Consider the following 55015-nt stretch of genomic DNA (forward strand, 5'->3'; position numbering starts at 1 on the left):
TTCGCAACTACCGCGCGACCGCGCACTTGATCTGCTTCAGCAGCATTCACCACACTGGTGGGGTCAATACCGGTCAAGTGATTCGGAATGACATGGGCCAAATGAGAAAACCAAAAATTACTCATTTGATTGAGCACAACACCCTTCTCAGGAATAGCTTCTTGCATCACCACATCGAACGCAGAAATACGATCAGTTGTAATCATTAATAAACGATCCTGATCAATCGCGTAAACATCGCGCACCTTACCTCGCGACACTAATGGCAGCGAGGAAATCGAAGTGGTGTGTAAGGCATTCATGATTAACGAACTTTAATAATTTTGAGAGTATTGGTGCCACCAGGCTGATCCATAGGCTCACCAATTGTTAAAACAATCGTGTCACCTGACTTCACAACCCCTAACTTCTTTAAGCGCTCTTCAACCTGAAGTAAAGCAGCCTCTCGATCAGCTCCTTTACCAATACTAAAAGGTCTGACATTACGATACGTGCTTAAGGCGCGCTGGGTTTCCACACGACTAGTTAAGGCAAATATGGGTACCCGAATGTTATGTCGACTCATCCAAATCGGCGTTGAGCCAGAGTCGGTTAAGGCTGCAATCGCTGTGGCGTTAAGATGATGAGCTGTGAAGAGTGCGCCAAGGGCAATTGCTTGATCAATCCGTTCAAAGCGCTGGTCTAAGAAGTCCGTGTCTAGGTGGACTACTTCAGACTTCTCTGCTTCGATGCAAATGGCGGCCATCTGCTCAATGGTTTTCACTGGAAACTGACCAGTTGCTGATTCTGCTGAGAGCATCACCGCATCAGTACCATCTAACACTGCATTCGCCACGTCGCTCACCTCAGCGCGAGTAGGCACTGGAGCACTAATCATCGACTCCATCATTTGGGTTGCAGTGATCGTAAATTTATTGGCGTCTAAGGCCATCCGAATCATACGCTTTTGCAATGCAGGCACGGCTGGATTACCAACTTCAATCGCCAAATCACCACGCGCCACCATGATGCCGTCGCTCTCATCAATAATGCTTTGCAAGGCTTCGGTAACAATCGCTTCAGCTCGCTCAACTTTAGCAATCAAGCGTACTTTGCCTTTACCATGCTTCGCACTTGCTGTATCTGCTAACTTGCGGGCGTAAGCCATATCGGCCCCATCTTTAGGAAAACTAATCGCCAAGAAATCGATTCCCATGGAAATCGCGGCATCCAGATCAGCAATATCTTTCTCAGTGAGGGCGGGTGCTGTTAAGCCACCGCCAGCACGATTAATACCTTTGTTGTTGGATAAGGGACCACCACTCTCCACGCGGGTGTAAATTTCTCCGCCCTTCACTAGGTCGACCACCAAAACAATCAAACCGTCATTGAGCAAAAGTCTATCACCCGCTTGAACATCGTTCGGTAGATTTTTATAGTCCAACCCCACGCGCTCTTCATTGCCAAGCTCGCAGTTGACATCGAGGATGAAGCGGGCGCCCTCTTGAAGAATAACTTTTCCATTGGCAAACTTGCCCACCCGAATCTTCGGGCCCTGTAAATCAGCCATGATGCCCACTTCACGATCGAGCTCTTTAGATATCTGACGCACCAGGTCATAACGTGCCTGATGATCGGCAACGGTTCCATGTGAGAAATTAAGACGAACCACATTGAGTCCCGCACGAATCATGTCGCGCAAGACCTCGGGCTTCTCGGACGCCGGCCCCAGCGTGGCAATAATTTTGGTAGCTCGTTGCATCATTACTCCTTCGCGCGCTCTGCAAGCACGGCAAATGCAGGCAGGGTTTTGCCCTCAAGAAACTCTAAGAACGCCCCGCCTCCGGTTGAAATGTAGTCCACTTGATTCTCGATGCCGTATTTTGCAATGGCGGCTAAGGTATCCCCACCACCAGCAATCGAGAATGCTGGCGAGTGAGCAATAGCTGCTGCAATCATTTTGGTGCCGCCGCCAAACTGATCGATTTCAAAAACGCCTAAGGGGCCATTCCAAACAATCGTGCCGGCATGCGCCAACATCATCGATAGTTGCGCAGCTGTTTTAGGGCCAACATCCAAAATCATGTCGTCTGGCGCTACCTCATCGACCGGTACCCGATTGGCTCTGGCTAAAGGCGATAACTCATTAGCAACCACCACATCCTCAGGAATCGGAACTCGCGCCCCGCGCTTTTCCATGAGCGCAATTATTTCTTTGGCTTCATTCACTAAATCTGGCTCAGCCAGTGACTTACCAATATTGAAGCCTTTGGCTAATAAAAAGGTGTTGGCAATCCCACCACCAACGATTAATTCATCGACTTTCTCGGCGAGCGACTTCAGAATGGTTAATTTGGTTGATACCTTGGAGCCCGCCACAATGGCCACTAGCGGCCTTCTTGGTTCGGCCAGGGCGCGACTCAAGGCATCGAGCTCAGCAGCCATTAAAGGGCCAGCACACGCGATCTTGGCAAATCGGGCAATACCATGCGTCGTCGCTTCAGCGCGATGCGCCGTGCCAAATGCATCATTAACGTAAACATCGCATAAGGCAGCCATTTTTTTAGCTAACTCATCCGCATTCTTTTTCTCACCCACGTTAACCCGACAGTTCTCCAAAAGAACCAAATCGCCTGGGTTCAGTTCAAAACCACCATCAACCCAATTACTAATTAATGGAACCTTACGATTTAAGATCTCCGCAATGCGATGGGCAATAGGTGCCAAACTATCTTCCGCCTTAAACGCTCCTTCGCTGGGCCGACCCAAATGAGAGGTCACCATCACCGCCGCTCCGCCATCTAGGCACATCTGAATTGCCGGGATCGATGCCCGAATCCGCGTATCTTCGGTAATGTTGCCAGCCTCATCTTGAGGGACGTTCAAATCAGCACGGATAAATACCCGCTTTCCTTTGAGCCGACCAGATGCTGCGAGATCACTAAGGCGCTTTACATGAAGCAAGGTGGTGGACATAGACTATTAATTTTGGAGAAATTAGAGTATTTGAAGTAGGAGTTCCATTTTAGAGCCAGTAACGCACTAAACTAAACACGGTCATACCTAATATCAGGGTTGGTAGCATCTGACGAGTCCAGAAGTACACCACAAAACCTGCTAATCCTCCCCAAAGATTGGGGGATTTCCAGTCCATTTGGCTAATTTCGACTGCTCCTTGGGGTAAAAGCAGCTCAGGCGCAACAATGCCCACAATCGCTGCTAGAGGTGCATAACGAATCGCTCTTAGAACTAACTCAGGCACTTGAACGCGTGCACCCAAGAATACAAAGAAAGACCGGGTTAGAAGAGTCACGAGGGCCATCCCCCCAATCAGTAAGGCGATCTCAAAAGCGCCCAGGGAATCCGGTCTCATCGCATTGCCTTGGGTGAGCGGTCAGCCAAGATCCCAACCACGATCGCTGCCAAAATGGCCGCCGTCAAATTAAGCTTGAGCGGCAAACTATAGGTCAGGATAGCGACAATCGCAGCAACAATCGCTGCCCAGCGGGCTGCGCGATGATCCAGCATTGGGACAATCACAGCAATTAAAGCCAAAGTCCCGGCAAACTCCATCCCCCAATCATCTGGGATTTGACTTGCGCCCAGGACGCCCAGAATCGAACCGGCTTGCCAGATACCCCAATTGCCAGTGGCAAGCCCATACATAAAGTAAGTACGGTAATACGCATCTTTTTTCCTCTCGGACACCGCTTGCACCTCGGGAAAGCGGCTGGTGTACATCAAGTACCCAAAATCCGCTGTGAAATAACCCAAGATGGCTCTGCGCCAAGCGGGTAAGTGCGAAAAGTGAGCTTGCACGCCAATGCTAAAAATCACAAAACGCAAGTTCACGATGAATGCGGTAATCAGAATCGTAAAGACAGAAAAACCGGCCCCAATCAGCGGAAGGGCAGCAAGCTGGGCCGAGCCCGCAAAGACGAATAAAGTCATCGCCAGTGCCTGCTCAGTGCTTAGGACCGATTTACCCATCGCCAAGCCGGTCACCACCCCCCAACTAAAGATGGCAAGAGCCGAGCGTGACATGGTTTTCAGCCCATCACGCCACGCCGATTGCTGTTGCTGGTTCCAGCCCAAGTAAGGCAATTTAGCTGTCAGGCGAGCGAAATCCATAGATGAGCTAATTATAGAAAGGCCAGCTCATTGGGCGGCAGACCGCGTGATTCCTCTGCTCTACAATAAGGCTTTAGGGCTAAATTGCATAAAAAATCCGCAAGCCCGCCACAACATAAAGGTGCTAATGATGTCGATGTCTGACCGCGATGGAGTTATTTGGTTCGATGGCAAGATGGTCCCCTGGCGGGATGCCAATATTCATGTACTTACTCATAGCCTTCACTACGGCATGGGCATCTTTGAGGGTATTCGTGCCTACAAGACCGAAAATGGAACTGCAGTATTTCGCTTGGCCGAGCATGTCAAGCGCCTCTTTAACGGCTTAAAGATTTTTCAGATGAAAATCGATTACAGCGAGGAGCAAATTGCACAGGCCATTCTTCAAGTTGTGCGTGATAACAAATTGGCCTCATGCTATATACGCCCCATTATTTTCATCGGATCTGAAAAGTTGGGTATTTCGCCAACCGGCAATAAAGTGCATACGGCAATTGCAGCATGGCAATGGGGTGCTTACCTTGGCGAGGATGGGATTAACAAAGGGATTCGGGTCAAAACCTCATCCTTTACCCGCCACTTCGTAAACTCTTCCTTAGTTCGTGCAAAAGCCTCTGGTTACTACATTAATTCCATCTTGGCGCATCAAGAAGTGGCTGCCAATGGCTACGATGAGGCCCTCCTGCTGGATACCGAAGGTTACGTCTCTGAGGGTTCAGGCGAGAACATGTTCATGGTTCGCAATGGCATTGTGTTTACTCCCGATCTCGCATCCTGTCTTGATGGTATTACTCGAGACTCGATTATTCGTATTGCCAAAGACTTAGGGTTTGAGGTTCGAGAAAAGCGTATCACCCGTGACGAGGTGTACTCTGCAGATGAAGCCTTCTTTACTGGTACCGCAGCTGAAGTTACTCCAATTCGCGAACTGGATGACCGAACCATTGGCGATGGCAAACGCGGTCCGATTACCAAACAAATTCAGGATGTCTTTTTCGATACGGTATACGGTCGCAACGACCGTTATCGTGCTTGGTTAACCACTGTCTAAATTTAGATTGCTATGAGTGATTTAAACGAACTAAATGCGGTCATGGTTCACGGCAACGACTTGCCGCTGCATTGCCCAACCAAAGATACTCCAGCCTGGAACTATCACCCGCGTGTTTTTCTGGATATTCTTGCTACCGGTCAGGTGAAATGCCCCTATTGCGGCACTGAATACCACTTGATTCCTGGCACCGAACCACACGGCCACTGATATTGGCTCCAAACGGAGCTCCGCTATGTCACGCATCCTCGTTATCGCCCCACATTGGATTGGGGATGCGGTCATGTCCTTGCCGCTCATCACCCTCATTCATACCAAGTTTCCTAATTCCAGCATTGATGTTCTGTGCACCCCATGGGTAGGCCCTATCTACCGCGCCTGTCCTGCCATTGAAACAATCGTCGAACGTGATTTTCAGCACGGCGCTCTGCAGTGGAGCTTACGACGATCAACCGCGCGTGAGCTCAAGAAACAAGCTTATGACGTGGCATTTGTGCTACCGAATAGCATGAAGTCGGCACTGATCCCGTGGCTTGCGGGCATCCCAACGCGGATTGGCTACCAAGGCGAGTTTCGGTTTGGGTTAATCAATGTTTCGCTGCCCAATCCATCACGCCAAGCGCGCACGCCCATGATGGAGCACTATGCAAAATTATTAGGTGGCGCGCCAAACCAAACAAGCAATCCTCAAAATCTGCCATTACCAAAATTAAGCATTGATTCCACTCTTACGCAATGGGCAAGGGGCAGGATCGAAGAGATCGGTGGTGTACCTCTTTATGTATTTGCCCCTGGCGCCGAATACGGCTCTGCAAAGCGCTGGCCAACGAGTCACTTTGCGCAATTAGCGAACCAGATCTTAGAAGACAATCCAGATGCGAGGATTATTATTCTGGGGAGCCGAGCCGATCATGTGCTTGGCCAAGAAATTGTGCAATCTACCAATTTATCTGATCGTATCCACAATTGGTGCGGCGCGATTCCCTTAGACCAATCGATGGCACTCATCGCACAATCCACATGCCTGATCAGCAACGACTCAGGTCTGATGCATATTGGCGCAGCCCTATCGATTCCACAAATTGCTATTTTTGGTTCAAGCAATCCCAAGCACACGCCGCCCTTATCCCCAAAGGCCCAAATCATTTGGCTCGAATTAGACTGTAGTCCCTGCTATCAGCGCACCTGCCCACTTGGGCATCTCAATTGTTTAAATCAGATCGATTCACAACGCGTCTACAGTATGCTTACACCAATAAAGGTCCAATAAATAGCTTATGCCGCGCTTCGCACGACTCTTTCAGAATCCCGATGAGGTGATTGATGCCTGGCGTGAGACCCTGCGGCAAGGGGACGTCGAAGGAGCCCTCGCCTTATGGCTCGATGACGACTCAATTACTTGTGTGCTACCAGAAGGTAATCGCTTAAGCGGTCATGCGGAGATTCGAGCGGGGCTAGAGCGCATGCTCGCAAGGCCCCTCTATTTAGAACCGATTGCTTGCATCGAGCACATTACCGTGAGTGCTGCAGTGTTTGATTCAACCGAAGCTGTCTATTTTGAAAATAATCAGATTGAGGCTGATTTCATGATTAATATCACACTAGTCCTCATGCAAGATGGCAAAGGCTGGCGCATCGCCCATTTACACGCCAGTCGTTCTCACGATGATGACTTTGAGTTTCCGAGCGATCAGCACGAGCTGCACTAACTCTTTTTTTGCTCTTTTTGCTCTTCGCGGTATTGATTCTGAAACACGCGCAATCGCGCATCAATCACTGAACCCAGATAAAAATCATTACCGGCAGCCGAGCGTGCAATTTTCAGCTGCTCAATCGCCGATGGCCAAGCCCCTTCGGTAGCGAACTTCTCAGCAAGTGCGTAATGCCGCAAACCAATCTTTTTATCTTGGTCATACGCGCGCGCCAACAAATCCCACCAGATCGTCTCATTCGGTTGTGCTTTGGTCTTCGCTCGTAACAAAGTAATGGCCTCATTAGCTCGACCCAAACGCAGTTCTGCATTGACCGTCGCCACAGCGGCAGAGAATGAAAACGGATCCGCCTTGGCCGCATTTTGGGCATACTGTAAGGCCTCCTCGGGCCTACCTCGTGCAAGGGCTAACTCAGATGCCGTGTAATCAAACGATAAGCTCTGACGCTGCACAGGTGATCCGGGTGCCAAGACATTTTGCGCTACAGCCCGAGCTTTTTGCAAAAAGCTTTCTGCCTGATCAAAGCGCCCCTGACGTTGGGCAACCAAGGCTAAGCCATAGAAGCCCTCCATTTGCTTTTCGGGGCTGGCCTGCTTACTCAAACTCTCAAATAAATTACGTAGATCAAATAAGCCACTGGTAGTCCCACTCTGCTCGATGCGCGCTCTAGCTTTAATGAGATAGAACTCGAGCGCACTGGGCACCCGATTTTGTACAACGGTCCTCGCCCGGTCTTGCATATCAGCAATACGGTCAGTAGTTAAGGGGTGAGTGCGCAAATACCCCGGCACACCACTATCCATGATTCCATAAGCCTTTTGCAAACGCTGAAAGAATACGGGTGCGCCATTTACATCGTAACCACTGGCTTGCAAGATCTGAAAACCAATTCGATCGGCCTCGCGCTCTGCGTCCCGCGAATACGAGAGTTGATTCTGAATCGCAAGTGCCTGGCCACCCGTGATTAGGCCGGCAGCAGCGCCAGGATTACTAGCAGCTGCTAACGCACCCAGCACAATGCCGGCTAACGCAATGATTGAATTGGTTCCTTGACGCTCCAAAGAGCGCGCCAAGTGACGTTGCAATACATGGCCAATCTCATGACCCATCACCGAAGCGACCTCTGAATCGGTCTCCGCAGTAATTAAGAGCCCCGTATGAAAACCAATAAATCCACCGGGCAATGCAAACGCATTAATCGATGGGTCCTTCACCGCAAATACCTCATAGTCGTATGCGGCACTGCCTTGGGCATTTGCTCCACCCAGTTGCAAGCGTTTTGCAGCTTGCATCAGGCGCCGCTCCATCGAATTGAGGTAATCATAGATGGGCCAGTCATTAGAAAAATCCCGATCCCTACGAATCTCCCGCATGATCTGCTCACCAATCTTGCGCTCATCTAGGGGGCTTAAAGCATCACCTCCCGGATCACCCATATCGGGCAACACCAAGACGGGTTGCGATTGCAAAACATTCCGAGAGGGTAAATTAGCTGAGCGCGCTTCCGGTGACTGAATCACCCGCCCAAGATTCTCCTTAGCTACATTGTCTTGGGTGACCGACACCCCTGGCTGCTGGGCGAAGGAAGAGGCACTTAAGACCCCGCTTAAGTACAAAGCAACGATTCGTTTTACTTGCTTCCCCATGCCTATATGGTAAAACCTCTTGTATGAACAAACTCACGCATTTTGATTCCAGTGGCCAAGCGCATATGGTTGACGTTAGCGATAAAGCGTCTACCCACCGGGTAGCCATTGCGACTGGCTGTATTCAAATGAATCCTAACACCTATGAACTGATTGAGTCGGGCGGTCATAAAAAGGGTGATGTACTTGGCATTGCCCGAATCGCCGGAATTCAGGCGGCCAAGAAAACAGCTGATCTCATTCCTCTCTGCCATCCAATTGCACTCACCCATGTGAGCATTGAGTTCCGATCCGATCAGTCTAGCCACACGATTTATTGTCAAGCCAGGGCCGAAACCACGGGGCCCACTGGCGTTGAAATGGAAGCACTTACCGCCACCCAAATTGCTCTTCTAACAATTTACGACATGTGCAAAGCCGTTGACCGTGGGATGGTGATGAGCGATATCAAGTTACTTGAAAAGAGCGGCGGCAAATCGGGAGATTGGAAGGCGAGCTAACTACTCGCCCCAACTCAAGGGGTTACTTACCCACTCGACACTCTGCCGGTAAGAGCTTAGCGGGGAGATTGGTTTGCTCCGAACGGCAGGACCAGCCGCCCGACCAGGTAACTAAATTACTTTGTGAGAGATCAATTGCGCGGGGTGAAGCGACATCTGGCTCATTAGTCGGAATCAAAATCAAACTATTTTTACCATCGGGCGCCACCGATGTTTGGTAATCAATGGCAATCGCCCCACTTGGCAAGATCTCAATCTCTTTCACACTCCGCGTTGGAGTAAATGAAAAAGACTCTTGAGTAACCCGATCCATCGGGCTTGGCCCTTTGCTAGCGTATGCCTCGGTCACTGCCAATTTAGCGCTAGATGCAAGATTTAATCCTTCGACAACTCGCCCGCGAGCAATGTAATCCTGATACTGTGGCACAGCAACGGCAACTAAGATGCCAATAATGGCCACGACAACCATCACTTCAATTAATGTAAATCCCCGTTGATCGTCTTTGACTTGATGTTGTGTATGCATAAAAAATCCCCTCCTCGATGGACCTCTATCTTCGGACAGAAATCCATCGCAGAGGGGTTTAATTAGTGTCAGTAATCCTTGATTTTAATATCAGTGCTTACGCAGCTTTGGAATTACTTTTAGCACGACGCTTCATCAACTCGCCAAAAGCCATCACAGCAACTGCGCCAGTGATACCAGCAATCGTAGAGTATCCGGCCATGCCCTCACCAAACTGCTTGACGATTGCAGGATCGGTCACCATCATGCCGCCAGCAATCCAACCCAAGAGACCAGCACCAGCTGTCACAATCAATGGGAAGCGATCAATCAAGAACAGAACCACCTTACTTCCGGCAATAATAATCGGTACCGATACGATCAATCCGAATACCACATAACCAACCTGATGAGCAGCATCATCAACTTGGCCTGCAGCGCCAGCGATCGCGAGGACATTATCTAGACTCATCACGATGTCGGCCACGATGATGGTCTTAATTGCAGCAAACAGCTTGTCTGGGGCATCTAAATTGTGCTCTTCCTCATCGTGCTGAACCATCAACTTGTAGCCAATCCACAAGAGTAATGCGCCTCCAACGAGTTTCAAGAACGGGATTTGCAATAAGGTTACTGCAAACGCGACTAAGATGACGCGCAAAATAATGGCGCCAGCCGTACCGTAAATGATGCCCTTCTTACGCTGATTTGGATGCAAATTACGACAAGCCAATGCAATCACAACCGCATTGTCACCGCCTAATAAAAGATCGATGATGATGATTTGAATCACGACCGACCAGTCAATCATTGCTAAAAGTTCCATGTCTTCCTCTAATTGTTATAACTACTTACCCAAACATTTCATTTCAACATCGCCTGCCATTACAACTGAATTCACAAACTAAATCATTGCTTTTAGTAAAGTCGCCATCTCAGAAGGGTTTTTGGTGACCTTAAATCCGCATTCTTCCATCACAGCCAATTTGGCATCCGCGGTATCGGCGCCACCGGAAATCAACGCGCCCGCATGACCCATGCGCTTACCCGGGGGCGCTGTTACACCTGCAATAAAGCCGACAACGGGTTTTTTCATATTGGTCTTGCACCAACGCGCCGCCTCAACTTCATCTGGGCCACCAATTTCGCCGATCATAATGACCGCGTCTGTCTCGGGGTCTTCATTAAACATTTTCATCACATCAATGTGCTTTAAGCCATTGATGGGGTCGCCACCAATACCAACCGCGGTTGACTGGCCAAGCCCAATCGCGGATAACTGTCCCACAGCTTCATACGTTAGGGTGCCAGAGCGGCTCACAACTCCAATGCGACCTTTGCGGTGAATATGACCGGGCATGATGCCGATCTTGATTTCCTCAGGAGTAATCAAGCCAGGGCAATTAGGGCCTAACAACAAGGTTTTCTTACCGCCCTTGGCTTCTTTTTGCAGCATCTTATTGCGAACTTCAAGCATGTCGCGTACCGGAATACCTTCGGTGATGCAAATAACCAAATCGAGATCGGCTTCAACTGCTTCCCAAATCGCTGCAGCAGCGCCTGGAGGCGGAACATAGATCACCGAAACCGTAGCACCGGTTTCTTTAGCTGCATCTTTAACAGTTCCAAAGATCGGAATCCCAAAAATCGACTCGCCGGCTTTTTTTGGGTTGACGCCAGCCACAAAGCAGTTCTTACCATTCGCGTATTCCTGGCACTTCTCCGTATGAAACTGCCCAGTCTTGCCGGTGATTCCTTGGGTGATAACGCGTGTATTTTTATTAATCAAGATTGACATAGTGATTTCCTCAAATTAGATGGTCGCTTACTTGCCTTGCACAGCCGCCACAACTTTCGTTGCCGCCTCAGCCATGGAATCAGCACTGATGATGGGTAATCCAGAGTCAGCCAAAATCTTTTTGCCTAACTCTTCGTTGGTACCCTTCATCCGAACCACCAAAGGAACAGATAAATTGACTGCTTTACACGCTGTCACTACGCCATCGGCAATCACATCGCAACGCATGATGCCGCCAAAAATATTGACCAAAATAGCTTTCACGCTCTTGTTTTTGAGCATGATCTTGAAGGCCTCAGTTACTTTCTCTGCAGTTGCGCCACCACCCACATCTAAAAAGTTGGCTGGTTGACCACCAAATAATTTGATAGTGTCCATCGTCGCCATGGCCAAGCCTGCACCGTTGACCAAGCAACCAATATTGCCATCCAGAGAAATATAGGCCAGATCAAATTTAGATGCTTCAATTTCGGCAGGATCCTCTTCATCCACATCACGATAGGCCACGATTTCAGGATGGCGATAGAGCGCATTTGAATCAAAGTTAAATTTCGCATCAAGAGCCTTAATATTTCCATTGCCCTCTAGAATGAGTGGATTAATTTCCACCAAAGATGCATCGGTATCCCAATAGGTTTTGTAGAGATTCTTAAATACCTCACGAGCCTGGGCTTGAGATCCCTCTGGAACACCAATGCCTTTGCTGAGTTGATCGCACTGCGCATCGGTTAATCCAACTAATGGATCAACAAATACCTTAATAATTTTCTCGGGAGTCTTTTCAGCAACCTCTTCGATATCCATACCGCCCTCACTCGAGGCCATGACAACCACCTTCTGGGTGGCGCGGTCGGTCAAAATTCCGAGGTAGTACTCTTTTTTAATATCAGCCCCGTCTTCAACCAATAGACGTCGCACTTTTTGTCCTTCGGGGCCGGTCTGATGGGTTTTTAATTGCATACCCAAGATTGCGCTGGCGTATTGCTTCACTTCATCCATGCTCTTGGCGACTTTCACGCCACCGCCTTTGCCACGACCGCCCGCATGAATTTGTGCCTTCACAACCCAAACTGGACCGCCTAACTTCTTCGCGGCTTCGATTGCCTCATCAACGCTAAACGCTGGAATACCATTGGGTACCGGTACATTAAATTGGCGCAGAATCTCCTTGCCTTGGTACTCATGAATTTTCATAACAGCTCCTGGAATGATTAAATTTCAACGCCAGCGTGAAAAGCTATTTTCCTTGATGGGGCCCTTGGGTCATTGACCCAAATCAAGGCAAAAAAGGCTTAAAACGCCCTCAAAAGACCCATAAGTCTAACATTTTCACTGCACCAAATTGGCTATTTGGAGGGTGTCCGACCGCTAATCAGTCGGTTAACAAGCTCTGGATGAAAACCCTTTGAAACCAAGAAGCGGTACTGCTTGGCTCGCTCCTTTGGGTCCGAGGAAGTTTCACCAAATTTACGAGCCCACAAGGCCTGGGCGCGCTCATATTCAGATGAACTTAGCTCATGACTTAGCTCTGCAATCATGGCAGGCTCAATGCCGGCCCGCTGCAACTCGTCAGCCACACGGCGCAAACCATAGCGTTGACTGCGCCGCCGCACTAGGGCCTGAGCATACCGCTCATCTGATAGCCAACCTCGGGCCTCAAAGTCATTCAAAACCTGGGTAATTTGCTCTTCAAGATCGGCCGGTGGGTTGTCATCTGCCTGACCATATGAGCGCTGTAACTTTTGCGCTATCTCATGACGGCTATATTCACGCCTCGACAAAAGGCGCAAAGCCCGAGCTTTGAGACTCGGGCTTTGTTGAGAAGCGTGGTCCGATCCCGGCATTAAGCGCTCGCGGATTCGATCTCCTCATCGTCTAGGGTCTCACTAATGAGGGTGCCGCCACTTTTAACGCCGAGCTTTTGCCGAATCTTCGCTTCGATCTCTTTGGCAATCTCAGGGTTCTCTTTTAAGAACTCGCGCACATTATCTTTGCCCTGACCGATGCGATCGCCGTTATAGCTATACCAGGCACCAGATTTTTCAACGATCTCAGCCTCAACGCCCATGTCAATAATTTCGCCCTCACGCGAGATCCCCGAGCCATACATGATGTCAAAGATCGCTTCGCGGAATGGTGGAGATACTTTGTTCTTCACGACCTTCACGCGGGTCTCGTTCCCAATCACATCATCACCCTTTTTGATACTGCCAATCCTACGAATATCAAGACGCATCGAGGCATAGAACTTAAGGGCATTACCGCCAGTCGTGGTTTCGGGAGAGCCGAACATCACACCAATCTTCATGCGAATTTGGTTAATGAATATCACCATGGAATTGGTACGCTTGATCGTGCCTGTTAACTTACGCAAGGCTTGGCTCATTAGTCGCGCCTGCAGTCCTGGCAATGAGTCCCCCATATCACCTTCAATCTCAGCCTTTGGAACCAAGGCTGCGACCGAGTCGATCACGATTAAATCAATTGAGCCTGAACGTACCAGCGCATCGGCAATTTCCAACGCCTGCTCACCGGTATCGGGTTGAGAGATCAATAGATTGTTGACATCGACGCCTAACTTAGCGGCGTACTGCACATCCAGTGCATGCTCGGCATCAATAAATGCGCAGGTCCCACCGAGCTTTTGCATCTCGGCCACAGCATGGAGAGTTAATGTAGTTTTACCGGAGGACTCTGGGCCGTAAATCTCAATCACACGCCCACGCGCCAAGCCGCCGACGCCCAGAGCAATATCGAGCCCCAAGGAGCCACTCGATACGACCTGAATATCTTGATTAATTTCTGCGTCGCCCAGACGCATGATCGAACCCTTACCAAACTGCTTTTCAATTTGGGCCAAGGCAGCCGTTAGTGCTTTTTGCTTCTCGCCGCTCATCCCTGCAAACTCTGATGAGGCTGATTTTTTCTTGTCGTCCATGGCCATCCTTTTCTAGATATTAGTTCGGTTTTGCTCGCTTAATTGCTGAAATTCATACTGTACGCTTACTGTATATAAAAACAGTATTATTTGCAAGTGGGCGTTTCTGATTTATCAATATGAATGGCTTGATTTTCAAATAAGTAAGTACTTATTTACTTATAAGTACTTGATTTCTATATAAATATCACTTTTCTCTGGCAAAGTGCAGAAATACCGGCATCGCTATTGCCCAAATAACAGCCAAGTAAATAAGAGCAAAAACCTGTGTCTCAGAATTTAGCCAAGACGCTGCCCCCAGGCGGACACCCGCTTCGTAGCACATGGGCCCGGCAATCGCTCCCAACACGGCGGCTAAGCCATTTTTACCCTGCAACCAAGACATCGATTCTTTCAGGGTTGTGGCAAAGACCAGCCACAGCGCCCACATCCAAACCGGTGAAATCGCCGCAAATGGAAAATCCGATTCAAACTGAATCCAACCGAGTTGAACCAAAATCGTGTCAGCAATCAGGCCGTAAATGAATACTTTGAGCAATAGCTCATGTTCATTGCGGGCATTGCGATGTAACCAAAGGTAAACCCCGATGCAGAAGAGTGCGATCGCAAGCGCCGCACCTAGTTGCTGGTGTGCGGCACCCAAGATACAAGCGAACCAACCAATCTGAAATAAAACAAAATTCCAGATCTTGCGCCAAGTGCTCCTTGTAATTGCTAGAGTCACAATAATCAATCTAGCGTTTATAGAAAGCTAAGGTGACCTCACCCAAATAAATCCCAAACTTACTCATTTCGGCTTTATTGAGCATGACCTTATCGTCCATCAAATACATCCAATCATTAAATTGCACGTGATAGGTTTTACCATCGACCGGCAAAGCCAGGGTGTAGCGCCAATTGAGCGCATTACCTGCTAATTCGCCTACCGCCTCGCCGATCACATCACTGGCAGTTCCACTGTAACGACCTGGCGCCACCTCAGTAAGCGTCCAAATCCGCTTTTGCTTGGTGCCATCAGAGTAAACAAAATCCTCATCTAGAGTGCCAACTTTTTTGCCATCCTTGACTTCCCATTTGGCTTTAATAAGCACCTTGAAACGTTTAACAACCTCGCCACTGCGATTGGTAAAGATTCCGTAGGCATCGATCTCGCCGTTAAAGTAAGTTGCCAAATCCAATTGAGGGACTTCTTTGCTATACATTTGCACGCTCGGGCTTGAACAAGAAGCCAGCCCAAGGGACAGAACAGAAATCAAAGAAATGATTATTAGACGCTTGAGTCTAGTGAACATAATGAGCACCAAGTAAAGAATTAAGGATTCGGGCAGTTTGCAGCAATTAAAGCGGGTGGACAACGACTTGCAATGAGTGCAGAACGCAACTTCGGTACGCTGGTTCGCTCATCAAGCCAGATTCCAAAAAAGGCTTTAGCAAATGCATCGCCAGGAATATCACCGATGGGTTTGCCGTTATGCAGAAATAAAGTTCCGCGATCGGGAAGATGAATACCAACTAAGGTGTCACCAGAGGCAATGTCCGGAAAGAGTTTCTCGAGGCTTTGCAACCAAACCATACGCTGCTTCTCAGGAACCCCCAGACGCGTCATCTCATCAATGGTACGCTTAGCGAGATCCGCTCCTTTAAAGGAGCGGATGTAATGAATTTCTAAGGCAAAGCCATTTTGTCCCTTTGGATCAGCCACATAGTAGCGAGCGTCGTAAACGTCAAAACCCCAAAATGTGAGTCGGCCCTGACCCTGCAAACTTGCAGTCTCAATATAGCGATAAACCGGGGATTTGGTACCGGAGGCGCTCGCAAATACCCAGCTTGACCCTAGAAGAGTAAGCAAAAGACAGAGGGTTGGGTAAAGAGGCCATTTCATGCTCCCAAGCATAGAGGAGTTTTGCGACTCTTGCACAAACCCACTTATGGGGCCTCAAATAAAAAAACCCGCTCCGAAGAGCGGGTTTTAGCTACTGAGGATTAAACCTTAACTAGATTGAGTATTCATGGTGTCGCCACGTAACGTTGGGTAACGAACATGGTCGATCAATTCCTGAATATCTTTCCGTGGAGCTGGGGTTACCAAGCTCACTAGGATGGTTACTGCAAAACCAACTGGCACGCCAAATAGGCCTGCAGAAATCGGCTGAATGCCATACCAAAGTTCAACCGGTGAGGTCACACCAAATACACCACGCAACCATGGTTGAGTCATGATCATGTAGTAGATGGTGATACCAAGACCAGCAACCATGCCAAGGCAAGCACCAGCTTTTGTAGCACGCTTCCAGAAAATACCCAGTGTCAAAGCGGGGAAGAAAGATGCCGCAGCGAACGAGAACGCTGCTCCCACCAAGAACAAGATATCAGCTGGCTTTTGAGCTGCCACATAGGCTGCTGCTAATGCCACAACCAAGAGCAATGCTTTGGAGATTGCCACACGCCGTGCTGCAGACGCATTAGGATCAATCATCTTGTAGTACAAGTCATGAGACAAAGCGTTTGCAATGGTTAAGAGCAAGCCGTCAGCAGTTGACAACGCAGCAGCCAAACCACCAGCAGCCACCATGCCTGAGATCACGTAGGGCAGGCCACCAATTTCTGGGGTTGCCAACACGATGATGTCACCACCAATAGTCATCTCTGCAAGCTGGAAGATACCGTCTTTATTGACATCAACCACGGAGAGCAAAGCAGGATCAACCTTTGTCCACGCTGCAATCCACGCCGGTAACTTATCAAACGGTGTTCCAACCAGAACGTTGAAGACCTCATATTTCACCAGCACTGCAAGCGCAGGGGCTGTGAAATACAACAAGAAGATGAAGAACAGCGACCAGGTCACCGACTCACGCGCTTGTTTGACCGATGGTGTGGTGTAAAAGCGCATCAGAATGTGTGGCAAGGCTGCAGTACCTAACATCAAGCAGAAGATCAACGCCAAGAAATTACGACGTGAAGTATCAAATGCGGTACGTGCTTTTTCATCGCCATTTGGATCACCTGCAAACTGCTGTCCATGACGAGGCATATTGGCTAATGGATTTGCCCGATTATTAGCGCTGGTTCGCTGAGCTGTCCAAGCCTTCTTCGCAGCTTCTGCATCTTTTGGAACAGCAGCTAGCGCTTTTTCTGCAGCAGCAATTTCTTCAGCGGGTGCATTAGCCGCCTTTAGATCAGCAACCTTCTTCTCCGCAGCGGCTTTATCAGCAGCTAATGCAGCTGGCACATCCTTTAACTTCTCAGCTAAGGCATCGGCACGCGCTTTGAAGATGGCGCGAACTTCAAGTTCTTTTGGATCCTTGATGAGTTCTGCTTCCCGAGCGGTCACTTTTTCAAGCTGAGAACCGTATACCAACTGAGGCAATGGATTACCGGTTTGCTTCACCGACAACCAAACCACTGGAATCATATAAGCGATGATCAAAATGATGTACTGGGCCACTTGGGTCCAGGTCACCGCGCGCATACCGCCCAAGAACGAGCAGACCAAGATACCAGCCAAGCCTAAGAAAATACCAATCTCAAAAGGTACGCCCGCCAAACGGGTGGTAATCAAACCAACACCGTAAATCTGCGCGACCACATACACAAAGGAGATCAAAATCGCAGCAATAATCCCGATAAAGCGTGGCAGATTACCGTCATAGCGAGCGCCTAGGAAGTCTGGAATCGTAAACTGACCAAACTTACGCAAGTATGGAGCAAGGAATAGTGCCACTAAGCAATATCCGCCGGTCCAACCCATGATGAAGGCCAAACCACCATAACCGGTAAGGTACAAGGTACCCGCCATCCCAATAAAGGAAGCGGCCGACATCCAGTCCGAACCAGTTGCCATACCGTTATACATCGCTGGTACGCGGCGTCCCGCTACATAGTATTCTGCAGCATCGTTGGTGCGACTCATCACACCGATACCTGCGTAGAGCAACACCGTGGCGCCTAAGAAGACGTAACCAACTGTGGCACGTCCCATGCCCATTTGCTCAAGAATACCTACGATGATAACGAATGATAGAAAGCCAAGAGTGTAAAAACCATAGACTTTATTTAGCTGCTTTTTAAAGGCTGCATTACTTTGGCCAGATCCGCCAAAACTGCCGCCTGCATCAGGTGTCATTCCGGCCATGATTAATCTTCCTCCACTTCGGCGCAATCGTATTCTTGATCGAGCTTATTCATGTAATGCGCGTAATAGGCGATGATCAATACATAAATGACCAACGATCCTTGCGCTCCCATCCAGAAACTAAATGGCCATCCAAAGAAATTGAATGACAGGTCTCTGGCATAAAAGCCAACAACAAAGGTCACAACAAACCAAATGGCTAACAGAAAAGCTGTCATCCTTAGGTTCTTCGACCAATATTGTTTCTGCGATTCTGTTAATTGCATAACAGTTTCTCCTTAGGTTATTAAAAACATCTACAACAAACTTCGTACTACAACATCATTAGCTAGACCGTTAAACCGGTTTCCCGCTCTAACTGTTTCGCAAATTTGGGTTCAAACTCTTTTAAATGCTTGATGATTTTTACTGCTTCTTCGGGTTCTTGGCGATCCACGTAAACCCTTGCTAATTGGTACCAACCATAAGGGCTCATGGGTTGCAGTTGAGTATTTTTTTTCAAAGCCTTCACTGCATCATCAAAACGACGCTGCTGAATTAGGGTTAGCCCTAATCCATACCACGCTAAATCTAACTTCTCATCAAGTGCGAGCGCTTTACGAAAACTAAATTCGGCATCTTCAATCTGCCCCGTTTCTTCTTGCAAAAACCCGAGGTTGTACCACGTTTGAGCATTGGTATCCGAACGCAAAACCACCTTTTTATACATCTCAATTGCGCCTTGTTTATCGCCCTCTTGGGTCTTAAGGTAAGCAAGGCTCGAAAGTACGTAGGGATCATTCGGAAACTCACTGAGCATCTGTTCAAACGTATCGATTGCCTTATGACGAAGCCCGAGCACAATAAATACAGAGGCATAAAAACGGAAGAGGTGCCAACGAAGTCTTACTGACATGTCTCGATTCCAATGGAGACGCAGTGCTCAATCTTAGCGAGAGTCACAGCAATATAAAGAACGGCAATAATACAAAAGGCTACAAACGGAATTTGATGGTCAGCAATTTGCTTTGGGGAAATAAAGCGCGCCATCTTGGTCCATGGCTTATTAATGATTTGAAAGATCTGATAAAACAAATTGGTGTCACGCTTTTGCCCAGATAAAACAAACAATAAACCCTGACCCATTAAAGCCAGTCCACCGATGTACAAAACCAGTTGAGCAATATTCAGAAATAAAAGCACAAAAGCCTTTTGGGAATTGAAAAAAATGCCAATGGGCATTATGGTTGGGTCGCAATCATGCCCAAATCAGTGATTTCCCTAGTAATTTAAAAATACTTTTCTAGGAATTAAGGGCTTACCCTTAATTTGTAAAATTTAATTTACGCTCTAGGTATCCAGGTTGCCGCTTTCGCTAGGTTTTTAAGCTCAACAAGGCTCTTTGCCTCTTTTCGAATGGAATTCCATAGGCATAAAAGCAATTCACATGTGGCAAGAGTGTCGGCTGCAGCCTGATGGCGAACACTGCATTCAATGCCAAAGAACTGTAACCAATCGTCTAAGGCTCGTGCTTTGGGATGGATACCAGACACCGCAGCCAATGGCTCAATATCAATCCAATCATTTGCCAACGGTGATAGGCCAAATTGTTTGTAAGCACGCATAATCATGCCCTGATCAAAAGGCGCATGAAATGCCAGCAGTGGCGAGTTGCCAACCCAATCACGAAATTCTTCCAATACTTCAACCGGCGGTCTTCCGGCTGTTTGCGCACCTACACCAATGTGATGAACCAATATATTGTCTTTATCGGATGCAAACTCTTGGCGAAGAATGGCTTCGTAACTATCCCCGATAACAATTGTCGGCTTTGTAAAACCCGGTCCAATCTGTATAGCAATCGCCGCAATCGCAAGTAAGCGATCGCGGCTGGGATCAAGCCCGGTAGTTTCAACGTCTAAGACGACCCAACGAGTGGGTTCGGGCCCAGATGAGCCAATTCCAAAGCGAGCTAAAAAATTAGCGAACATAATCGAGCTCAAGTCGTTGCTGCAAATTACGGACCTCTGAGAGAGACTCGCGCAAAATTGTTTTGTCCACTGAATTCAGCCCCTCGACGGCAACTGCATTAGGATTGCCACCGATTACATGACCATCAATTTGAGCGGCAAGTCGTAAGGTCTGTAGATACTCAAAGGCCGCAATCCATGCGTCGCTTTCTGATTCATGCAGATTCAGTGCCCGGCCAATCGCGGCTAAGCGCTCGCGCGTATTCACGGCAGCAACCCCATTGGCTAATGAATAAATACGAGCACAATCCACCACGATCGCCGTGCCTTGCAACTTAATATCAATGATTTGCTGGCCATCAAGCTCTTTCGTTTCTAGACCACCTAGCCAATTGAACGGCACTTTCCACTGCAAGGAATTTTCAACTAATAATTTAATGAAACGTGGGGTAGCCTCAGCATGCTTAACGACGTATGCACGTAACGGCTCCAATAAGGACTCGTTACCAGCAAGTGCCCTGAAATCAAAAAAGATACTGGCATTTAGCAAATCTTGGGGGCTGCCTTGTTCAATCCAGCGCGCAAAGCGCTCTAACCACTCATGTTGACTAATGCAAAGCTCAGGATTGCTTGCCATGATATTACCCTTGCATAATGGATAACCACAGGCATCGAGGGCGTGATTAACATCCTTGGCAAATGCCAGATATCGCGCTTTATGCGCAATCTCAGAGTCCAATAAAATGAGAGCATTGTCCTGATCAGTCGCGATCGTTTGCTCACTTCGACCCTCCGAACCAAGCGAAATCCAAGCAAAGTGATCCAAACTTAAATCATGCCGCTTGGTAAAAATACGAATAAGCTGAGCAGTTAATACGTCATTGAGATGACTAATCAGGGCAGTTAATTGTCTAGCCTGCACACCCTGTCCCAACAAATTACGAGCAAATTTACGAATATTGCTCGCGCAATCTTTTAAGCCATCGACATCATCGGCCAAACGAATCGCACTGCTAATGTTGTTTAGTGATAAGCGTTGCAAAGAAAATAAATCGCGCTCTGAAATAATGCCAACCAGCTCCCTACCACGCAGGACTGGTAAATGACGAATGTGATGACGCGACATCATGAGGCCAGCGGTCTCTGCAGTATCGTCCAAGGATAAAGTTTTAACGTCACGCGACATGACTTGGGATATCGGTGTCTCTAGGGGTATTTGTGCAAGCGTGACCCGACTCAAGACATCGTAACGGGTCAAGATACCAACAATAGCCCCTTCTTCATCGACCACTAAAACAGAGCCCACTTTTTTATCATGAATCAATTGCAAGGCGTCTTGCAAAGGAGTATCGGGAGAAACAGAGATCGGCTTTTTGAGTGTCAGATCCCTCAGTGGACTCTCAAGTGACTGCTCTGTTAACGCTTGAGAAGCAAAACTATTTCGTAAAGCTGCTCTTGATTCCTCGAGAAGCTTCAAAATACGATTATTTAGAAAGTCACTGAAGGGCTTGGAGTGTTTGGCGAGCTCATGCATGCGCTCTACGGGCAAGGCTAAGCAGAAACAATCGTCGATTGCCACGTACTTTACTGTGGATGGAAGTCCCCCATAACAAGCGCTGACAGCCAATAGATCACCCGGGTCAAGCTCAAATCCAGTCTCTTCAAAACCAGGGATCAAACGGCGACCCGATACCCTTCCCTGTCGAATCAGATAAAGTATCTTTGGCGCTCCGTCTGCCGGTGAGAGAATGACTTCTTCAGGGGCAAAGTACGTTTCAGCAGAATGATGTAGAAAGAAATCAACGTCTTGCTCTGCCATCTTTGAAAATGGCAGTACGCGCATTAATTGCTGACGCAAATTCTGTATTAGGCTATACGAAATCGACGGCTTATTTAAACGATCACCAAATTCCATCACCTAGATTCCTCAATGTAAATCAACGATAAGGGTTTATTTCATTATGATGACTATGGAATTCCATATCAATACAATGATGGTATTGCGGGTATTACTGATTGTTTTAGTCAACTTCTAGGAAACAACTATGTCGATGTCGCCAACCCTGATCAATATTGTTAGTACAACAATTTTTGCACTGGCAGTCATTCATACCTTCTCAACAAAATTTTTTGAGCATCTCGCACACAAACAGCCCAATCATGCGGGGGTTTGGCATTTGCTGGGTGAAGTTGAAGCAGTCTTTGGTTTTTGGGCCATGGTGCTGGTTACTTTCTTCTTCTTCTACAGCGGCAATCAAGCGACTATTCAATACCTTGAAAGTCTAAATTTCACAGAGCCTTTGTTTGTGTTTGTGATCATGGTAATTGCCGCAAGCAAACCAGTACTTGAATTTTGTTTACTCTTAGTCAATCGTGTAGCAGCGCTAATTCCAATTAAAAAATCGGTTTCCTTCTTTTGGGTCACCCTCTCACTAGTCCCTCTTTTGGGATCCTTCATTACAGAGCCTGCCGCAATGACTGTGGCTGCTTTACTACTCCGTGACTACTATTTCGCCAAAAAGATTTCGCCAAAATTGATGTATGGCGCACTTGGTGTTTTATTTGTTAATGTCTCGATTGGCGGCACCTTAACCCCCTATGCCGCTCCTCCAATCTTGATGGTTGCTGCCAAATGGAATTGGGATATTGTTTTCATGCTTCAAGAGTTTGGATGGCGATCCTCGTTAGCGGTTTTAGTGAACTCGACTATTTTGACAGTTCTATTCAAAAAAGAATTGGCAGGATTGACAACCAATCCGAATGAAAAACGACTGGATTCCATTCCCTTTGGCGTTATTTTGATTCACCTCCTCTTTTTACTGGGTGTGGTTGTCTTTGTTCACCACTCGGTTATTTTCATGGGTCTTTTCTTATTCTTTATTGGCTACACAACGGCCTACGCGCGCTACCAAAACAAACTGATTTTCAGGGAGAGTTTGATGGTGGCATTTTTCTTGGCTGGTTTAGTAGTACTTGGAGGGCAGCAAAAATGGTGGCTACAACCCTTACTGGCCAATTTAGATGCCGATACGGTCTATTATGGCGCTACCGCTTTAACTGCCATTACCGATAATGCAGCCCTAACCTATCTTGGATCGTTAGTGGATGGTTTGTCCAATGAGTTTAAATATGCATTAGTGGCCGGGGCTGTTACGGGTGGCGGCTTAACTGTGATCGCCAACGCGCCCAATCCAGCGGGTTACTCAATTTTGCGGCCCAGTTTTGAAGATGGCGCAATTAGTGCCTTATATCTTTTTATTGCGGCGCTGCCGCCAACCCTCGTTGCAATTATCGCCTTCCGGTTTATTTAGATGCGATATCAGCTGATTGCATTTGATGCCTATGGAACCTTGTTTGATGTGTACTCCATCGGCACGCTAGCAGAGCAATTATTTCCAGGTCAGGGAAAAGCTCTTGCCGTACTGTGGCGAAATAAGCAACTCGAATATACACGCCTCATTTCATTGGCTGATCCCAATACGAGAGGTAGTCAACACTACCAATCTTTTTGGGATATCACAATTGCAGCTCTGCGATTTGCATGCGCTCAATTAAAACTAGACTTAAGCGCTAAGAATGAATCTGCCCTGTTGGATCAATATGCACGTCTTGATCCATTTCCAGAGTCAGCTACGGTGCTCCAAAAGCTCAAGGCGACTGGTATCAAAACATGCATCCTCTCAAACGGTAATCACGAGATGCTGTCTTGGGCCAATCAATCGAGCGGCTTGTCCCAATACCTTGATGAAGTGATATCGGTGGAGGAGGCGCGTCAATTTAAGATCACCCCCGCAAGCTATCAACTCATTCTGAACTATTTTTCAGTACCACTGCATCAGGTACTGTTTGTATCGTGTAATGCTTGGGACATCATCGGCGCCAACTGGTTTGGTTTTGACACCTACTGGGTCAATCGCTACGAACTACCGTTTGAAGAAATAGGCAAAAAGCCACGATATATCGGATCCGATCTCAGTGGGATCTTAGGCCACCTTGATCTTATTCCGTGACCATCGCAAAAAACTCGTAAGCCAGATAGGCCACACCAATGGCAATGGTGGTGTATACAAAAGTATGCACAAAGGAATTTGTTAACGCTCCAAGGCGCTCGAGCAAGAAACTCAAAAAAGTATATTCAGCGCTCGCATTTTCTCGCCAAATCCGATAAGCAACCCCAAACTGGTAGATATTAAATACCAACCACAGTATGAGGGCGATTTGAATAGCGATTGTGATGTATTGCATGCTGCCATTCTAGAGCTTTTTAATGATCAGCCAATATCATTACAATGCGAGCAATACAGTAAAGGCAGATCTTGGACTTTTCCTACCTCATCAATTTATTTCTCAATCTTGATAAGAACCTCGCACTGATTGCTAGTGAATGGGGTACCTGGATCTATGTTCTGCTCTTCGCAATTATCTTTATTGAGACTGGTTTGGTGGTTATGCCATTCCTACCCGGTGATTCCCTATTGTTCGTTGCCGGAGCTCTAACCGCTGCAGGCGACCTTAGCCTTCCAGTCCTCATGATCTTACTCACCAGCGCAGCCATTTTGGGCGATGCTGTCAATTATTCGGTTGGGCGGTTTGTCGGTAACAAAGTTTTCTCGTGGGAGAACTCACGCTGGTTTAATAAAAAAGCCTTTGATGAAGCCCATGCCTTTTATGAAAAATACGGCCCCATCACCATTGTGATTGGGCGCTTTTTGCCATTTGTCAGAACATTTGCGCCCTTTGTAGCTGGCGTTGCTCAGATGCGCTACCCTGTATTTGTCTTCTACAACATTATTGGTGGCATCATCTGGGTCTGTAGCTTAACGGGGCTTGGTTATTTGATTGGCGAGCATCCCTGGGTGAAAAGTAATTTTTCGATCGTGGCACTCGCAATGATTATTATTCCTGGCTTGCCGGCGCTTTGGATCTTTCTGAAAGAACTTACGGCTCGCTTTCGTAAGCGCTAAACCTTCATGTCAAATTCTGATAAACCAATTTGCATTATTGGTAGTGGCTTAGCAGCCTACACGCTGATCCGTGAGTATCGCAAGCTCAACCCTGAACACTCCATCACTTTAGTCACTAAAGAGTCTGGTGATTTTTATTCAAAGCCGATGCTATCGACTGCAATTACTGGTCAAAAATCAGCGGAGCAACTCGTCACGAGCTCGGCAGCCAAAATGGCTGAGCAATTGCATCTCACCTTATATGCCCATGCAGCAGTTAAGAAGATTGATCCGGCACATCGAATCATTTCTGTTGTGCTTAAGGATGGTCAATCCGTTGATATTGAATACAGCCAATTGATCCTGGCGCTTGGCGCTGATCAAATTAGCGTTCCGATCGATGGGGACGCTAGTGATGCAATTTTGTCGGTCAATGATTTATATGAATATGCAAACTTTCGCAAACAGCTCGACGGTAAGAAAAAAGTTGTCATTCTCGGCGCGGGTTTGATTGGTTGTGAATTTGCAAACGATTTGGTACTTGGCGGTTATCAGGTTGAAATAATTGATCTTGCAGACCGGGCCTTGAATCGCTTATTGCCAAAACCCATCGCACAAGCACTTGAGCAGCAGCTATCCAGTCTTGGCGTACTTTGGCATTTAGGAACCAGTATTCAATCGGTATCTCACGATGGCGATCAACTTCAAGTCATTTTGACGAATGGTCAAATAATCCGTGCAGACTTAGTGTTGTCAGCCTTAGGGCTGGCCCCCAGGATTCAATTGGCTAAAGAAGCGGGAATTATTGTTCATCGTGGGATTGTTGTGAATCGTCAGCTAGAGACCAGCGCCCAGAATATCTATAGCTTAGGTGATTGCGCAGAAGTTGAGGGTCAGGTACTTCCGTACGTAATGCCAATCATGCAAGCTGCTCGTACCTTGGCCATGGTTCTGGCCAGACAAGACGCATCCTTAGTCTATCCAGCGATGCCGGTAATGATTAAAACGCCTGCATTGCCCTTGATTGTTTCCCCTCCACCGATAGGCGGTTCAGGCTCATGGTCAATCAAGCAACTAGATGATGGTATCGAGGGACTTTTCCATAACACTAAAGGCGAACTGATTGGTTTTGCCCTGGCTGGATCAGCAACGAGTCAGCGGGCTACGCTCACTAAACTCCTTCCCCCAATTTTGGGAGCTTCCTAAAGGCGCCAGAATAAGCTTAGCTTTTGTGGATCGCCTTCTTTGATAACCACACTACGCTTCAGTAATTTACCCTGATAACTTGCCTCAACAGTGTATTGTCCTGGTGGGGCATTAAGCAGCATTAAGGGTCCATCGCATACAGTCTCTAAGATGGATTGTTGTTTGGCGTTAAGTACGCGGATATTAATACCCGCAATCCAAACGCCACGCCCACTTCCATCAATCTCTGACATCTCAATCAGTAGTGACCACTTTTTAGCAGCGGCAAACATGGCAATAGACTCGTCACTGCCAATGCCGCCAGTGATGAAGGTTGTATCCCCTTGCGACTTACTGGGTGGTAATTGAGCAAGGCTTGCACCGGATAGGAACCCGGCACAAACCATCAGACATTGAATCACAAAATGACGCATGAAGATTCCTAGCTGTATCTCAATTATTTCAACGCAGAGCCAGGTAGGGGCTTTAAGGGCGACTCCATTGCAAACACGACGATACGCCGCGTCATATCTTGAAAAGCACCAACGGAGCTTGAACCCAGACGGAATGGCTCACCCTGGACGGCGACCATGCCGCCCGCAATAAATTCTTTCGTTTGGCTATCGGTCACACGGTTTTCAACGACCAAAGCAGGTGTTTTTGAATTGTTCCCCGTTGCAAATGCGGCCGCATTCGCAGCCAACCCAATCGGGGTAAAGTTCCAGGGCTTAAGACCATCGGCCGATAACTCAGCACCGGTGATACCAACGGCTACGCGAGCTACGCCAGGACCAGGCTTATCGACTAACTTAATATCGGATCGTCTTTGAACAGCTTGGCGCATCGCCTCTTCTAAAATTTTCTTGGTTTGCGCAATCACCTCAGGCGTAATCTCTTTGGTGTACTCGGTCTGATTTAAGTAAACAGGATCAATCATGACCGCGGTATAACTCGAAGCTTGAATACCTGGCTTGATATAGCGCCATGCCCGAATATCTTTAGGTGTATTACCAACCACCTGCAGCACGTTGTAGTTTGGCAAAAATCCAGACTCGGGCATACGCTCAGTCATTACTTTGGGACCGCCACCACAGGCAGTTAAACCAAAAACGACTGCACTTACTCCAATGGCTAATTTAATCTTCATATTCTTTCCCAAAAGGTTGATTACGAACGAAGTGAATTCATGCACTTGCATTTGATACTCGACGATAAGGCGATCAATAAGTAACTAATGATCCCGATGGTAAATACAGTTGCATCTTGCGAATGAAAAAACAGTAATAATCCAATAATAGTGATTCCGACGGCAAGGCAACTGAGTATGGTTTTTAAGAACATGGCTCCCCCAACAATTGATAAATAAGTATAAGAGTGATTTAGAAATTCGAATAGTGCCTAATGGCCTGTTAAGTCCGGAACATGAAATACACGGCACCGAGCAAACAGAGACCCGCCCAAAGGTAATCGGTCTTGAATGGCTCACCCATATAAAAGACTGCAAATGGTATGAATACGCTAAGAGTAATGACTTCTTGGGCTATTTTTAACTGACCTAGGGAAAAATACTCATAGCCGATTCGATTGGCAGGAACTTGCAGAACATATTCAAAAAATGCAATTCCCCAGCTCACAAAGACAGCGATCCACCAGGGTTTGGCACTCAAGTCCTTCAGGTGGGCATACCACGCAAAGGTCATAAACACGTTCGACAGAAGCAGTAACCCTATAAATGAAAAGGGGCCGGTTAGGGAGCTTAGTGTTGGCATTAGCGAGATCTCAACGTTATAAACCTTCACTTTACTAAAACCACCTGACTTTTTGATCTAGCGCAAACTGCCCCGCCCGCCTCTTGCTAGACTGCGATCAACTCGAGGTAAAAATGCGACTTATATTATTTTGTGAACAAACCGGTGCCCGTATAGACCCCAAGCAATCGGCCGCCGTCTGCGCTGCGAAGCATGGCTGTGACTCTCATCAAAACTGCCCGTTGATACCCATGTCATCAGAGACAAATCAACAGGTAAGCACTCTAGCCCCTGTCAATATTTCCTCATAAGATAAAACTGTTTACACTCTTCCCAAAAGAAGAGGGCCCCAATGCGAATGGTTTTGTATCTATTAATTGCGTTAATACCCATCGGTATGGTGTATTCACGACTTTTAGATCAATCAAAGTTAAGGGATTTTTTTATTGCCATCTCGTATCTGAGCATGATGGCATGGGCATTTTTCTTTGCCCTACTCCTAGAGATGCTCTTTCGGATTCCCCTCAAGTACTCTGTTGCTATTTTGGCCGTTGTAATGGCGTATGCTCACTTTCGAACCATCGCCTATCTGCACAAAAAGCGTCAGGGGAATTAATCAAGCCTGATCATTTTTGCTTTCAAACTTGACTTGCATGGCCTCGTCTTGGGGTGCGTCAAGATTTAATGGCATATGCACCATTTTTTCACCATCCCACTTTTGGCCACACCAACACTCTCCGGCGTCATTAATAATGCAAACACCGGATCCACAACAACGGCTATCCGACTTTTTCATTTCTTCACCTCATTGATTTAGTCTTCCACCACTTCCCAGGTACTGTCGCCCAACTTACGAACTACCTGGCAAAAAGACCAGCCTGCTGGAACACCACAACTCCACTCGCTGGGAGCGTTTTGAACTAAACGATAGGAACCGACGCTCTCATCCTGATACAAATAATATTTTTTGCCATAGACTGGGCTAAAACTAAACTTAGCCGCATGAACCATTTCGGTTGCATCTAAACGTGCTTGTAGCGCTTTCGCTTGACGCATCAATACTGCGGCCTGCTCCATGATGCGCTCATATTCTTGATTTGCATGCGCCCTAGCAATATTGATAGCTTTGTCTTTTTCCTCACGAATGGGAACCGGCGCAAATTTCGGTGCGCCCACTTCCATGGGGTACTCAATGGCGTTATGCCGGGCTGGATCAGTATCTTCAATGCGCATGATCACTGAATTCTAGTGGTTTATCAGCAAAATCACAGAGCCCAACCTAGGGTTTTTAATTACTGATAAATCTGTATAGTGAAATTGACAACCTTGCTATTAAATGAAGGCTGATTTATTTCCTTTGAATTTAAGCCCCGCAAGGGGCTTCTTTTTTGGACTACTTCTCGACAAAAGCCCGCTCGAAGACATAGTCACCCAGCTCTCCAGAGGATGGAGAAACTTTAAAGCCCCGTTGATCCAATAACTCGCTGGTTTCTTTCAGCATTGCAGGGCTGCCACAGATCATGGCGCGATCCACCGCCGGATCAAGTGGTGGCAATCCAATATCGGTAAACAATTTTCCAGATTCAATCGCGGTAGTTAAACGACCCGTATGGGAATAGGCTTCGCGTGTCACCGTGGGGTAATAAATGAGTTGATTGCGTACCAACTCCCCCAAAAACTCATCATTGGGCAATTCGTTTGTAAGGTAGTCCTGATAGGCAAGCTCACTCACTACGCGAACGCCGTGGACCAAAACAATTTTCTCAAACCGCTCATAGGTATCTGGATCACGAATAATACTCAGAAATGGAGCTAAGCCGGTTCCAGTACTAAATAGATACAAATGCTTTCCCGGGTTGAGATCATCAATCACAAGGGTGCCAACGGATTTCTCGCTCACAAGAATGGGGTCGCCCACCTGAATATGCTGAAGCCGCGAGGTCAATGGGCCATTGGGTACTTTGATGCTAAAGAACTCCAAATGCTCCTCATAGTTCGGACTCACCACACTATAGGCACGAGCCAATGGCTTACCATCCACTTCAAGGCCGATCATTAAAAAATGGCCGTTACGAAAACGTAGTCCACGATTACGGGTCGTTGTAAAGCTAAATAAACTTTCGTTCCAGTGCTTGACAGAGAGCACACGCTCTGTTTGGTAGGTGGCCATAACTATTCGGGGGTTCGCATATAAGAATCAATCCCTCCATTGTAATGAATGGACTTATAGCGCTGGATAATCGGTGTAACCCTTTTCATTGCCGCCATAGAATGTGGCGCGCTGATAGGGGTTTAATGGAGCGTTTAACTCAAAGCGTTTTGGCAAATCGGGATTGGCAATAAACAGTCTGCCAAATGCAATCGCATCGGCCTCGCCATCAGCAATTGCTTTCTCAGCGCTGGCTTGGTCAAAGCCTCCAGCCAACACTACCTTACCCGTAAATAAGGAACGAAATAGTTGGCCTGTACGTGGCGCATCAGCCACCAGCTGATCATTGCCCCCGGCAGTCGTTGCGCGCGGCTCAATTAGATGCAGATACGATAGATTGAATCGATTGAGTTCGTTAATCAAATAGGCAAACAAACCTTTCGGATCAGAATCAGCAATATCATTGAATGTGCCATAAGGCGATAAACGGATTCCGACACGACCACTACCCCAAATAGGAATAATGGCCTCTAGTATTTCCAGCACTAATTTACAGCGATTGGCTATCGAGCCGCCATATGCATCAGTTCGCTGATTCGTACGATCTTGTAGAAACTGATCTAACAAATAACCATTGGCCGCATGCAACTCGACGCCATCGAACCCAGCGGCTTTAGCCTGTTCGGCAGCATGCACATAATCAGCCTTCAACCGCCCAATCTCTTCGAGGGTTAATGCTCTTGGGGTTTCATACTCGTCCAAGGACCAAGATGCGGTATAGACTTTGCCTGCGGGTTGAATGGCTGAGGGAGCAACTGGCAAGCCTTCATCCGGATGAAGTGAGGAATGGGAGATGCGCCCAACATGCCATAACTGCAAAACAATTTTGCCACCCCGCGCATGCACTGCATCAGTCACTGTCCGCCACGCAGCCACCTGCGCATCACTGTAAATACCGGGGGTTGCAGGATAGCCTTTACCCAATGGTGAGATTTGTGTTGCTTCACTAATGATGAGGCCAGCAGAAGCACGTTGCGCATAGTACTCGGCTGCCAATGGTCCTGGTACGCCGTCATCACCCGCACGCATCCGGGTTAGTGGTGCCATTAAGATTCGGTTTTCAAGGGAGAGTAAGCCAAGCGTGACGGGGGTGAATAAATTCATTGCCAACCTTTGTTAAGTTCCATGTAAAGTGTGGATTTTATAGGCTATCCATATAAATTTCTGATGACATCTACGGCAAAGTTTCAGGCAGGTGACCAATTAATTCATCTCAAGTCAGGTGGACTCTATCGTGTGATTGGCTTAGGAAAGATAGAAGCTAATCTTGATGATGTATACATTTATGAGGCGCTTCGCAACCAAACCTTATGGGTTCGACCCAAAGCAGAGATGGAAGATGGCCGCTTTGTAAAGCAACTCGGGTAATGATTCGATGTTTTTAGAAGAGGTCGATTTACAAACGTCTACCAAGATCGATGCTTTGGAAGCAAAGTATCGAGAGATTGAAGCATTTACGCGCCTGCTATTTGCCGATATGGAAGAGGATGAACGAACTCGTCATGAAGCCATCAAGCGCCGCTTTGAAGAACTCAAAGTGACTCTATTTAAAAACTCAGACCACATCTTGAGTCAATCCAAACATCCCGATTCTGGGTCTGTCCAAAAGGCATTACGCGAGGCACAACTCAATATGATGTTCGATTGGGAACAATTTGGGCTCACCGAGGATATGTTTTTCAAGTTGTATCAGTGCCACCGTAATCATTTGATTGGCGATACTGATCTGAAAATGCGAGCCACTTTAATCCAACAAATATTGGCAATTGAGACCAACCTCACCTTGCTCTTCAAAATTCGGCAACTGACTTCATGATTCCAAAACTCCTACTAATTCTTTCTTGTTCGCTAATTGCTGGGCTTGCACATGCTCAAGCAACCTTTGTCGTCGTGGCAGCCAATATGAAAGACGCATTTATTGAGATCCAGAATCAGTTCCAGCAGGAGAACAAGGGTGAGTTAAAGGTCATCTATGGCTCTTCCGGAAACTTTGCTTCACAAATTATGAACGGCGCCCCGTTTCACCTATTTATTTCTGCAGACGAGCAATATCCTCTTGAGCTATTTAAAAAGGGGAAAACGGTCAATGAGGGCACTATTTATGCGATTGGCAAATTAGCGCTGATTGCCAATAAAGGCAAAGGAATTGCTCTGGATAACTCTAAAGAGAAAATTACAGATGCCATCAAGAGGGCTAATAAGGTTGCTCTAGCAAAGCCCGAACTTGCACCCTATGGACGTGCAAGTATTGATTATTTAAAAGCTAGTAATTTATGGGAGTTGGCAAACTCGAAGATTGTATATGCCGACAATATTGCCATGGCAGCGATGTTTGTAACGACGGGGTCTGCTGATATCGGCTTTACCGCCCTCTCGATTGCTAGATCACCATCTGTTGCCAAACAGATCTCCTCTGTTGAGCTAACCGAAGGCTATCAGTCCATTAAACAACGGATGGTGCTAATTAAAAATCCCACCCCAGATGCAATACGGCTCTATGAGTTTATGCAATCGCCTAAAACCAAAGAAATACTGCGTTCCTTAGGATATCAAGCCCCATAACTAAAGCCCCTACATCATTAGGGCTACCCTAACCGTGAATTCATGCTTAACTAGTGTGGTGAACATTGGTGATAAAGATTAATTCCGAATGCGATTTCTTTTGTTCCTATTTCTTCAGTTGGGCATGATCACTTTGGTAGATGCGAACACATCTTTCAAAGATTCGGTCAAATCCAAGGTTGAAACCATTTGGACCCAAGGTGATGTGGTCGGGTATTTGCCTTTGTATACCTACCATATGCCCTATGCCTATCCTCCAGAGAAGTTAGATCAGTACACCGATATCCCACTAGGACTTGGGATTGGGAAGGGTCTATATAACAATCGTGGTAATTGGGAGGGGCTCTATGCCATGACCTTCAGAGACTCTCATGGCGTTTATCAATACATGGCTGGATATGGTTGGATCCCAACCTGGAACTTGTCTGCCAATGGAAATTGGAGAGTCGGCGCAGGAGCAACGGTATTTATGATGTCGCGGCAAGATATTTTTAATTACATCCCTTTCCCTGGATTGCTCCCTGTCGGCTCACTGGGCTATAAAAATCTCAGTCTTCAAACTTCCTTTGTGCCCGGTGGCGATGGTTTTGGGAATGTTCTTTTTACATGGGCCAAATGGACTTTTAAATAAGACATCTATAAATGCTCAGATACCTAGTCCTCTTTGCTAGTTTTGTCGTCTTTAGTGGATATGCCCCTCTCTCCTTAGCTCAACCCACTGGGATTTCTCAAAGTCCTGGACTGAAAGCGTCTGTCAGTGCAGTTGGCATTAATCAATTTAATACCAATCTAAATTCTGGGGGTAGCTTTGGATGGTCGTATGCCAGCGCATCACTCGGACTTCTAAACAATGTCTCTCCAGTCACTACAGTTGGTGTGTCATTACGCTATGAAACCGAGTTTTGGAACTGGAGCAATATGCAGGACTATAACTTGGGAGGCAAAAATCCTTGGGGCACCATTCAAAGCCCTGGGGTGAGTTTTATTTACTCCCATAAATTTGATTCGGATTGGAAGCTCAATTTAATTCCTACCATTGAGTCAAATGCCGAACAAGGTGCTGAGCTTGGTAACTCTTTAACCTATGGCACGATTGTGAATGCTTCCAAGCAACTTTCGCCCACTCTCAATCTTGGTTTAGGTACTGGAGTCTTTCGACAAATAGATACCAATCGTATTTTTCCTTTCATTGTGATTGATTGGAAAATTACCGACCGCTGGAATCTTAACAATCCATTTCCTGGCGGCCCTGCTGGTGGCGCAGGCCTTGAATTGAGTTATGCGGTCACACCCCAATTTAAGATATCAGGCGGTGCGGCTTATCGAAGTTACCGCTTTCGTCTGAGCAACTCCAGCGCCTATGCTGGCGGCGTCGGACAAAACAAATTTGTTCCCATTTTTGCGCGATTCTCATATGCATTTGATCGAACCACTTTACTAGATCTCTATACGATCGCTAATGTCGGTGGTAGCGTTTCAGCAATTGATCCAAATGGTAATACTGTACTCAGCACCAATTACAAAACAGCCCCTGCGATTGCCTTGAGTCTAGTAAAGCGCTTCTAATTCCAGGAATGGCCGCCAGTTAATGTCGCACTTATATTAGTTGCAGGATTCACAATTCTGGGAATTAGCTCAGCTGGTTAGAGCGACGGAATCATCAGCTCGAAGTTTCGGGAAAATTCTCAGTCGTTTTAAACGATAAATTAATCGTAGTGGGTCCACATCCTCAAAATACGAACAGTCTTTTCTTTACGAAAAACCTCGTAAACTAAACGATGTTGAATATTGATTCTGCGAGAATAAGCACCCCTTAAATCCCCCACCAACTTTTCGTATGGCGGCGGATTTTGAAACGGATCTACTGCTAATAGATCCAATAAATTCTGGGCTTTATCTCTTAATCCAGCAGCTGAGAGTTTTTTAGCGTCTTTAAGGGCAAACTTGGAATAGGCCAAATTCCAAGCTACCACTTCAATGTCCTTTTGCTCTTAGCCAAAGGCTCAGCCATGGATTCTTTAATGGACTCGCGCATTCCTGGGATAGCTAATAGATACAGCGTTTCCTGAATGGCACTCCAATCTTCTTCAGAAATTAAAACGGCATTACTGCGCTTGCCTGAAATAAGCACTGGCTTATGTGTTTCTGCAGTTTGATCAATTAAGCGATATAAACCTGCTCGCGCTTCACTTGCGGTTAATGTGGTCATGATTTAACTCCTTTCCAGCATAGTACGTAAAAACGTACGTTTTGTCAATGGATCAATCAATCCGCTGAACTAAAAGAAAATAGCTAAATAAGTGAGCAATTGTGATTCTTGGTAACACGTGGCGGGATCGACCATGGCTGAGCACGCCTGACTCTAACTCTAGACTGTCGTTTTAAATGACATTTCCCAAGCAGGATTTAGCACCGCAGCCACAACGGTTTGAGCCATCAGACAGAGTCAGCCACAGCTGGCACATTCACACAGCACCACAGTCAATTTGCTACAATCCTTAGTTTGGCGAATTAGCTCAGCTGGTTAGAGCGACGGAATCATAACGATGATTTTGAGTAATAAAACAGTTTTACAACATTGGTTTAAGCATACGCTCACTATGTTGTTCGATTCGCACCACTCAACACGGCACTCACTAATCTAAAACACATTCGCAGTAGCGTTCGCAGAACATCGTGTGAGATTTTGACAACGATGTAGCGGTTAATCGTCGCAGAAAATTTCTAACGACAGCACACTACGCTGTGTATGAAAGACCTTCGGTTTATTTTCACCACAGCCACCAAAAAAATACCCTCATCTCTAAAACTCTTTGACGGCAAACTCACTGTTTATAAGCGTTCGCAGTCTGCACAGTGGCAATGTCGCTTTAAACTCAGTAATGGCAAATGGCACAGTGCGAGCTGTGCTACTACTGATTTAAGCGCAGCAAAACAACAAGCAATACTGTTATATGAGACTGTCAAACTGAAAGTGGATGCGGGTTTAGCGATTCACACGAAAACATTTGGGCAAATTGCACGTGAAGAAATTACACGCTTAGCACGAGTGGCGACCACACGACAGAGTGAGCGCAAATACAAAGACTATTTGTTTATTTTGGAAAAATATCTCATTCCGTTTTTTGGCAGCTATGCAGTTGCTGACATTAATGATGAAGTGGTTGCCGAATTTAGTGCGTGGCGTTTAGCAGAAATGGGGAAAGATGCAAAAGCGATTACGAAGAAACATCACGCAATGGCATTTAATCACATTGTGCAGATTGCACGTAAGCGTGGTTATGTATCAGTGAATAAAGTCATTGCCCAATTAGACATTAGTGGTGCAAAGAGCGAACCACGTCCTGCGTTTAATAGTGAAGAGATAGCGCAACTGTATGTCTATATGCCACTGTGGCAAAAGGATGTAATCCACAAAGACTCTGAAGCAGCACGTATCTTATGCACGGCATATATAAAGTTTTTAGTGAATACTGGTGTGCGCCACAGCACCGAATCGATGCCACTACGGTGGAAACACTTACAGTGGCACTATATCGGTAGTAAGCGTTATTTGCGTATATGGGTAAGTGGTAAAACAGGAGCACGTTATCTAATTGCAAAACACGATGTCATTAGCGTATTAGAAGAGCTGCTTAAGTGGCAACAATTACCGTATCGCACATTAGATGAAGTGATTAAAGCAAAGTTGGATAGACGCATCTTTACGCTACCCACAGGCGAGATGCCTCACCTACTCGAAAACATCTTTCGCCACTTAATGATCAAAAGTGGCTTACTAAAGAATGCTGCGGGACAGAATCGAACCTTATACAGCTTACGACATACCTATGCAACGGAAGCGTTAGCAAAAGGAATTGATATTCATACGTTAGCCAAACAAATGGGAACCAGCGTGGTAATGATTGAAAAGCACTACAGCAAACTAACTGCGATGATGAGTGCGGAGCGATTGGCTTAAATATCGTTTTGAAACGACTTTTTATTCACTTATTGCGACCCAAGTTGGGGGGGGGGGGGGGGGGGGGGGAATTTAAAACCGTATCCGCATATTGCGTAAAACCCGAAATCACCTTAATTAATTTATCGGTGGGCTCGATGTATTTCACTCGCGCATCTATATCATCACTGCGATGTTTAATCCACTCTTCTTTTAATAGGCGTTTGTAATGATGCCGAATGGCAGTGTAGCTATGCGGCAAAGAGGAGAACAAAGACTTAACAGTAATGCTTTGATTTGTTTTATATGCAATTACTATCTGCAATAGTAAGTCATATGCTACTAATGAATTAGCAATAGGCAATAACTTTTTATCGCAGCCTCGCAATAAAAAGAGCTTCGAAATAATTTCAGTTTCTTTATCCACAAAACTAATTAGTAATTATGTTTTTTATAACTATAAGATTCCTTTTAAATATTTGCAATTCTAAAAACATTTAAATTAAACATTTGTTTTTGCTATTTGTTCATTTGTAAATTTAATTACAAAAAGCAACAATAGTGCGCTATGGATAACAATGAATATTCAGAAAAAGAGCTTTTGTATTACAAAACTCGCTTTCTTCAAAAAATTAGCAAAAGCTTAAAACTGACTAATGCACTATTAGCATTTTTCGCAGTTTTGTATCTTTGCCAATTAGTATTTCCACTCTTTGTTAGCAGTAATTAATATGCAAACACAAGAAACACAAACAACGCAAGCAGATGAAATTAGCATTGAAGATATTGCTAAATTTATTAAAGAAGAGTTTTGGAAAATTTCTATTTCGGGCTTAATAGGAATTGGAATTGCACTAATTTTTAGCTTCACATTTGGAAAATATGAAGCTAAGTTAATTTACACAAATTACAGTGGAATAGATATCCCGAGATTAAAATCGCTACAAGTATCTCTGCCCAAACTTTATGAAGAAACTGAAAAAAATGATGCTAAGAATGATTTTTTAAAAAGTGAAAAAGTTTGGGAATCTTCAGTTAAACCAAATATCCTAATAAAAAAATCAGATGGAAAAGATTTATTAGATGTTTCAGCACTCACCAAAGCCTCCAATAGCATTCCAACTATTGAAATCGTCGGTTATGGCACTTCTAAAGCTGTAGCAATTAAAAATGCAGAAACAATCAGTAATTTTTTTATAAATGGCTCTTCTTACCTTCAATTGCGTGATCTTATTCGCAACTACGATTTGAGATCAATTTCTGTCGTTAGCAATGCACAGAAGAAAGTGTCCGCTTTAGAAATTGAATCTGTTTATTTAGAAAAAAGAATTAAAAATCTAAATTCACTTAGAAATCAATTCCCAAATGCTATCAATGCAGGCAGTCAAGTAGTCGATGCAAAAGATAGTGGAGCAAAGTATCTTCCAATATCGACTCAAATTATCGCAGCAACTACAGATTTAAATGGAATACAGGAACAATTAGCACGACTTAGGGATGAAGAGTTGCAAGTTAAAGTCTATTCAAGCTTTGCAGATAGTGGTAAGAAGATATTGACGGAAACTTTTGACCCAAAACAATTAATTGATACGCTATTAGCTGTTATTGAGGGAATCCAAAAGTCAATTCCACCCTCTAATACTATTCAAGTTAATGCAGCAGAATCGATTAGAGTTGATTTGAAATCAATTGAAACCGATAACCTATATGGATTACGTCAAATTGGTGAGATTGATGTTTCGAGTCCTAAATATATTAAGTATTTAGGTATTGGTTTATTCGCTGGGCTAATGTTTGGCTTTATGTTCAGCATAGCACTTAGACTGAAATCTAAATTTTTCTAAATTATGTCTGTGTCAATAAAGCGTTTCTTTTCAGCTTTACTATTTTTTCTGTTTTCATATTCTGCATACTCTCAAACACAACCTACTAATTTTGTAGCTAAATTTGAATATGACTTAAAGCTTAGCGTTGATGCAAATAAGCGTGCAGCTTACTTAAAGAAAAATAACGAACAACCAAGTGCTTATGAAAGAGTCTTTACTGTGCTTACAGGAACAGTTCAGGTTGCGAATGTTGTAGATGACGTTAAATTTACACAAAGCTCCTATCAAATAACATCGATTGGAAATCTAATTGCAGGTCTATCAACTGCACTCGGAGGACAGCGTTTAGTTAGAGAATCAATTGGCACTATTAACGCAAATGGGCTGCTCTCTTCTGTCTATCAGGAAAAGCGCGGCAATACGGATTTATTAATTAGTCGTTATGAACCTCCTAAAAAATCAATTACTTTTTTTAAAGCTTCTTTTCGCAATCCTATTAATTCCACTGTGTTAGAAGGACAGCTTATTGATTTAGTGAATGTGGGCTATCAGTTTATCGGTCGCCCTCTTCCTACCAAACCAATCACTTATCAAGTAAGTGATGCACGTTCAGTAAAACGCTATACCCTTATACCCGCAGAGGTTTGGGAGTTTCCAATCGACGGTAAAAAAATTAAAGCGACACGCTTTTATAAGACAACGTCTAAAGACGATACCAATACGTTTGAAATTTGGTTTTCGGAAGGAAAGAATTTACCAATACGCTCTGTTATTGGACTTAGTGAGCAATACGGCGCAACGATTCAGGTTGATTTAAAGAAACTGCCAAATTTATAACGATGCAACGTAATTCTTTAATCGTAATGATTTCAATCTTAGCTATTTGCTTTGTTGTGCTGACTCTTATTTTTCAAAATATCTGCAGTCCTACTAAAAATATTGTCTCAAATTCTGCGAATGCATTGATTGAGAATGTTATTCCTCAGCCTACAAATAATCAGAAGCAACCTGACCCATTAAGTTATGAAGGCGTAAAGCGTGTGATTGTGAAGTGGGTTTCGCAATACTGCGCAAAGCAGTAGATTTTAATTAATATGCTTAAAAAAGCGCTTCTTCATCTATTGCTATCATTATTCTATGCTATTGGTTCTTTTTTATTGATATTTGGCAATATCTTTATTCATTTATCTGAAAAAATTTTAACTTACTTAGATAAAAAGTAATCTAAACCAACTCCACTGCCCTTCGCTTCATCTCGTCATTGACGTCAATATACGCCTGTGTTGTCGTAATACTGCGATGCCCTGCTAAGCTCATTAGCACACGCACACCTATGCCCTTATTTGCTAAATTCGTAATAAACGTGCGTCTGCCACTGTGTGAGCTCGCGCCGTCAATGCCCACACGCTTATACAGATAGTGGAAGAACTGCGTTAAGGTATTGGCACTAAAGCCATTGCTATTGGCTTTCTGACTGTAAAACAGCCTTTGATTGAGATTGGTAGGAATATAACTGCGTCAATACAGCTCTAACTCTTTACGCAAACGTTCATTCACAAACACAATACGAGCGTGATTGCCCTTCGTTTGTGCTGCAGTAAGTCGTATCTCTGCTTTGATTACGCCACTGCTATCAATTACATCGCTGTATGTAAGACTCGCTACTTCTCCCACACGCATTCCACTTAAAAATGTGGTCATTATGATGGCGCGATTACGTGCTGCGTGTTTGCGAGTGGCGACGTAATCCAATACGCGTCGTAGTTCCGTTTGCGTCAGCGTCTTTGCTTGCTTACTCATTGCGGTTTTCTCCTCTAAATCTAAGCATTACGTAAGTAATACTATGTATTCTTTGTTTGTTATTTCCTACCTCTTTTTATCTGTTTTTTATGCTATTAATTTCTTTCCACAAAACAATGAGATAGCAGCAGTCGCATTACAGATATAACAAAATTGCTATTTCCTTATATTGGTTTATTTAGTGCAGCACGTATTGATTACTTCATTTTTGTAGTCAAAATGCCACATATACAGCAGAGTATTTTTTAGCTTCGCTGCATAGTGTTCTGTGTCATTAATACAAAGACACGTGAAGTTAGCTAAAACGTGCTTATTTGACGTTTTTGACGTATTTACGTAGTGGTTTTGTAAGCGTAGTGCTTGATGAGTAATGAAGCAAACTACGTTTGCTTGTGCTTTCACAAAAGCTTCGCTTTTGTTCAGCACATCTTTCTTTCTTTTCTTTTTTCTTATTTCGTTTGTTTGATGGATTACTTATTTGATTACTTCAATGAGAAGTAATAAAGAGAAATAAAGCAATATTGATTTTAATGATTACACTGGTTTTTGAGCAAAGAACGGCTATACGCATACTCTTTAAAGTATTCGTTTAGTCGTCCTTACTAATAAACTTCACCACTACTGGTTCCGTCGCATAGTCCTGTAATACAGTTTTACGTAAGACAATCGTATTAAAACTTACAACTCACTTCTGCATTGATTTGCATTGTGAGCTACTGTGCGGCACTTACTCTATTGTGTGATTTGCTATTACAGCAACAAATCACAGAGCACAGACGCATTAGCCGTCATATTCCAATCTGCGTTTTTGTCCTTTTTTAGCGCAGCGACTTATCTGCGGTATTTGCCTATCTTTGCCTATTTTTCTTACTGTGTTTATTTAGGTGCTTGTCGATTTGCCTTAATTTTTCTACGTGCTTTCTTAATGTGTCGATTTGCCTTAAATTCTGCTCGTTTTAGCTTTTTGCCTAAATTCATTACTTCATACGTTTGGCGCTTCGTAATACTGCTGCGCTTTTGACTGTGATTGGCGCAATAGTAAAAGTCCATTAATACGTCTTTTTGCGTCTCACTTAAGAGCTCAATTTTGTGCTTTAGTAAGTAAAACGCTGTCTTTTGCGCTTGTAATAGCCATATGTCCGTTTTTTCAAACTGTGCAGTGCTAATGCCATTCGCTAATAGCCACTGTGCTGTTTTTTGCTCATTTTTAAGGGTTTTAAAGTCTGCTGTATTCATACATTTATTTAGCAATACCTAATAAAAGCCTAAAATTTTCTATTTTTCTTATATAAATCAGCTACTTAGAAAGCGTCGTTTTAAACGACATTTCTGCTATTTTTGCCCTATTTGCGTAGTGCTGCATATGCCTAAATCTATTAAAAATAGGCTGTTTTTAAGCTTTTATTAGGCTTTTATTAGCTTATTTAGGTGCGTATGTGGGATAGCGTTAAAAACACGCTAAAAACCACCTAAAAATTGGTAGGAATTGCGCTTTATTGAAACTACAGTGTGCGTATTGCATTGATTAGGAGAAACGCATATGAGCACATTAACTTCACTAAAACTGTCTGCTGCTAAAAAACCTGCGCATTTAAGTGCAGTGGTGATTCGTCGCAATAAATTGATAGCCAAATTGTGGGAGCAAATCCAACTGGCTAAAAGTCAAATTGAGGGCACTGCATTTACGGTAAAGAAGTTTAGAAGTATTAAAGACAGCGAAACGGGACTGCGTAAAAGTGTTGAAGTGAATAAACGCATACGCGAGTGGTGGTTTAGAAACGATGCGGGTAAGGTTTGTGTGAGCATTCGCTACGGCACGCAAGTCATTGAGTTAGCAAAAGGCAAACACAGTATTGAAGTGGAGAATGCACAGGCACTGATTAAAGCATTAGAGACCGTAAAGCAAGCAGTAGAAGCGGGAGAATTGGATACACAGATTGAGAATGCGGGCAATCATTTGCGCAGTGGCTTTCGTAAATCCTAATGTGTGCGTCGTGTTGAAACGACACAGTGAATAGCGATAAGTGCATACGGGTTAAATAGTTGTATGCGCTTTTTTGAGATTTCCAATCATCATTCCGTCGCTCCAACGAAACCACAGACGCCCGCACAAGCTCGCATTAGGTCATTGCAGCAGCAAAAAAACAGTGTCAATCGTGCGCTGCAAGCAGAACGTAAGCGACAGCGCATCGCACGTGCGCAGCAGTCATTAGCACGTGCGACTGCACCCATCACTACGATTAAACAGATTTAGACACCCTAAAACAGGATTAAAGCCCGTAGCCACAACGGTTTGAGCCATCAGTTAGAGTCAGCCACAGCTGGCACATTCACACAGCACCACAGTCAATTTGCTACAATTCTCAGTTCGGCGAATTAGCTCAGCTGGTTAGAGCGACGGAATCATAATCCGCAGGTCCGGGGTTCAAATCCCTGATTCGCCACCAAATTCTGCCCTCAGCTTGTCTGGGGGCTTTGTTTTTGGACTGTTTATTGGTAAGGTATCTCGATGATTTCAAGAACATGGTGGATGATCTTTGGCTTTATTGCCCTTGGCCTGGGCTTTTACATGTACATTCGGGATAAAGACCTCATTGGTATCGTGATTGCTATCTTAATTTTATTTGGTGCCTTCTCGACTAAACCCAAAAAATAGTTTGTTATGGATCCAAAAACACGACGGGAGCGCGATGAAGCGGTTAAGCGTAAATATATTTATAAACCGGTCTTCATTATTTTTGGCATCCTAAATCTTTTAATCATTGCCCTATTTGTTATTTCTCTCTAGGTGATTTTTTAGTTCGTCGGATTTAGCTTCTAAGCTATATGGCTTAACCAGCAGCCAAACATGATTGGGCACCATGTTTTTCATCTTCTTTGGCAGTTCTCTGCGAAGATGCAATACCGTTTCAATGGCTTTCATCTCCACCCGCGCTCTTGCGAACTCAAGCCCCCTGGGTCCAATCTTTGGCATGAGCCACCCGACGATGGGTCTTAACCAATTGGGCATCTGTCGCAGCGGCAAACCGCCAGCGGCTAACTCAACGTTTTTCATAAATCCTTTGACCGGACCCACACGATTACCAGCGCTCTCTGGTTCGCTTAGTTTGATTTGATTACCTAATAAATTCAGTAATTCCTCTCCCTGTTGATTGCGCACAATTAACCATTGCTCGCCAGAGCCGCCCATGTAGCCAACCGTGATATCGGAGAGAGCATTGGTGTAATCCACGCAGGTTCTACACGTCAACGGGAAAAAATCAGGTCTAAGCTTGGATAACGGCAGCATCAAAAATGGAATTGTTTTTTTTCGTCCATCTTGATATCTCAACTCCACATGGTAGTCGGCTCTAAACTCTAAATAAGTGATCTCTTCTGGACTCTCATCAATCAGTTGTAAAAACTCGTGAAAGTTCTCAGTGCTGGTATTGTCTGAACAGGGTGTGCCAATCACATAGAGTTTCTTTAGGTTTAACTCTTTTTCTAAGGCCCTCAAGGCATAGACCTGGCAAGGAATGCCAATCACTCCAAGCCGTTGGTAATTTCTTTCTCTTGCGACGTCAAGAAGCGCTAGAAGCGGGGCGTATCCCATCCGCATACCCCGTGCTTGATAGAGCTCTTTTGCATCTGTAATTAGGACAGGCATGGGACGCCAGCGATCGTCAGGATCTGGTGCCATTGTTAATACGGCATCTACTAAATTGTTCTTGAGAAGTTGGCTAGCAATCGAGGTTGTGATTCCGGTCCACTGGGCACCCTTGAGCGGATCATGCATACTGGCTCGGTACATCTTGCGATAAACTCCAAAGAAGAGTTGATCGCCACTCAATGCTCGGTCTTTTCCATGAATTGCTTGCTCAAGGGATTCGTATTGAGGGTCAATAAACTGACAGGCTCGACCACAGCGCTTGGGATCAGATGAACGAGAAATGCCACAGTCAGTACAGAGCTCGCGCTCGGGCGCAGGGCCCGAGTGCGAGAGTGATTCAATGCCAATTACTTTTTTACCATCCAATTAATTTAGGCAACCATAGTGAGATTTGAGGGAACTGGAACACTAAGTATAGTGTCACGCCCTGCATCGCAATAAAGGGTATGGCGCCTTTGTAAAGGTGTTTAATTTGTACCTCGGGTGGAGCAACCCCTTTGAGATAAAAGAGGGCCCAACCAAATGGCGGGGTTAAGAATGATGATTGCAAACATACCGTAATCATCATTGCTACCCAAACTGGGTCGGCACCTTGGGATAACAAAACAGGCATAAATAGCGGGACAGCAATATAGCTGATCTCAATCCATTCCAAGAAAAACCCTAATACAAAGATAAGGAGCAACATCAACCAAATATCACTATTGAGACCCCCAGGCACGACATTAAATAATTTGGCAATCAACTCTTCGCCATTGAGCCCTCTAAAGGCTAAAGAAAAGACTTGGGCACAAATCAAAATAAACATCATGAGGGCACTAATCTTGGTGGTATCAACCATCGTTGCCTTTAAGCGCTCCCAGGTTAAGCGGCCAGAAAATGCGGTTACTAAGATTGCCCCAAAAGAGCCCATTGCTGCAGCTTCTGTCGGAGCAGCAATACCGCCAACAATGGAACCCAACACAGCAATAACTAACATGATGGGTGGCACAACCACTTTCCAGAATCGAACCCAAAGCTCTTTACCCGAAACCTTACTTCTTTCCTCAAGGGGAATGGGTGGCATCAGATTAGGTTTAATCAATCCCTGGATATACAAGTAAATGATATATACCGTGGTTAGCAACAAACCAGGCATAACGGCGGCAGCAAATAGAGTACCCACTGAAAGTTGCAAAATGTCAGAGAGCAGAATAAGGATCAAACTAGGAGGAATGATTTGACCCAAAGTTCCAGACGCCATAATTGTGCCGCAGGCAATCCCTTTGTCATATCCCCGCCTTAACAGAGTTGGTAAAGTGAGCAGTCCGAGCGTGATGATGGTGGCGCCCACAATTCCGGTCGTAGCTCCCATTAAGGCGCCAAAGAGAATGATGCCGATTGCCATACCACCCTTAACGCCGCCAGCTAAATGGCCAATCACATCGAGTAAATCATCGGCAAGCCTTGATTTCTCGAGCATGATGCCCATGAAGATAAACAGTGGAATCGCTAGCCATTGATAGCCGCCAACCACCCCAAAGACACGGGCGGGCAGCAAATTAAAGAGCGTGTCACCAAAGCCAATAAAACCAAACACGAATCCAACAGTTGCCAGTGAGATCGCAACGGGCACACCAATCATGAGCATGACAAAAAACCCGCCCAACATCAAAAATGCAATGATCTCGGGATTAAACATGATCCACCCCCTTGTTTCCAGGTCGGTTGAGATAAACCCGAATTGCTTCTGCAGTCCCCTGCAATGCAAGCAATCCAAAGCCGAATGGGATTAAGCCCTTGATGAACCAGCGTGCCGGTATGCCACCCGGATCAGGCGACTTCTCGCCAATCGAAAATGATTGCCCGACATACCCTATCGACACTTTGATAAAGATCAAAGCAATCAACACGGTAAGGATGGCCGAGAGCATATCGACAATGTATTTTTTCTGCGGAGTGTAATTGGCGTAAAACAAATCAACCCGTACATTGTCACCACGGAGTAAGGAATAACTCATACCGAATAAAATCATGGCCGCTAACAGGTGCCACTCCAATTCCTGAGCCCAAACACTTCCAAGACTCATTGAATAACGCAAGACCACATTGATGACGATCAGTAAAACAATTGACAAGGTGAGCCAGGAGGCCACCTTGCCAAATACATCAATCAAGGTCTCAATGCGCGACGCAATAACTACCGATGCTTTTTGCACTGAATCTCCCAATTTGTTAATTAACCACGAACCTTGCTGTGATAGGCTGCTTCACTGTAGACTGCCCAAGCATCGTATTTTTTCTTGTAGGCAAAATAGGAGTCATGAACCTTCTTGGTAATCGGATCCTTTGCAGCTTCCTCATTCAGAATCTTCATGGTTTCATCACGCATCGCTTTAATGACAGAGTCTGGTAATTGCAAGGCTTGCACGCCTTGCTTCTTCACTAAATCTTCCATAGCATCTGCGTTATTTTTCTGACACCATGCTTCACCAATCACATTACAGGCCGCAGCAGCATTGGTAACAACTTCCTGTAGATCTTTTGGTAGTTTCATCCAAGCTGCTTTATTGATCAGTAACTCAGACGTGGTTGCGGGCTCATGCCAGCCGGTGGTGTAATAAAACTTAGCAGCCTTTTGTAAGCCAAGACGACGGTCTTGGAATGGGCCAACAAACTCAGCAGCATCAATTACGCCGCGCTCAAGTGCTGGAAAAATTTCTCCGGCGGGTAATACCTTCACGTCTACACCTAATTTGGCATAGACTTTGCCAGCCAACCCAGGAATGCGCATCTTCAAACCTTTAAGGTCAGCTACAGAGTTGATTTTTTTCTTAAACCAACCTGTCATTTGAACACCAGTATTACCGCAAGCCATGGCCACCATTCCAAACGGGGCATACACTTCGTTCCACAAATCATTACCACCACCGTCATAGAGCCAGCCATTCATACCCTGAAAGTTAAGGCCAAATGGCACGGCGGTGAAATATTGTGCAGCTGCTGTTTTGCCAGTCCAGAAATAGGCATTTGCATGATTCATCTCAACTGTGCCTGCACGCACTGCATCAAAACCCTCAAAAGCTGGGATCAGTTCACCTGCACCGAATACCTGAATACGTAAACGACCACCTGACATTTCGAGAATACGCTTCGCCAAATCAGTAGCGCTACCTGGACCATCCATATAAAAGGGTGCGCCTTTTGGATAGGCACTGGTCATCTTCCAATTAAACGTTTGTGCAGACTGAGCCTTTACAATGGCAGGCGCAGCAAGGGCGGCACCAGCAACACCAGCACCTAAACTTTTGGTTAAAAACTTACGACGGGTTGAACTCATTTGTTTTCTCCTTGGTTATGAAATTCCAAACAATGTGTTGCGAATACATGAAGTACTTAATCGAAGCGATATGCCAAAATTTAGTAGTTCACTGCTAATTAAATTTAGTGGGAAAAATTAGACGTGCACTGGATTCATTCCCAAAATCAGTGCATTAATTCGTTAATTTGGGGAATTTATTCCTCGTTTTAGTTCAAAGGAAAGTATTGCTATGCAACCAAAATGGGGTATCCGTGGAATGGCCGTTGCGCCCCACTCACTCGCTTCTCAATCAGCGCTTGCAGTTCTCAGAGAGGGCGGCAACGCCTTAGAGGCAATGATTTCGGCTGCTGCAACCATAGCGGTCGTTTATCCGCATATGAATTCGATTGGTGGGGATTCTTTTTGGGTGATTCATGCGCCCGGTAAAGCCATGGGAGGCATTGATGCCTGCGGAGGCGCTGCTGGTTTAGCAACTCGCTCGTGGTATCAAGAGCAAGGAATCACAGGTGCAATTCCATTTCGTGGACCAGTTGCAGCGAATACCGTTGCTGGAACGATTTCTGGATGGGGGGCGGCCTTTGAACTCTCTAAAAAGAGTTTAGGCGGCAGATTACCCTTATCTCGATTACTCGAAGATGCGATTCACTACGCCGAGCATGGTGTTCCTGTAACCCATAGTCAGTCTGTCCTCACTGAGAAAAAACGTGCTGAGCTGACACCGCAACCTGGATTCTCAGAGACGTTTTTAGTAAAAGGTAAGTCTCCAGCGACTGGCAGTGTGTTTTATCAAAAGCGCCTTGCAAATACTTTGCATCAGATCGCAAAAAAGGGTACGAATGATTATTACCGCGGGGAGCTCGCTGAGTTGATTGCAAAAGAACTCAAACAATTGGGCAGTCCACTGCGCCTCGATGATCTCCATCGCCACCATGCAAAATTAGTTAACCCCTTGCACCTAGCTCACAGTTTGGCAGATGTATACAACATGACGCCCCCGACCCAAGGGGTAGTGTCGCTGATGATCCTGGGCATTTTGGATCAACTCAAACTCAAACAATTTGCAGTCGATAGTCCAGAGTATGTGCATCACTGTGTAGAGGCTACGAAACAAGCCTTCAAGATTCGTGATCAATACATTACGGATCCTGCATATATGCAAAAGCATGCCCAAGAATTTTTATCGCCTAGCTTTTTAAAAACACTAGCCAATAAGATCGATCGTCAGCGTGCCCTACCCTGGGGTGCCGGCCGAGGACCCGCAGACACCATTTGGATGGGCGTGATTGATGGCGAGGGCCGTTGCGTATCGTTTATTCAAAGTATTTATCATGAGTTTGGCTCCGGAATTGTCTTACCCAAAACAGGCATTAACTGGCAAAACCGCGGTTGTAGCTTTTCATTGGATCCAAACGCACTCAATACCCTTTTGCCTTACCGCAAACCATTTCATACCTTAAATCCCGCCCTGGCTTTATTTAAAGATGGCCGGTCTATGGTTTACGGAACCATGGGTGGTGATGGACAGCCACAAACCCAGTGCGCGGTATTTACGCGAACTGCCATTTATGGACTGGATCCACAGGATGCGATTAGCCGTCCTCGCTGGTTATTAGGACGTACGTGGGGACAAACTAGTGATACGTTGAAATTGGAATCCCGTTTTGATCCAGCGCTAGTTCAACACCTTCGCGACATGGGGCATGACATTGAGATCTTGGCTGAGCTTGACGAAACGGTTGGACACGCAGGTTGCATTATTCGCGAGCCATCGGGCATCCTCAAAGGTGGCTGGGACCCCAGAAGCGATGGTGCGGTAGCATCGTTCTGATGAAACCAACTCTATATAGCTTCTGGCGTAGCTCCGCTGCCTTTCGGGTACGCATTGCACTCAATCTAAAAGGGATTGAATACGATGTGATTCCAGTCCACCTTCGCAAAGGCGGTGGTGAGCAGCTCAAGGAATCCTATCAATCCCTCAACCCAAATGGCTTAGTGCCTCTGTATATCGATGCGGGCGTTACCTTGCATCAATCTGCGGCCATCATTGAGTTCCTCGAAGAAAAATACCCCAATCCAACCTTATTACCAATGAACATCGAAGATCGGGCCTGGGTGCGTGGTTTGGCACAAGATATCGCCGCTGATATTCATCCGCTGAATAATCTTCGGGTTCTGCGCTATCTCGTTGGCAAACTTGGGGTTAGCGATGAAGCGCGCGTAGCTTGGTACAACCATTGGCTTGAAAAGGGACTTGTTAGTCTAGAAAAACGTCTCTCGAACAATCCGCGCGTTGGCCAATTCTGCTATGGCGATCAGCCGGGTATGGCCGATGTATTTTTAGTTCCACAAGTCTTTAATGCATACGATGCCAAGATCAATTTTACTAGCTATCCAACCCTAAATCGGATTACACAAAACTGCATGCAACTGTCTGCATTTGTGAATGCATCTTGGGAACATCAAATTGATGCAGAAGGAAAAAATCCAGAGCCTAGCTAGGCGTCATCCACCACACTAGGATCGATAGCGTAAATAAAGAACCTAGGGTAGTAATAAGTACGACCCTTGAGATCAGCGAACCATCGGCTCGGTAATACTGAGCCAGCATGAATGGGCCTGTACCCGTTGGCAAAGCGCTGACTAATACTGCGGCATAAACCCAAAACGTCGGTAATCCCAAGATAGGATCAGCTACCACCCAAACAACGAATGGCTGCAAGATTAGTTTTACAAACACAAGACTCCAAGTGGTCTTTGCAGGTGCGGCAGTTTTTTGAACCAAAAATAATCCAATTGACACCAAGGCGCACGGGCTAGCTGCAGCGCCCAGAAAACTCACAAACTGGCGCAGTGGCGCATAGAGCTCTAATCCAGTGGTCGCCCATAGCGCCCCACAAAATGGTGCGACTAATAGAGGATTGGTTGCCAGCGATTTAGCAACGGTTTTAATAATTTCACCAAACGGTTTTTTGGCATGCACCCCGAGCTCAATAAAGATGATCGCCACTGCAAACAGTGCGCACACCACAATCAAAGTCGCAATCACTGCGGGCCCAAGTCCGCTTTCACCAAACGCAAGTAGCAGAAGCGGGATGCCCATATAGCCAGTGTTCGCATATGAACCGCTCAGGCTTTGAAAACTAGCAACGGTCCAATCCTTAGTTTGAATCCGGTAATAAATTAAGAGGGCCAGATAAACTAAAATGGCACCCGAGCTAAACGCAATAATGAAACCTGGTTGCCACAACTCCTGCCAATTACTGTGGGCAGTGAAGTCAAACATTTGAGCAGGAAGTGCGAGCCAAACTACAAACCGATTGATTTCGGTTGATGCATTCGAACTTAATTTACCGGTTTTGCCACAAATGTATCCCGCCAGAATTAAGGCGAAGATCGGAATAATGACGTTAAGAACGTGCAGCAATGAAAACCTATGAAATTTTCTTGAGGGTTTTGCGGTAGCGGACAGCGTTCTCGACGTAATGTGAGGAGATGCGATTCATCTCAGCAATCTGCTCCGGACTCAACGTTTTCACCGCTTTGGCTGGCGTTCCAATAATTAGAGAGCCATCTGGAAATTCTTTTCCTTCGGTAACTAACGCACCCGCACCAACTAAGCAATTTTTACCAATCTTGGCACCATTAAGGACAATGGCATTAATTCCGATAAGACTGCCATCGCCAATCGTGCAGCCATGCACCATCGCCTGATGACCAATTGATACATTCTCACCCAAGGTAAGTGGCCAGCCATAGTCGGAGTGCAAAACGGCAGAATCTTGAATATTTGTGCCAGCTCCAATCCGAATCGGCTCGTTATCGCCCCGAATCACTACACGTGGCCAGACATTGGCATTTTTACCAAGATGAACTCGCCCAATGACTTCGGCAGAGTCTGCAACCCACGCCCCTTCTGCTAGCTCAGGGGAGATACCATCCAATTCATATATCGCCATCCTCTCATTATAGTGAGGCTAAATTACCAGTTGGACTCACGATCTGGAGTGGCAGAAATTTTATGAATACTAAGATCAGCTCCATCGTATTCATCTTCTTGGGACATTCGAATCCCAACCGATGCTTTAAGAAGCCCGTAAACCAAAAATCCACCGGTTAAAGCAACCGCTACCCCCAATAAGCTACCGATTAATTGTGCAATAACATTGACACCGCCAAGCCCGCCTAAGGCTGTGAGACCAAATATACCTGCAGCGATACCACCCCACAAACCGCACAAGCCATGCAATGGCCAAACACCAAGTACGTCGTCGATCTTCCAACGATTCTGTACTTTGGTAAACATATAGACAAACAAGGCGCCAGCGACCAATCCCACAAAGAGGGCCCCCAAGGGATGCATCAAATCAGAACCTGCACACACTGCCACCAGTCCCGCTAACGGCCCGTTGTATGAAAACCCTGGATCGTTACGCCCCACAAACCATGCAGCAAGTGTCCCGCCGACCATGGCCATCAGAGAGTTCAGAGCGACTAAGCCGCTAACCTTATCGATGGTTTGAGCACTCATCACATTAAAACCAAACCAACCAACGGTCAAAATCCAGGCGCCTAAGGCGAGAAACGGAATGCTGGAGGGTGGATGCGCTGCGATCTGACCCTCTTTTGAATAGCGTCCTCGGCGCGCACCCAATAACAAGATAGCAGGCAAAGCGAGCCAACCACCGACCGCATGAACCACAATCGAGCCCGCAAAATCATGAAACTCATCACCTGTGAGATTTTTAATCCAACCTTGTATTCCATAATGTTGGTTCCAAACAATGCCTTCAAAAAAAGGATAGATGAAACCAACAATCACAAAGGTAGCAATCAATTGCGGATTAAACTTGGCGCGTTCCGCAATACCGCCAGAAATAATTGCTGGAATCGCTGCAGCAAATGTTAGTAAAAAGAAAAACTTGACGAGATCAAAGCCATTTTTTTGCGCCAATAATTCAGCATTTGAGAAAAAGTTGACCCCGTACGCAATGCTATACCCGATGAAAAAGTAAGCAATCGTGGAGACTGAAAAATCCACCAAAATCTTAATTAGTGCATTGACTTGATTTTTCTTACGCACGGTTCCAAGTTCCAAAAAAGCAAACCCCGCATGCATAGCCAAAACCATAATTGCGCCCAACAAAATGAATAGGACATCGGCCCCAGATTTCATCGCATCCATTAATACCCCTATTTTTGTAAGTGATTTTTCGGTATTATGTTTCGAAGTGAAGCAATACGATCGCAATATTGCACTCTTTCGGTGCAAATTATGTTTTTTAAGGGACTAATAATGAAAAAACTGTTTCTATTACTTGGATTAGGCGTATCTTTTTTAAGCACCCCAGTCATGGCTGAAAACAAAGCCTTAAGTACCCAAGAGCTCGTGAAGTACTGTCAGCTTCCTGCTAGCTCGGAATTTCGGTCGTTTTGTGTTGGTTACTCAACTGCGATTTACGATACCTACCTCGTAACCCGCCACCCAACGAATGCCAAACCGTTTATCTGCCTAAAGCAACCTGCACCCCCGATTGATACCGTCATTGCAGATTATGTGAATTGGGCAAAGCAAAATCAGCAATACGCTAATACCCCTGCAGCCGATAGCGCATTGCGTTACCTTGCCGGTCGCTTTCCTTGCGGTAAATAATTTTTATTTAGGAGAATTTGGTCATGAAGAAATCACTACCTATCATTCTTGGTTCCGCATTGTTGATTACGGGTTGCTCTAATATGGATACGACCCAACAGCGCACCTTATCCGGTGGCGCAATTGGCGCAACCGCTGGGGCGGTTGGAGCCGCAATCTTCCATAGCAACCCGATTTGGGGTGCAGTCGGTGGCGCAGCAGTTGGTGCAGCCTCGGGCTACGTGTACGACATGTATGAGAAAGACAAGCAAGCCCAATACAACAAAGGCTATCAAGCTGGTAAAGCGAGCTCTACCAACTCGAATAGCTCTTCATCAGGGTCAAAGTAATTCAGTATTAATTTCAATCGTGCCAGTAAGTGCCTTGTGAACAGGGCATTTATTGGCAATCTCAAGCAATCGCCCTGATTGCTCTGTATCGGTGATACCTACAAGCTTGATTGAACGCTTGAATTTCTCGATCTCGTTTTCTCGTTCAATATCCACTGTCACAATTGCATCCTGTAGATCCCAAGACTTTCTCTTGGCATACATTTTGAGGGTCATGCCTGTGCAGGCAGCCAAAGCTGCACCCAGATACTCGTGAGGCGATGGTCCTAAAGCATCACCGCCCTTGTCTTTTGCAATATCCGAGATAAAACGATCATTACCTACCTCTAGGGCCTGCTGAAAATTACCACTACCAAATCGAGATACCACTGCTCTCATACCCAATCCTTTATGCCAATAGCATTTGATTAATGCGTTTTACAAATCCTGCGGGATCCTGTAATTGACCCCCTTCCGCAAGCAATGCCTGGTCAAACAAAATTGTTGCCCAATCGTCAAATTGCTTATCCTCGTATTTTAATTTGAGAACGAGTGGGTGCTGCGGATTAATTTCTAAAATCGGTTTGCTATCCGGGGCCTGTTGGCCTGCGGCCTTAAGCATTCGTAATAAATTTGCGGAGAGCTCATGCTCATCAGCAACCAAGCACGCTGGCGAATCGGTCAGGCGTAATGTAACCCGGACATCCTTCACTTTGCCATCAAGGGATTTTTTCATACGCTCGATCAAATCCTTGTACTGCTCTTCGGTTTCCTTTTGCTCCTTTTTCTCAGCCTCATCGGCCAAGGCACCTAGATCAAGACCGCCTTTTGCAACCGATACCAAGGCCTTACCGTCAAACTCATGGAAATAGGACAGCATCCATTCATCGACTCGATCCGATAGCAGCAGAACCTCTACCCCTTTTTTCTTGAAGATCTCTAGGTGGGGGCTATTCTTGGCAGCGTTATAGGATTCACCGGTAACGTAGTAAATCTTATCTTGCCCCTCCTTCATGCGACTGACATAGTCAGCAAGCGCAACCGTTTGCTCGGCAGAATCAGTGTAGGTACTCGCAAAGCGCGCTAATTTCGCAATCCGCTCTTGATTGCCGACGTCTTCTCCGATCCCCTCTTTAAGAACCTGACCAAACTCTTGCCAAAACTGAGCATATAGCTCTTTTTTAGCAGTATCCTCACTATTAGCCAACTCCTCGAGCATGGTTAAAACTCGCTTGGTTGAGCTCTCACGGATAGTTTTGACATCGCGTGATTCTTGTAAGATTTCACGAGAGACATTTAATGGTAAATCGGCAGAATCAATCACACCCGTGTCAAAGCGAAGGTACATGGGCATTAACTGTTCAGCGTCATCCATGATGAAGACACGTTTTACATAGAGTTTGATGCCATTGCGCTTATTACGATCCCACAGGTCAAAATTAGCTTTCTTGGGAATGAATAAGAGTTGAGTGAACTCGCTACGTCCCTCAACCCGATTATGTGAATACGTTAGCGGGTCTTCAAAGTCATGGGAAATATGTTTATAGAAC

The 55015-nt window shown here is 45.7% G+C and carries 67 protein-coding genes, 1 tRNA gene and 1 pseudogene (2 of these 69 running past the window's edge); 26 read left to right on the plus strand and 43 right to left on the minus strand.

All coding sequences use genetic code 11. The features are described 5' to 3' along the window. From QUE60_RS07735 to QUE60_RS07755, 5 genes are all read right to left on the minus strand, one after another. A protein-coding gene (locus QUE60_RS07735; RefSeq protein ID WP_286227510.1) for a phosphoribosylaminoimidazolesuccinocarboxamide synthase crosses the window boundary here: on the minus strand, positions 1-305 show its 5' portion. The gene continues 592 nt to the left of window position 1, outside the view; the window shows 305 of its 897 coding nt (coding positions 1-305); the start codon lies at positions 303-305; its stop codon lies beyond the left edge, outside the window. Then, a complete protein-coding gene (gene pyk, locus QUE60_RS07740; protein ID WP_286226632.1) occupies positions 305-1741 on the minus strand; it encodes a pyruvate kinase in 1437 nt (478 codons plus the stop codon). Before pyk ends, QUE60_RS07735 begins: the two co-directional genes overlap by 1 nt. 2 nt (positions 1742-1743) lie before the next feature. Next, positions 1744-2943 carry a phosphoglycerate kinase gene (locus tag QUE60_RS07745; RefSeq protein WP_286227511.1) on the minus strand — a complete coding sequence of 400 codons (1200 nt, stop codon included), beginning with the start codon at positions 2941-2943 and terminating at the stop codon, positions 1744-1746. 61 nt (positions 2944-3004) lie between these two features. After that, the gene (locus QUE60_RS07750) at positions 3005-3352 is read right to left on the minus strand and encodes an AzlD domain-containing protein (protein WP_286226633.1); all 348 of its coding nucleotides are present in this window, start codon (positions 3350-3352) and stop codon (positions 3005-3007) included. Beyond that, on the minus strand, positions 3349-4110 hold the full coding sequence (locus tag QUE60_RS07755) for an AzlC family ABC transporter permease (protein WP_286226634.1): 762 nt from the start codon (positions 4108-4110) through the stop codon (positions 3349-3351). The genes QUE60_RS07750 and QUE60_RS07755 overlap by 4 nt, the downstream gene beginning before the upstream one ends. Positions 4111-4240: 130 nt before the next feature. Between QUE60_RS07755 and QUE60_RS07760 the strand changes: the two genes are divergently transcribed. The 4 genes from QUE60_RS07760 to QUE60_RS07775 are packed head-to-tail and all read left to right on the plus strand — an operon-like array spanning position 4241 to position 6870. Next, positions 4241-5161 carry a branched-chain amino acid transaminase gene (locus tag QUE60_RS07760; protein WP_286224764.1) on the plus strand — a complete coding sequence of 307 codons (921 nt, stop codon included), beginning with the start codon at positions 4241-4243 and terminating at the stop codon, positions 5159-5161. A gap of 12 nt (positions 5162-5173) precedes the next feature. Beyond that, entirely contained in the window at positions 5174-5371 is a 198-nt protein-coding gene (locus QUE60_RS07765; protein ID WP_286223486.1) for a zinc-finger domain-containing protein, read from the plus strand. A 25-nt stretch (positions 5372-5396) separates the two neighbouring features. Further along, positions 5397-6431, plus strand: coding sequence for a lipopolysaccharide heptosyltransferase II (gene waaF / locus QUE60_RS07770; protein WP_286226635.1), 1035 nt, complete (start codon positions 5397-5399; stop codon positions 6429-6431). A 7-nt stretch (positions 6432-6438) separates the two neighbouring features. Beyond that, complete coding sequence (locus tag QUE60_RS07775; RefSeq protein ID WP_286226636.1) at positions 6439-6870, plus strand: nuclear transport factor 2 family protein; 432 nt, start codon at positions 6439-6441, stop codon at positions 6868-6870. Here QUE60_RS07775 and QUE60_RS07780 read toward each other — a convergent pair. Then, the gene (locus QUE60_RS07780) at positions 6867-8519 is read right to left on the minus strand and encodes a beta-barrel assembly-enhancing protease (protein ID WP_286226637.1); all 1653 of its coding nucleotides are present in this window, start codon (positions 8517-8519) and stop codon (positions 6867-6869) included. The genes QUE60_RS07775 and QUE60_RS07780 overlap by 4 nt on opposite strands. A 23-nt stretch (positions 8520-8542) precedes the next feature. On the opposite strand from QUE60_RS07780, the gene moaC reads away from it, so the two are divergent. After that, positions 8543-9019 (plus strand): cyclic pyranopterin monophosphate synthase MoaC, encoded by a 477-nt coding sequence (gene moaC, locus QUE60_RS07785; RefSeq protein ID WP_286226638.1) that lies wholly within the window; start codon positions 8543-8545, stop codon positions 9017-9019. Positions 9020-9041: 22 nt separating this feature from the next. Here the strand turns inward: moaC and QUE60_RS07790 are convergent, their stop codons facing one another. From QUE60_RS07790 to QUE60_RS07860, 15 genes are all read right to left on the minus strand, one after another. Next, positions 9042-9545, minus strand: a complete 504-nt coding sequence (locus QUE60_RS07790) for a pilin (RefSeq protein WP_286226639.1) — start codon at positions 9543-9545, stop codon at positions 9042-9044. A 97-nt stretch (positions 9546-9642) separates the two neighbouring features. Beyond that, complete coding sequence (locus tag QUE60_RS07795) at positions 9643-10350, minus strand: TerC family protein (RefSeq protein ID WP_286226640.1); 708 nt, start codon at positions 10348-10350, stop codon at positions 9643-9645. Between the two features lie 78 nt (positions 10351-10428). Beyond that, a complete protein-coding gene (gene sucD / locus QUE60_RS07800) occupies positions 10429-11322 on the minus strand; it encodes a succinate--CoA ligase subunit alpha (RefSeq protein WP_108509027.1) in 894 nt (297 codons plus the stop codon). 27 nt (positions 11323-11349) lie between these two features. Next, complete coding sequence (sucC, locus tag QUE60_RS07805; RefSeq protein ID WP_286223493.1) at positions 11350-12516, minus strand: ADP-forming succinate--CoA ligase subunit beta; 1167 nt, start codon at positions 12514-12516, stop codon at positions 11350-11352. Positions 12517-12668: 152 nt separating this feature from the next. Next, complete coding sequence (gene recX, locus QUE60_RS07810; protein WP_286226641.1) at positions 12669-13166, minus strand: recombination regulator RecX; 498 nt, start codon at positions 13164-13166, stop codon at positions 12669-12671. Then, entirely contained in the window at positions 13166-14260 is a 1095-nt protein-coding gene (recA, locus tag QUE60_RS07815) for a recombinase RecA (RefSeq protein WP_234409737.1), read from the minus strand. Before recA ends, recX begins: the two co-directional genes overlap by 1 nt. Before the next feature lie 187 nt (positions 14261-14447). Next, on the minus strand, positions 14448-14984 hold the full coding sequence (locus QUE60_RS07820; RefSeq protein WP_286227512.1) for a DUF2878 domain-containing protein: 537 nt from the start codon (positions 14982-14984) through the stop codon (positions 14448-14450). 10 nt (positions 14985-14994) lie between these two features. Further along, entirely contained in the window at positions 14995-15552 is a 558-nt protein-coding gene (locus QUE60_RS07825) for a DUF3833 domain-containing protein (RefSeq protein WP_286226642.1), read from the minus strand. Positions 15553-15572: 20 nt separating this feature from the next. Beyond that, complete coding sequence (locus QUE60_RS07830) at positions 15573-16142, minus strand: chalcone isomerase family protein (protein ID WP_286226643.1); 570 nt, start codon at positions 16140-16142, stop codon at positions 15573-15575. A 108-nt stretch (positions 16143-16250) separates the two neighbouring features. After that, positions 16251-18395 carry a sodium:solute symporter family protein gene (locus QUE60_RS07835; RefSeq protein WP_286226644.1) on the minus strand — a complete coding sequence of 715 codons (2145 nt, stop codon included), beginning with the start codon at positions 18393-18395 and terminating at the stop codon, positions 16251-16253. A gap of 2 nt (positions 18396-18397) precedes the next feature. Next, a complete protein-coding gene (locus QUE60_RS07840; protein WP_286226645.1) occupies positions 18398-18661 on the minus strand; it encodes a DUF4212 domain-containing protein in 264 nt (87 codons plus the stop codon). Positions 18662-18723: 62 nt separating this feature from the next. Beyond that, on the minus strand, positions 18724-19290 hold the full coding sequence (locus tag QUE60_RS07845; RefSeq protein WP_286226646.1) for a tetratricopeptide repeat protein: 567 nt from the start codon (positions 19288-19290) through the stop codon (positions 18724-18726). Beyond that, a complete protein-coding gene (locus tag QUE60_RS07850; RefSeq protein WP_286226647.1) occupies positions 19281-19577 on the minus strand; it encodes a hypothetical protein in 297 nt (98 codons plus the stop codon). The genes QUE60_RS07845 and QUE60_RS07850 overlap by 10 nt, the downstream gene beginning before the upstream one ends. Positions 19578-19717: 140 nt before the next feature. Continuing rightward, on the minus strand, positions 19718-20365 hold the full coding sequence (locus QUE60_RS07855; protein WP_286226648.1) for a 3'-5' exonuclease: 648 nt from the start codon (positions 20363-20365) through the stop codon (positions 19718-19720). Beyond that, positions 20355-22259 (minus strand): DUF294 nucleotidyltransferase-like domain-containing protein, encoded by a 1905-nt coding sequence (locus QUE60_RS07860; RefSeq protein ID WP_286226649.1) that lies wholly within the window; start codon positions 22257-22259, stop codon positions 20355-20357. The genes QUE60_RS07855 and QUE60_RS07860 overlap by 11 nt, the downstream gene beginning before the upstream one ends. A 130-nt stretch (positions 22260-22389) precedes the next feature. On the opposite strand from QUE60_RS07860, the gene QUE60_RS07865 reads away from it, so the two are divergent. Together QUE60_RS07865 and QUE60_RS07870 are read left to right on the plus strand one after the other, a co-directional pair. Next, the gene (locus QUE60_RS07865; protein ID WP_286226650.1) at positions 22390-23655 is read left to right on the plus strand and encodes a putative Na+/H+ antiporter; all 1266 of its coding nucleotides are present in this window, start codon (positions 22390-22392) and stop codon (positions 23653-23655) included. Further along, the gene (locus tag QUE60_RS07870; RefSeq protein ID WP_286226651.1) at positions 23656-24354 is read left to right on the plus strand and encodes a haloacid dehalogenase type II; all 699 of its coding nucleotides are present in this window, start codon (positions 23656-23658) and stop codon (positions 24352-24354) included. Here the strand turns inward: QUE60_RS07870 and QUE60_RS07875 are convergent. Next, positions 24344-24589, minus strand: a complete 246-nt coding sequence (locus QUE60_RS07875) for a hypothetical protein (protein ID WP_286226652.1) — start codon at positions 24587-24589, stop codon at positions 24344-24346. The genes QUE60_RS07870 and QUE60_RS07875 overlap by 11 nt on opposite strands. Before the next feature lie 71 nt (positions 24590-24660). On the opposite strand from QUE60_RS07875, the gene QUE60_RS07880 reads away from it, so the two are divergent. Both QUE60_RS07880 and QUE60_RS07885 read left to right on the plus strand, forming a co-directional pair. Further along, positions 24661-25308, plus strand: coding sequence for a VTT domain-containing protein (locus QUE60_RS07880; protein WP_458574788.1), 648 nt, complete (start codon positions 24661-24663; stop codon positions 25306-25308). Positions 25309-25314: 6 nt separating this feature from the next. Beyond that, positions 25315-26493, plus strand: coding sequence for an FAD-dependent oxidoreductase (locus QUE60_RS07885; protein WP_286226654.1), 1179 nt, complete (start codon positions 25315-25317; stop codon positions 26491-26493). On the opposite strand, the gene QUE60_RS07890 is transcribed toward QUE60_RS07885, so the two are convergent. The 3 genes from QUE60_RS07890 to QUE60_RS07900 all read right to left on the minus strand — a co-directional run bounded on the left by QUE60_RS07890 (position 26490) and on the right by QUE60_RS07900 (position 28241). Then, complete coding sequence (locus QUE60_RS07890; RefSeq protein WP_286226655.1) at positions 26490-26906, minus strand: carboxypeptidase regulatory-like domain-containing protein; 417 nt, start codon at positions 26904-26906, stop codon at positions 26490-26492. The genes QUE60_RS07885 and QUE60_RS07890 overlap by 4 nt on opposite strands. A 23-nt stretch (positions 26907-26929) precedes the next feature. Then, a complete protein-coding gene (locus tag QUE60_RS07895; RefSeq protein WP_286226656.1) occupies positions 26930-27619 on the minus strand; it encodes a DUF3313 domain-containing protein in 690 nt (229 codons plus the stop codon). Between the two features lie 262 nt (positions 27620-27881). Then, the gene (locus QUE60_RS07900) at positions 27882-28241 is read right to left on the minus strand and encodes a DMT family protein (protein ID WP_286226657.1); all 360 of its coding nucleotides are present in this window, start codon (positions 28239-28241) and stop codon (positions 27882-27884) included. 331 nt (positions 28242-28572) lie between these two features. Between QUE60_RS07900 and QUE60_RS07905 the strand changes: the two genes are divergently transcribed. Further along, positions 28573-28836: a hypothetical protein gene (locus tag QUE60_RS07905; RefSeq protein ID WP_286226658.1), complete on the plus strand. Its 264-nt coding sequence runs from the start codon at positions 28573-28575 to the stop codon at positions 28834-28836. Here QUE60_RS07905 and QUE60_RS07910 read toward each other — a convergent pair whose 3' ends face one another. From QUE60_RS07910 to QUE60_RS07925, 4 genes are all read right to left on the minus strand, one after another. After that, entirely contained in the window at positions 28837-29016 is a 180-nt protein-coding gene (locus QUE60_RS07910; protein WP_286226659.1) for a hypothetical protein, read from the minus strand. A gap of 17 nt (positions 29017-29033) precedes the next feature. Next, a complete protein-coding gene (locus tag QUE60_RS07915; protein WP_286226660.1) occupies positions 29034-29453 on the minus strand; it encodes a DUF2452 domain-containing protein in 420 nt (139 codons plus the stop codon). Positions 29454-29613: 160 nt separating this feature from the next. Next, entirely contained in the window at positions 29614-30390 is a 777-nt protein-coding gene (locus QUE60_RS07920) for a ferredoxin--NADP reductase (protein ID WP_108509052.1), read from the minus strand. A 54-nt stretch (positions 30391-30444) separates the two neighbouring features. Next, positions 30445-31533 (minus strand): alkene reductase, encoded by a 1089-nt coding sequence (locus tag QUE60_RS07925; RefSeq protein WP_286226661.1) that lies wholly within the window; start codon positions 31531-31533, stop codon positions 30445-30447. A gap of 63 nt (positions 31534-31596) precedes the next feature. Here QUE60_RS07925 and QUE60_RS07930 point away from each other — a divergent pair, with 63 nt between their 5' ends. From QUE60_RS07930 to QUE60_RS07950, 5 genes are all read left to right on the plus strand, one after another. Then, positions 31597-31797, plus strand: a complete 201-nt coding sequence (locus tag QUE60_RS07930) for a hypothetical protein (protein ID WP_286226662.1) — start codon at positions 31597-31599, stop codon at positions 31795-31797. Positions 31798-31804: 7 nt separating this feature from the next. Then, positions 31805-32245, plus strand: a complete 441-nt coding sequence (locus tag QUE60_RS07935) for a hypothetical protein (RefSeq protein ID WP_286226663.1) — start codon at positions 31805-31807, stop codon at positions 32243-32245. Continuing rightward, positions 32242-32991 (plus strand): molybdate ABC transporter substrate-binding protein, encoded by a 750-nt coding sequence (gene modA / locus QUE60_RS07940; protein ID WP_286226664.1) that lies wholly within the window; start codon positions 32242-32244, stop codon positions 32989-32991. Before QUE60_RS07935 ends, modA begins: the two co-directional genes overlap by 4 nt. Before the next feature lie 124 nt (positions 32992-33115). Beyond that, positions 33116-33622 (plus strand): lipid IV(A) palmitoyltransferase PagP, encoded by a 507-nt coding sequence (pagP, locus tag QUE60_RS07945; RefSeq protein WP_286226665.1) that lies wholly within the window; start codon positions 33116-33118, stop codon positions 33620-33622. Between the two features lie 11 nt (positions 33623-33633). Next, on the plus strand, positions 33634-34557 hold the full coding sequence (locus tag QUE60_RS07950; protein ID WP_286226666.1) for a DUF6268 family outer membrane beta-barrel protein: 924 nt from the start codon (positions 33634-33636) through the stop codon (positions 34555-34557). A gap of 140 nt (positions 34558-34697) precedes the next feature. Here QUE60_RS07950 and QUE60_RS07955 read toward each other — a convergent pair whose 3' ends face one another. Next, positions 34698-34964, minus strand: coding sequence for a Txe/YoeB family addiction module toxin (locus tag QUE60_RS07955; RefSeq protein WP_286226667.1), 267 nt, complete (start codon positions 34962-34964; stop codon positions 34698-34700). Then, entirely contained in the window at positions 34958-35200 is a 243-nt protein-coding gene (locus QUE60_RS07960) for a type II toxin-antitoxin system Phd/YefM family antitoxin (protein WP_215370129.1), read from the minus strand. The genes QUE60_RS07955 and QUE60_RS07960 overlap by 7 nt, the downstream gene beginning before the upstream one ends. A 540-nt stretch (positions 35201-35740) precedes the next feature. Between QUE60_RS07960 and QUE60_RS07965 the strand changes: the two genes are divergently transcribed. Further along, positions 35741-36952, plus strand: coding sequence for a tyrosine-type recombinase/integrase (locus QUE60_RS07965; protein ID WP_286226669.1), 1212 nt, complete (start codon positions 35741-35743; stop codon positions 36950-36952). A 25-nt stretch (positions 36953-36977) separates the two neighbouring features. Here the strand turns inward: QUE60_RS07965 and QUE60_RS07970 are convergent, their stop codons facing one another. Further along, on the minus strand, positions 36978-37358 hold the full coding sequence (locus QUE60_RS07970) for a helix-turn-helix domain-containing protein (RefSeq protein ID WP_286226670.1): 381 nt from the start codon (positions 37356-37358) through the stop codon (positions 36978-36980). 304 nt (positions 37359-37662) lie between these two features. Between QUE60_RS07970 and QUE60_RS07975 the strand changes: the two genes are divergently transcribed. Both QUE60_RS07975 and QUE60_RS07980 read left to right on the plus strand, forming a co-directional pair. Beyond that, positions 37663-38775, plus strand: a complete 1113-nt coding sequence (locus tag QUE60_RS07975; protein WP_286226671.1) for a hypothetical protein — start codon at positions 37663-37665, stop codon at positions 38773-38775. Positions 38776-38784: 9 nt separating this feature from the next. Next, a complete protein-coding gene (locus tag QUE60_RS07980) occupies positions 38785-39594 on the plus strand; it encodes a hypothetical protein (protein WP_286226672.1) in 810 nt (269 codons plus the stop codon). 387 nt (positions 39595-39981) lie between these two features. Here the strand turns inward: QUE60_RS07980 and QUE60_RS07985 are convergent. Continuing rightward, positions 39982-40557, minus strand: a pseudogene (locus QUE60_RS07985) (tyrosine-type recombinase/integrase). A gap of 876 nt (positions 40558-41433) precedes the next feature. Next, entirely contained in the window at positions 41434-41793 is a 360-nt protein-coding gene (locus tag QUE60_RS07990) for a hypothetical protein (RefSeq protein WP_286226673.1), read from the minus strand. Between the two features lie 304 nt (positions 41794-42097). Here QUE60_RS07990 and QUE60_RS07995 point away from each other — a divergent pair, with 304 nt between their 5' ends. From QUE60_RS07995 to QUE60_RS08010, 4 genes are all read left to right on the plus strand, one after another. Beyond that, complete coding sequence (locus tag QUE60_RS07995; protein ID WP_286226674.1) at positions 42098-42541, plus strand: DUF6641 family protein; 444 nt, start codon at positions 42098-42100, stop codon at positions 42539-42541. Positions 42542-42604: 63 nt separating this feature from the next. Next, positions 42605-42811 carry a hypothetical protein gene (locus QUE60_RS08000; protein WP_286226675.1) on the plus strand — a complete coding sequence of 69 codons (207 nt, stop codon included), beginning with the start codon at positions 42605-42607 and terminating at the stop codon, positions 42809-42811. A gap of 116 nt (positions 42812-42927) precedes the next feature. Continuing rightward, a tRNA-Met gene (locus tag QUE60_RS08005) sits at positions 42928-43004 on the plus strand. Between the two features lie 62 nt (positions 43005-43066). Beyond that, positions 43067-43213, plus strand: coding sequence for a hypothetical protein (locus QUE60_RS08010; RefSeq protein WP_286226676.1), 147 nt, complete (start codon positions 43067-43069; stop codon positions 43211-43213). Between the two features lie 111 nt (positions 43214-43324). On the opposite strand, the gene QUE60_RS08015 is transcribed toward QUE60_RS08010, so the two are convergent. The 4 genes from QUE60_RS08015 to QUE60_RS08030 are packed head-to-tail and all read right to left on the minus strand — an operon-like array spanning position 43325 to position 47525. Next, on the minus strand, positions 43325-44572 hold the full coding sequence (locus QUE60_RS08015) for a Coenzyme F420 hydrogenase/dehydrogenase, beta subunit C-terminal domain (RefSeq protein ID WP_286226677.1): 1248 nt from the start codon (positions 44570-44572) through the stop codon (positions 43325-43327). Beyond that, positions 44562-45887 carry a TRAP transporter large permease gene (locus QUE60_RS08020; RefSeq protein ID WP_286226678.1) on the minus strand — a complete coding sequence of 442 codons (1326 nt, stop codon included), beginning with the start codon at positions 45885-45887 and terminating at the stop codon, positions 44562-44564. Before QUE60_RS08020 ends, QUE60_RS08015 begins: the two co-directional genes overlap by 11 nt. Continuing rightward, a complete protein-coding gene (locus QUE60_RS08025) occupies positions 45880-46404 on the minus strand; it encodes a TRAP transporter small permease subunit (RefSeq protein ID WP_286226679.1) in 525 nt (174 codons plus the stop codon). The genes QUE60_RS08020 and QUE60_RS08025 overlap by 8 nt, the downstream gene beginning before the upstream one ends. A 20-nt stretch (positions 46405-46424) precedes the next feature. Beyond that, positions 46425-47525 (minus strand): TRAP transporter substrate-binding protein, encoded by a 1101-nt coding sequence (locus tag QUE60_RS08030; RefSeq protein WP_286226680.1) that lies wholly within the window; start codon positions 47523-47525, stop codon positions 46425-46427. 211 nt (positions 47526-47736) lie between these two features. Here QUE60_RS08030 and QUE60_RS08035 point away from each other — a divergent pair, with 211 nt between their 5' ends. Together QUE60_RS08035 and maiA are read left to right on the plus strand one after the other, a co-directional pair. Then, positions 47737-49335, plus strand: coding sequence for a gamma-glutamyltransferase family protein (locus tag QUE60_RS08035; protein WP_286226681.1), 1599 nt, complete (start codon positions 47737-47739; stop codon positions 49333-49335). Continuing rightward, entirely contained in the window at positions 49335-50006 is a 672-nt protein-coding gene (maiA, locus tag QUE60_RS08040) for a maleylacetoacetate isomerase (RefSeq protein WP_286226682.1), read from the plus strand. Before QUE60_RS08035 ends, maiA begins: the two co-directional genes overlap by 1 nt. Here maiA and QUE60_RS08045 read toward each other — a convergent pair. Genes QUE60_RS08045 through QUE60_RS08055 form a run of 3 tightly spaced genes read right to left on the minus strand, consistent with a single transcriptional unit; the run spans position 49999 to position 52689 of the window. Beyond that, positions 49999-50931: an AEC family transporter gene (locus tag QUE60_RS08045; protein ID WP_286226683.1), complete on the minus strand. Its 933-nt coding sequence runs from the start codon at positions 50929-50931 to the stop codon at positions 49999-50001. The two genes, maiA and QUE60_RS08045, sit on opposite strands and share 8 nt — an antisense overlap. Before the next feature lie 7 nt (positions 50932-50938). After that, on the minus strand, positions 50939-51463 hold the full coding sequence (locus QUE60_RS08050) for a gamma carbonic anhydrase family protein (protein WP_286226684.1): 525 nt from the start codon (positions 51461-51463) through the stop codon (positions 50939-50941). Positions 51464-51486: 23 nt separating this feature from the next. Beyond that, a complete protein-coding gene (locus tag QUE60_RS08055) occupies positions 51487-52689 on the minus strand; it encodes an ammonium transporter (RefSeq protein WP_286226685.1) in 1203 nt (400 codons plus the stop codon). Positions 52690-52800: 111 nt separating this feature from the next. Between QUE60_RS08055 and QUE60_RS08060 the strand changes: the two genes are divergently transcribed. Beyond that, positions 52801-53157 carry a Rap1a/Tai family immunity protein gene (locus tag QUE60_RS08060; protein WP_286226686.1) on the plus strand — a complete coding sequence of 119 codons (357 nt, stop codon included), beginning with the start codon at positions 52801-52803 and terminating at the stop codon, positions 53155-53157. 23 nt (positions 53158-53180) lie between these two features. After that, positions 53181-53486, plus strand: coding sequence for a glycine zipper domain-containing protein (locus tag QUE60_RS08065; RefSeq protein ID WP_286226687.1), 306 nt, complete (start codon positions 53181-53183; stop codon positions 53484-53486). Here the strand turns inward: QUE60_RS08065 and QUE60_RS08070 are convergent. Further along, positions 53478-53864: an OsmC family protein gene (locus QUE60_RS08070; RefSeq protein WP_286226688.1), complete on the minus strand. Its 387-nt coding sequence runs from the start codon at positions 53862-53864 to the stop codon at positions 53478-53480. The genes QUE60_RS08065 and QUE60_RS08070 overlap by 9 nt on opposite strands. Before the next feature lie 10 nt (positions 53865-53874). Further along, positions 53875-55015 carry the 3' portion of a molecular chaperone HtpG gene (gene htpG / locus QUE60_RS08075; protein ID WP_286226689.1) on the minus strand. 758 nt of this gene lie beyond the right edge of the window, so only the last 1141 of its 1899 coding nucleotides appear in the window; its start codon lies off the right edge, out of view; the stop codon is at positions 53875-53877.

It is taken from the genome of Polynucleobacter sp. HIN11, from assembly GCF_030297675.1.
In the GTDB taxonomy this organism is placed as follows: Bacteria; Pseudomonadota; Gammaproteobacteria; order Burkholderiales; family Burkholderiaceae; genus Polynucleobacter.

Coding starts and splice junctions, on each gene's coding strand:
- pyk (WP_286226632.1), bottom strand. CDS start 1,741: ATGCAACGAGCTACCAAAATTATTGCCACGCTGGGGCCGGCGTCCGAG.
- QUE60_RS07750 (WP_286226633.1), bottom strand. CDS start 3,352: ATGAGACCGGATTCCCTGGGCGCTTTTGAGATCGCCTTACTGATTGGG.
- QUE60_RS07755 (WP_286226634.1), bottom strand. CDS start 4,110: ATGGATTTCGCTCGCCTGACAGCTAAATTGCCTTACTTGGGCTGGAAC.
- QUE60_RS07760 (WP_286224764.1), top strand. CDS start 4,241: ATGTCGATGTCTGACCGCGATGGAGTTATTTGGTTCGATGGCAAGATG.
- QUE60_RS07765 (WP_286223486.1), top strand. CDS start 5,174: ATGAGTGATTTAAACGAACTAAATGCGGTCATGGTTCACGGCAACGAC.
- waaF (WP_286226635.1), top strand. CDS start 5,397: ATGTCACGCATCCTCGTTATCGCCCCACATTGGATTGGGGATGCGGTC.
- QUE60_RS07775 (WP_286226636.1), top strand. CDS start 6,439: ATGCCGCGCTTCGCACGACTCTTTCAGAATCCCGATGAGGTGATTGAT.
- QUE60_RS07780 (WP_286226637.1), bottom strand. CDS start 8,519: ATGGGGAAGCAAGTAAAACGAATCGTTGCTTTGTACTTAAGCGGGGTC.
- moaC (WP_286226638.1), top strand. CDS start 8,543: ATGAACAAACTCACGCATTTTGATTCCAGTGGCCAAGCGCATATGGTT.
- QUE60_RS07790 (WP_286226639.1), bottom strand. CDS start 9,545: ATGCATACACAACATCAAGTCAAAGACGATCAACGGGGATTTACATTA.
- QUE60_RS07795 (WP_286226640.1), bottom strand. CDS start 10,350: ATGGAACTTTTAGCAATGATTGACTGGTCGGTCGTGATTCAAATCATC.
- sucD (WP_108509027.1), bottom strand. CDS start 11,322: ATGTCAATCTTGATTAATAAAAATACACGCGTTATCACCCAAGGAATC.
- sucC (WP_286223493.1), bottom strand. CDS start 12,516: ATGAAAATTCATGAGTACCAAGGCAAGGAGATTCTGCGCCAATTTAAT.
- recX (WP_286226641.1), bottom strand. CDS start 13,166: ATGCCGGGATCGGACCACGCTTCTCAACAAAGCCCGAGTCTCAAAGCT.
- recA (WP_234409737.1), bottom strand. CDS start 14,260: ATGGACGACAAGAAAAAATCAGCCTCATCAGAGTTTGCAGGGATGAGC.
- QUE60_RS07825 (WP_286226642.1), bottom strand. CDS start 15,552: ATGTTCACTAGACTCAAGCGTCTAATAATCATTTCTTTGATTTCTGTT.
- QUE60_RS07830 (WP_286226643.1), bottom strand. CDS start 16,142: ATGAAATGGCCTCTTTACCCAACCCTCTGTCTTTTGCTTACTCTTCTA.
- QUE60_RS07835 (WP_286226644.1), bottom strand. CDS start 18,395: ATGGCCGGAATGACACCTGATGCAGGCGGCAGTTTTGGCGGATCTGGC.
- QUE60_RS07840 (WP_286226645.1), bottom strand. CDS start 18,661: ATGCAATTAACAGAATCGCAGAAACAATATTGGTCGAAGAACCTAAGG.
- QUE60_RS07845 (WP_286226646.1), bottom strand. CDS start 19,290: ATGTCAGTAAGACTTCGTTGGCACCTCTTCCGTTTTTATGCCTCTGTA.
- QUE60_RS07855 (WP_286226648.1), bottom strand. CDS start 20,365: ATGTTCGCTAATTTTTTAGCTCGCTTTGGAATTGGCTCATCTGGGCCC.
- QUE60_RS07860 (WP_286226649.1), bottom strand. CDS start 22,259: ATGGAATTTGGTGATCGTTTAAATAAGCCGTCGATTTCGTATAGCCTA.
- QUE60_RS07865 (WP_286226650.1), top strand. CDS start 22,390: ATGTCGATGTCGCCAACCCTGATCAATATTGTTAGTACAACAATTTTT.
- QUE60_RS07870 (WP_286226651.1), top strand. CDS start 23,656: ATGCGATATCAGCTGATTGCATTTGATGCCTATGGAACCTTGTTTGAT.
- QUE60_RS07875 (WP_286226652.1), bottom strand. CDS start 24,589: ATGCAATACATCACAATCGCTATTCAAATCGCCCTCATACTGTGGTTG.
- QUE60_RS07885 (WP_286226654.1), top strand. CDS start 25,315: ATGTCAAATTCTGATAAACCAATTTGCATTATTGGTAGTGGCTTAGCA.
- QUE60_RS07890 (WP_286226655.1), bottom strand. CDS start 26,906: ATGCGTCATTTTGTGATTCAATGTCTGATGGTTTGTGCCGGGTTCCTA.
- QUE60_RS07895 (WP_286226656.1), bottom strand. CDS start 27,619: ATGAAGATTAAATTAGCCATTGGAGTAAGTGCAGTCGTTTTTGGTTTA.
- QUE60_RS07900 (WP_286226657.1), bottom strand. CDS start 28,241: ATGCCAACACTAAGCTCCCTAACCGGCCCCTTTTCATTTATAGGGTTA.
- QUE60_RS07905 (WP_286226658.1), top strand. CDS start 28,573: ATGCGAATGGTTTTGTATCTATTAATTGCGTTAATACCCATCGGTATG.
- QUE60_RS07910 (WP_286226659.1), bottom strand. CDS start 29,016: ATGAAAAAGTCGGATAGCCGTTGTTGTGGATCCGGTGTTTGCATTATT.
- QUE60_RS07915 (WP_286226660.1), bottom strand. CDS start 29,453: ATGCGCATTGAAGATACTGATCCAGCCCGGCATAACGCCATTGAGTAC.
- QUE60_RS07920 (WP_108509052.1), bottom strand. CDS start 30,390: ATGGCCACCTACCAAACAGAGCGTGTGCTCTCTGTCAAGCACTGGAAC.
- QUE60_RS07925 (WP_286226661.1), bottom strand. CDS start 31,533: ATGAATTTATTCACCCCCGTCACGCTTGGCTTACTCTCCCTTGAAAAC.
- QUE60_RS07930 (WP_286226662.1), top strand. CDS start 31,597: ATGACATCTACGGCAAAGTTTCAGGCAGGTGACCAATTAATTCATCTC.
- QUE60_RS07935 (WP_286226663.1), top strand. CDS start 31,805: ATGTTTTTAGAAGAGGTCGATTTACAAACGTCTACCAAGATCGATGCT.
- modA (WP_286226664.1), top strand. CDS start 32,242: ATGATTCCAAAACTCCTACTAATTCTTTCTTGTTCGCTAATTGCTGGG.
- pagP (WP_286226665.1), top strand. CDS start 33,116: ATGATCACTTTGGTAGATGCGAACACATCTTTCAAAGATTCGGTCAAA.
- QUE60_RS07950 (WP_286226666.1), top strand. CDS start 33,634: ATGCTCAGATACCTAGTCCTCTTTGCTAGTTTTGTCGTCTTTAGTGGA.
- QUE60_RS07960 (WP_215370129.1), bottom strand. CDS start 35,200: ATGACCACATTAACCGCAAGTGAAGCGCGAGCAGGTTTATATCGCTTA.
- QUE60_RS07965 (WP_286226669.1), top strand. CDS start 35,741: ATGAAAGACCTTCGGTTTATTTTCACCACAGCCACCAAAAAAATACCC.
- QUE60_RS07975 (WP_286226671.1), top strand. CDS start 37,663: ATGCAAACACAAGAAACACAAACAACGCAAGCAGATGAAATTAGCATT.
- QUE60_RS07990 (WP_286226673.1), bottom strand. CDS start 41,793: ATGAATACAGCAGACTTTAAAACCCTTAAAAATGAGCAAAAAACAGCA.
- QUE60_RS07995 (WP_286226674.1), top strand. CDS start 42,098: ATGAGCACATTAACTTCACTAAAACTGTCTGCTGCTAAAAAACCTGCG.
- QUE60_RS08000 (WP_286226675.1), top strand. CDS start 42,605: ATGCGCTTTTTTGAGATTTCCAATCATCATTCCGTCGCTCCAACGAAA.
- QUE60_RS08010 (WP_286226676.1), top strand. CDS start 43,067: ATGATTTCAAGAACATGGTGGATGATCTTTGGCTTTATTGCCCTTGGC.
- QUE60_RS08020 (WP_286226678.1), bottom strand. CDS start 45,887: ATGTTTAATCCCGAGATCATTGCATTTTTGATGTTGGGCGGGTTTTTT.
- QUE60_RS08030 (WP_286226680.1), bottom strand. CDS start 47,525: ATGAGTTCAACCCGTCGTAAGTTTTTAACCAAAAGTTTAGGTGCTGGT.
- QUE60_RS08035 (WP_286226681.1), top strand. CDS start 47,737: ATGCAACCAAAATGGGGTATCCGTGGAATGGCCGTTGCGCCCCACTCA.
- maiA (WP_286226682.1), top strand. CDS start 49,335: ATGAAACCAACTCTATATAGCTTCTGGCGTAGCTCCGCTGCCTTTCGG.
- QUE60_RS08050 (WP_286226684.1), bottom strand. CDS start 51,463: ATGGCGATATATGAATTGGATGGTATCTCCCCTGAGCTAGCAGAAGGG.
- QUE60_RS08055 (WP_286226685.1), bottom strand. CDS start 52,689: ATGGATGCGATGAAATCTGGGGCCGATGTCCTATTCATTTTGTTGGGC.
- QUE60_RS08060 (WP_286226686.1), top strand. CDS start 52,801: ATGAAAAAACTGTTTCTATTACTTGGATTAGGCGTATCTTTTTTAAGC.
- QUE60_RS08065 (WP_286226687.1), top strand. CDS start 53,181: ATGAAGAAATCACTACCTATCATTCTTGGTTCCGCATTGTTGATTACG.
- QUE60_RS08070 (WP_286226688.1), bottom strand. CDS start 53,864: ATGAGAGCAGTGGTATCTCGATTTGGTAGTGGTAATTTTCAGCAGGCC.